Source organism: Microbulbifer magnicolonia, from assembly GCF_035117725.1.
GTDB lineage: Bacteria > Pseudomonadota > Gammaproteobacteria > Pseudomonadales > Cellvibrionaceae > Microbulbifer > Microbulbifer magnicolonia.
In genome coordinates, this window is the sequence record NZ_JAYEFD010000007.1 from 1 (window position 1) to 56,993 (window position 56,993).

Below are 56,993 nucleotides of genomic sequence, written 5' to 3' on the forward strand. Positions count from 1 at the left end.
GCGCGGCCTGCCGCAGGCCCTGCGCGAAGTACTCGACGCGATCGATCTATCGCGGCCATGGGCGGATGGCCGCCCCGCCGCTCCTACAGGGCATTCTGCTTCTGCTGCTGTGCCTGTGCACCGCAAAATCGTTCGCCCAGGAAGAACTGCTGCTGTGGCACGGGTACCGCGGTGCCGAGCGGCAGGCGCTGGAGCGGCTGCTCGAGGATTACAATCGCAGCCAGGATCGGGTGCGCGTCAGAACGCTGGCGGTTCCGTTCGGCGGCTACGCCGACAAGCTCTCCGCGGCGCTGCCGCGGGGGCAGGGGCCGGACCTGTTTATCTTTGCCCACGACCGCATCGGCGGCTGGGCCAGCGCCGGCCACACCATCGCCCCCATCGACGAATTCGTTGCGCCGGATGTGTTGCGCCGCTTCCCGGACAGCCTGCTCGGCGCCATGCGCTACCGGGGCAGTCTCTACGGCCTGCCGTTCAATTTCAAAAGCACCGCGCTGATCTACAACCGCGCACTGATCGACGCGCCCCCGGCGACGACGGCGGAGATGATCGCGCTGGCCCGCGCGCACACCGACAGAAAGCGCGGCCGCTTCGGTCTCGCCTACAGCTATACGGAACCCTTCTTCCACGGCGCCCTGATGAACGCCTTCGGCAGCGGCCCGTTTGACGGGGAGCGGCTGGCGCTCGACAGCGACGCCAATATCCGCTCGCTGCAGCTGCTGGCGGACTGGGTCAGAGTGGATGGGGTGCTGCCGGAGGAGCCCAACAGTACTCTGGTCACCAACCTGTTCAATCAGGGGCGCGCGGCCATGGTGATCAGCGGCTCCTGGATGCTCGGCGAGATAGACCCGCAGATTGATTACGCGGTCGCGCCGCTGCCGCTGCACGGCGCCAGTGGCAAGCCGCTGTCTCCCTGGGTGGCGGTCGAGGGGCTTTTCCTGTCGCCCTGGTCCAAACACAAGGCCGCCGCCTACCGGCTGATGGAATATCTGACTGCGCGCGGGGCGGCCGAACAGATGGCGATCGCCGGCGGGCAGCTGCCGGCGAACCTGGCCGCCTTCGATCACCCGCAGGTCGCCGCCGACGCAGTGGCCATGGCCTACCGACGCCAGCTGGACAGCGCGGTGCCGATTCCGAACCTGCCGGAGATGACCCTGTTGTGGGCGCCGCTGGAGAACCTGCTGAAGAAAGTGGTGAAGGGCGCGGCGCAGCCGGCAGCGGAAATGCGGCGGCTGCAGCGCGCGCTGCAGCGGGATATCGCCGCACTGCAGTCATCGCGAAACAAGGGTACTGAACATACTCGGGCGCCGGCCTGGCTGTGGCCGCTGTGCATGCTGCTGGCGCTGGCCGCGCTGGTGGCGCTCGTGAAGCTGCGCGGGCGCATCGCGGATTCCTGGCGCCGCAACCGCACCGCGTATGTCTATATAGCGCCGGCGCTGCTCGGCATGCTGCTGCTGGTGTTCTTCCCGCTGCTCTACGGCCTGCTGCTGTCCTTCACCGACACGACCCTGCTGAACGAGAACGCCTCCTTCGCATCGCGCTGGCTGGGGCTGGACAACTATGCCGGCATCCTCGGCGACTGGAACCTCTGGTACGGCGAGGGCGCCGAGCGCAGTATCAACTTCGACAATTTCTACTGGACCCTGCTGGTCACCATCTGCTGGACCGCCAGCAACGTGCTCTTCTCCGTCGGGCTGGCACTGGTGCTGGCACTGGCCCTGAACAGGCCGATCTTCGGCAGAGGGGTTTTCCGCGTACTGCTGATTCTGCCCTGGGCCATTCCGAACTACATCACCGCACTGGTGTGGAAGGGCATGTTCCACCCGCAGTTCGGCGTGATCAACCAGGCGCTGCAGATATTCGGCTTTCCGTCTGTGGCCTGGTTCGATTCGGTGGCGGCGAGCTTCTTTACCGGCCTGGTCACCAATGTGTGGCTCTCCATTCCGTTCATGATGGTGGTGATCCTCGGCGGCCTGCAGTCGATACCGCGCGAACTCTATGAGGCGGCGAAGGTGGAGGGTGCCGGGCGCTGGTTCCAGTTCCGCGAGATCACCCTGCCGCTGCTGAAGCCGGTGCTGATTCCGGCCGTCATCCTGTCGGTGGTCTGGACCTTTAATATGTTCAACGTGATCTACCTGGTCAGCGATGGCGCGCCGGCCGGCGCCAACGATATCCTGATCACCAGGGCGTTCCGCATCGGCTTCGAGAAATACCAATACGCCTACGCCGCCGCCTACTCGATGGTGATACTGGCGCTGCTGTTCGGCTACGCCCTGTGGCAGACGCGCATTTCCAGGACCCTGGAGGCGGCGCGATGAAACGAATAATCAGGGATATCTGTTCCTGGCGCTTCGCCCTGCTGGTCTTTGCCGGTGCGGTGGTGATCTACCCGCTGCTGTGGGTCGTCAGCCTCGCCTTTTCCGGCCAGCAGTCGCTGCAGCTGGTGGTGGAGCCTACGGATGCCGGCTTCTGGGGGCAGTTGGCGGCGCTGGTGCCGCTGCCGCAGCAGTGGTCGCTGGACAACTTTCGCGCGGTCTTAACCGAGCAGCCGTTTATGCGCTGGCTGGGTAACAGCCTGGTGGTCGCGCTCAGTACCACCCTGGTGGGACTGTCCCTGTCCTGCACCGCCGCCTACGCCTTCTCCCGCTTTCGCTTCCCCGGTCGCGAGCGCGGCCTGATGCTGTTTCTGATCTCGCAGATGTTCCCGGCGGTGCTGATGCTGATACCGCTGTATGTGATCGTGGTGCAGTGGCTGGGGCTGGGCAATACCTGGCTGGGGCTGGTGCTGGTGTACGCAATCACCGCGCTGCCTTTCTGCGTGTGGATGCTGAAGGGCTATTTCGACTCGTTGCCCTACGAGATAGAGGAGTCGGCCCTGCTGGAGGGCGCGTCGCGCTTTACCATCTTCTACCGCATCATCCTGCCGCTGGCGCGCCCGGCCATCGCCGTGACCGGTCTCTTCTCCTTTATGACCGCCTGGAACGAATTCATCCTCGCCTCCATCTTTATGGACGACGAATCGAAATACACGGTGCCGGTGGGCCTGCGCTTCTTCGTCAGCGATTACGCGTCCGAGTGGGGTTTCTTCGCCGCCGGTTCCATTCTGGTTTCGATTCCGGTTATCCTGCTGTTTCTGTCGCTGCAGCGTTTTCTGGTCTCCGGCCTGTCGGCCGGTGCGGTAAAAGGCTGAAGGCCCGCTAACTCGCAGCCTAGTGTGAGACACCACACCAATAATAATCCTGTGCCATTGCTGTTATGTCTGTGGAATCTTCCATTTCCCGCCGCCGGTTTCTGTCGCGGGCGGCTGCCGGGCTAGCCGCCACGGCGTTGCCGGCCGCGGCCCTGGCCGTGCCAGCCATCTCACCGTCAAATCCCCGCCTGCGCGGTGTACAGCTTTATACCCTGCGCGAACTGATGGCGCAGAGTGTGGAGCGCACGCTGGAGCAGGTCGCGGCGGCCGGCTACCGGCAGGTGGAGTTTGCCGGGCTTTTCGGCCATTCCCCGGCGGTGCTGCGCCGCTGGCTGGCTGATCTGGATCTGTCCGCGCCGGCGAGCCATTTCCCGCAGGAGGTGCTGGAGGCGGATATCGAGCAGGCCCTGGACACTGCAGTCGCGCTGGGCAACCGCTACCTGGTGCTGCCCTGGCTGGATGCGCACCGGCGCACGCTGGCGGACTATCAGCGGCTGGTGGAAAACCTGAATCGATGGGGTGCCCGCTGCCAAGAGGCCGGATTGCGCCTCGCCTATCACAACCACGATTTCGAGTTTGTCGCCACCGAAGGCGTGATCCCCTATCAACTGCTGCTGGAGCACACGGATCCGCAGCTGGTGTTTTTTGAACTGGACACCTACTGGATGCACCGGGCGGGGCAGCAGCCGCTGGCGCTGTTCGAGCGCTATCCGGGTCGGTTCCCGCTGTGGCATCTGAAGGACGCTACGGCCGATGGCGCCATAACCGAGGTCGGGCAGGGCGTGATCGACTTTTCGCGTCTGTTGCATAGCGCCCGGCAGGCGGGGCTGGAGTATGGGTTTGTCGAGCGGGATGATGCCGACAACCCGCTCGACAGCATCCGCCAGAGTTTCGCCGCGCTGCGAAGGTGGCACGTTTAGCATTCTACCGTAGTGCCGCGCGCGGGCTGGGTGCGCCCGTTGCGCCGTTCTGCCATCTATAAGCCGCCTGTGCAGCGGAACTTCGGCCGCAATGCACTATCTTGGGTCGCAATCCGCAGGCTATTCTAACTTTCTGATTCTAAAGAATTTTTTCGGTCCCGCTTTGGTGGGTTCAAGGTGGGATAGTCCATTTTTCCCCTTTCGTTCAATGTGGGACGACTCAAGTTGGCGCCCGGCAGGAGTATAGGCTGGCGCCAGATCGCGCTATCCTGCCGGATCTCCCAGGGGTAGACATCCCGCGCAAATAAAAAATAACGACGTGACGATGGGGAGAAGACTCCATGAGCAATCAATTCGGGTTTAGGAAGAAATCCATAGCCGCCGCCATCGCCTGCGCGCTGAGCGGTGCGGCAGTGGCACAGGAGGCGCAGAATGCCTCGCTGGAAGAGGTGGAGGTTGTCGGTATTCGCGGGAGCCTGGCCAAGTCGATGGATATCAAGCGCGATGCCCAGGGCGTGGTGGACGCCATTTCCGCCGAGGATATCGGCAAGATGCCGGACACCAACCTGGCGGAGTCGCTGCAGCGCATCACCGGTGTGTCCATCGACCGCCAGAACGGCGAGGGCAGCAGGGTAACGGTGCGCGGCTTCGGCCCCGACTACAACGTGGTGACCCTGAACGGCCGGCAGATGCCGGCGGCCAATATCGAAACCACCACCGCCTCCGCGGCCCGCTCTTTCGACTTTGCCAACCTGGCCGCCGAGAGCGTCAGCGCGGTGGAAATCTACAAGACCGGCAAGGCCTCACTGTCCACCGGCGGTATCGGCTCGGTGATCAATATCCGCACCGCGCGCCCGCTGGAGCAGGACGATCTGGTGCTCAACCTGAGCGGCAAGACCACCCACGACACCTCCAACAAGGAGGGATCGGACTGGACGCCGGAGCTGTCGGGCATCTTCAGCACCAAGTTCGCCGACGACACCATCGGCGTGGCGCTGACCGGATCCTATTCCGAACGCGACAGCGGCTACGGCAAGTCGGAGACGCCGTCCGGCTGGTACACCATCCCCGGCGGCCAGGGCGACTGGGGCTCCGTCGCCCCCACTGATGATTGGTACGAGAACTTCGAGAATGCGCCCCGGGAAGGCGATATCTATTCGATGCCGCGCGGTATCGGCTACGCGTTCGGCGAGGTGCAGCGCGAGCGCACCAATGCCCAGCTGACCCTGCAGTGGGCGCCGACCGACAACTTCGAGGCCACCCTCGATTACACCTACGCCGAGCAGGACGTCGAAGAGCAGTACAACGCCATGGGCGCCTGGTTCAACGGCGTACCCGTGTCCGGCTCCTTCACCGAGGGCTCCGGCAACGGCAGCGTAGTCGCGCCGATCGTCTACACCGACGCCACCGGTGCCGACGTGACTTTCAACGCCGGTGAGTGGGGCAGGGTCAACGAGAACAACTCCGTGGGCCTGAACCTGGTCTGGAATCCCAGCGACAATCTGACGCTGGCGTTCGACTACCACAACTCCACCGCGGAGAATGGCGCGAAAGACGGTCGCGGCACCAACAACACCATCGCCGGTGTGCAGTACAACCGCGCCGCCACCACCGTCAACTACGGCAAGGATCTGCCCACTACCACTTTCGAATTCATCGACGGCCAGGGCTTCGATCCGGCACAGATGCTGACTTCCGGCACCAGCTTCCGCAACAGCTACATGAAGCACGACATCGAGCAGGCCAGGTTTGACGGCACCTTCGAGGTCGAGGCCGGCCCTGTCAGGAGCATCGATTTCGGCCTGGCCTATACCGAGTCGGCCAACCGCTCCGCCTATGCGGTCGCCCAGCGCGATACCTGGGGCGGCTACGGCAGCGCAGCCGATTATCCGGACGATATTTTTGTGCGGAAGAGCATGGCCGACGCGCTGGATCAGTTCGACAGCGCCGACAGCGCGGAGATGACGCCCTACTACTATGCGGCGGACTTCCAGGGCATGATCGATGCCATCTCCGCCATCGCGGCGGCGAATGGCGAATCCTTCGGTCCCTGCGGCACCGTGCTCTGCGTCGGCGACGACTTCACCACCGACCGCACCGCGGTTGAGCAGCAGCAGGCGGCCTATGCGCAGGTCAATCTGGCCTGGGAAGACGCCGCCATGCCGATGCATCTCGCGGTCGGTCTGCGTTTCGAGGATACGACCGTGGACGCCAAGGCACTGGTGCCGCAGTACGATTCCCTTGCATGGGTGGGCGACAATGAGTTCCGTGCCCAGGAGAGTGGGCTGGGCTTCAGTGAGCAGTCGGGGGCCTACAGCAACTGGCTGCCGAACATCGACTTCGATATCGCACTGACCGACGACCTGGTCGCCCGCACTTCCCTGAGCAAGACCATCACCCGACCCGGCTACAACGATATACAGGGTGGCCAGACGATCGATTCCCTGCTGCGGGCCCAGGGCGGTAACGCTTCGCGTGGCAATCCGGACCTGGATCCGTTTGAGTCCACCAACTTCGACCTGTCCGCCGAGTGGTACTACGCCGAGGGCAGCTACGTGTCCGCCGGCTACTACCGCAAGGACGTGAAGAACTTTATCGGCCAGAGCTCGTTCACCGAAACCACCTTTGACCTGGCGCACCCGGCACAGGGACCGCGCTACGAGCAGGCTGTCGCCGACCTGGGCACCCGTGACGCGGCTCAGGTGCGCGCCTACATGGAATCCCTGTACGGCGCGCCAGTCGTGGGCTCGGCGGCCGAGGGAGATCCGTCAGCGGTATTCACGGTGATCGCACCCGTCAACGCCGAGAACGCCGAGATCGACGGCTTCGAGTTTGCCGTCCAGCACATGTTCGGCGACTCCGGCTTCGGCGGCATCGTCAACTTCACCACTGTCGATGGCGATATCGCCTACGACAACTTCAATACCAACAAGGGTGACGGGGTTGAGAACCAGTTCGCGCTACTGGGCCTGAGCGACTCGTTCAACGTCGTGGGCTTCTACGACAAGAACGGTATCCAGGCGCGGATTGCCTACAACTGGCGCGACGACTTCCTGAATGCGACCTTCGACGGCAACGGCGAGCGCAACCCGGTGTACACCGAGGCCTACGGCCAGTGGGACGTCAATGCGAGTTACGACATCCAGGACAACCTCTCGGTGTTTGTGGAGGGTATCAACATCACCAGCGAGACCCAGCGTCTGTATGGTCGCCATGAAAATATGATGATCGGCACCATTCAGACCGGGGCCCGCTACAACCTGGGTGTGCGTTACACCTTCTAAGTCTGGTAGGGTTTGGCCGGGTGGGCGCGGAACAAGCTCCCCACCCGGCCAATCAGACACAATTTTCAGAAGTCGCGTGATGTGATGCAAAGCGAACTAACCGTTTTGGTGCTGGGCGGCGGCGCCGCCGGCTGGCTCACCGCCGCCATACTGGCGGCCGAGCACGGTCGCGCCCGCGGCGGCGACTGCGACATCGCGCTGGTGGAGTCGCCCGATGTGCCGACCATCGGTGTCGGCGAGGGCACCTGGCCTTCCATGCGCGAGACCCTGCGGCGCATCGGCCTGAGTGAGCGGCGCCTGTTCAGCGACTGCGACGCGGCTTTCAAGCAGGGGTCGCTCTTTTCCCGCTGGCGCTCGGACAGCCAGGGCGACCGCTACTACCACCCATTTTCCCTGCCGCACGGATACTTCGAGCTGGATCTGGCGACTTGCGGCGGAAGGGAAGACTACGCCTATGCGGTAACACCGCAGGCGGCCATCTGCGATGCCAACCTCGCCCCCAAGCAGCCGGGTACACCGGAATACGCCGGGGTGCTCAATTACGGCTACCACTTCGATGCTGTCAAGTTCGGCCGGTGCCTGCGCGATCACTGCGTGACACAGCTGGGGGTGCGGCACCTGCAGGCGGACGTGGAACGCGTGGAGGGCGCCGCAGACGGCACAGTCACGGCGCTGCACACCCGCGACGGGCAGCGGCTGAGTGCGGACCTGTTCGTCGACTGCTCCGGCAGCGCCGGGCTGATCATCGGCGACCATCTCGGCGTGCCCTGGGTGAGCAAGTCCCCGGTGCTGTTCAACGATCGGGCACTGGCCGTGCAGGTGCCGCACGCGTCACCGGACGCGCCCATCGCCTCTGTCACCCGCTCGACGGCCCGCGCCAACGGCTGGATCTGGGATATCGGCCTCCCCGGGCGCCGCGGCATCGGCTATGTCTACGCCAGCGACTTTGTCGCTGACGGCGCGGCGGAAGCGGACTTCCGCCGTTTTCTCACCGGTGAGTTTCCCGAATCGCAGTGCAATGCGCTGCAGATTCGCCAGCTGCGTTTCGCCCCCGGTTACAGGGAGATATTCTGGGCCGGCAACTGCATCGCCGTGGGCATGGCGGCCGGTTTTATCGAGCCGCTGGAGGCCTCGGCGCTGGCGCTGATCGAACAGTCCGCCGGCCTGATCCGCGACCTGTTGCCGGCGCGGACTGACGACATGGCCATTGCAGCCAAGCGCTACAACCGCCAGATGCTGGCGCACTGGGACAACATCATCGAGTTCCTGAAACTGCACTATGTGCTGTCGACGCGTACCGACTCCGACTACTGGCGCGCCCACCGGCAGCCGGAATCAATTCCGGAGATGCTGCAGGAAAACCTGGTCCTGTGGCGGCACCGGGCGCCGGCCCGGCAGGACTTTCCGCAGGCCCAGCCGCTGTTCCCGCCGGCCAGTTATCGCTACGTGCTGAACGGCATGGGGCACAGGTGTGATTTCGCGCGCGTCCCGCGCGCGGATCGCAATCCCGAGCGCGCGCGCGCCCTGCTCGCGGAAGTGCAGCGCCAACTGGCCAGTTTCCGTCAGGGCCTGCCGGGCAACCGCGAGCTGATTGCGCAATTGATTGCCGGCGCACGGCCCCAGGTGCGGGCGCTATGAATTACCCGAATTTTATTCCCGCCGTCGAAACACGGGAGTATGTGGACCCGCAAGAAATGAGCGCGACGATCGCCGGCCGGGACACGCCGCTGCTGCTGAAAGGCGCCGTGGCTCACTGGCCCATGGTGCAGGCGGCGCAGGCGGGCTGCCTGGGCGATTACCTGGCGCCCTTCGATCAGGGCCGGCCTCTTATGGTATTCCGTGCCGGCGCCGAGACCCGCGGGCGCATCTTCTACAACGATACGATGGACGGCTTCAACTTCGCGCGCACCAGCGGCCAGTTGCTGCCGACACTGCGCCAGCTGGAGCGCGAGTCCGTCGATGACTTTTGCTACGTGGGCTCGACACCGGTGGATCGGCACCTGCCCGGCTTGCGCGCGCACAACGACCTGGACCTGCCCGATTTTCAGCCGCTGGTGTCGCTGTGGTTCGGCAACCGCACGCGTATCGCCGCCCACTTTGACCTGCCCGACAACCTGGCCTGCGTGGTGGCCGGCCGCCGCCGCTTTACCCTGTTCCCGCCGCAACAGGCGGCCAATCTGTACCCGGGGCCACTGGACTTCAACCCGGCGGGCCAGGCCATCAGCATGGTGGACTTCTATGCGCCGGACTACCAGCGCTTCCCGCGCTACCGCGAGGCGCTCGATGCGGCCCTAGTAGCCGAGATGGGCCCCGGCGACCTGCTCTTCCTGCCCAGCATGTGGTGGCACCAGGTGGAAGGGCTCGACGACCTGAACGTGCTGGTGAACTACTGGTGGCGGGCCACGCCCAGCTGGAGCGGACTGCCGCACGACGCGCTGCTGCACGCGCTGCTCAGCATTGGCGGCCTGCCCGAGACACAGCGACAGGCCTGGGGACATCTGTTCGACCATTATGTGGTGAACCGGGAGAAGGCTGCCGCGCATATCCCACCGGCCAGGCGCGGTGTACTGGACCAGCTCGACCGGCATTCGGCCGCGCAGGTGAAAAAATTATTGATAGAAAAATTGCAGCGGATGCCGTGAGCCGACTTGCGGCGAGTCTCTTTAATTGCCGGGTTAATAATAAAAATAGTGAGATAGCGATGAGTCGAGCCATCAAGAAGATCGTGATTGCCGGCGGTGGCACCGCCGGCTGGATGACGGCGGCGGCGCTGTCGAAACTGATGGGTGAGCAACTCGATATCACGCTGGTGGAGTCCGAGGCGATCGGCACCGTCGGCGTGGGCGAGGCCACCATTCCCACACTGGTGTTTTTCCACCGTTTACTCGGCATCGACGAGGCGGAATTCCTGGCCGCGACCCAGGGCACCTACAAGCTCGGCATCCGTTTCGAAAACTGGCGCGACCTCGGCAGGGATTACCTGCACGCCTTCGGCGTCACCGGCAAAGACTGCTGGGCCTGCGGCTTCCAGCATTTCTGGCTGCGCGCGCGCCAGCTGGGCATCGCCGGAGATTTCGGCGAGTACTGCCTGGAGCGACGCGCCGCCGAGGAGAAAAAGTTTTCCCATCTGCCCAACAACGGCCTCAATTACGCCTTCCACTTCGATGCCAGCCTCTACGCCAGGTACCTGCGCCAGTTCAGTGAGCGGCACGGCGTCACGCGGCTGGAGGGCAGGATCGAGCGGGTGGATCTGCAGCCGGACAGCGGTTATATCCGCGCGTTAAAACTCGACTCGGGGCGCGAGGTCGCCGGCGATTTCTTCATCGACTGCACGGGCCTGCGCGCGCTGCTGATTGAGAAGGCCCTGCACACCGGCTTCGAATCCTGGTCCCACTGGCTGCCCTGCGACAGCGCGGTGGCGGTGCAGACCGAGTCGGTGGCGCCGCCCGTTCCCTTTACGCGTTCCATCGCGCGGGAGAGTGCCTGGCAGTGGCGCATTCCGCTGCAGCACCGCGTCGGCAACGGCCTGGTCTACGCCAGCGACTATCAAAGCGACGATGCGGCGCGCGCGCAGCTGCTGGACAATATCGAGGGCAAGCCCTTGATTGAACCGCGGCTGATCCGTTTCCAGACCGGGCGCCGCCGCAAGCAGTGGCACAAGAACTGTCTGGCCGTCGGCCTGTCCAGCGGTTTTCTGGAGCCGCTGGAGTCCACCAGTATCCACCTGATCCAGCAGAACATCGTGCGCTTCCTGCGCTTCTTCCCGCAGACAGAGATTCGTCAGATCGAGGTAGACGAATTCAACCGCCTGGCGGATTTCGAAATGGAGCGTATCCGCGATTTCATCATCCTGCACTACAAGGTGACCGAGCGATCGGACACGGACTTCTGGCGTCACTGCCGGCAGATGAGCGTGCCCGACAGTCTCGCCGCCAAGATCGATATGTTCCGCGAGACGGGCCATGTATACCGCGAGGGCAATGAGCTGTTCGTGGACTCCTGGCAACAGGTCATGCTCGGCCAGGGCCTGGTGCCGGAGCGCTACCACCCGCTGGTGGACACCATGCCCGAACAGGAACTCGCGGACTTCATTCGCCAGATCAAGGCCGGTGTGGATAACACCCTGGCCGGGCTCAAAGAACACAACGCCTATCTGGATGGCTTTCTGTCGGGCGCCATGCGGCGGGCAGGGTAAGTTTCTGCTGGCCGCACCATAAGAGCCCGGGGAAATTCCGCCTATGAAATTAATGACCTGCGCACTGTTTTCATTGGCAGTGTTGGCAGCCGGCTGCGGCCGCCAGGAGTCAGCCGCAACAGCACCGAAAAAGCTGCCGGTCGCTTCGGCAGCTCAGGCGCACAGCCTTGTGCTGGATACCCGGCACATCGACCAGGTGCTGAGTGATTTCACGGCCAGTGGTGAACTGGTGGGTGTTTCCGCGCTGATTTATCAGGACGGTCGCGAGGTCTATTTCGGTGCCCACGGCATGGCCGACCGCGAAAGAAAGATTCCCATGGCCCGCGACACCCTGGTGCGGATCTATTCCATGACCAAACCCGTTACCGGCGCGGTGCTGATGACGCTCTACGAGCAGGGAAAATTCCAGCTGGACGATCCGCTGGAGAAATACGCCGCGGAATTTGCCGGTATGCGGGTATACGCCGGCCGGGAGCACGGAGAGCCGGTGTACGAAGCGGCGGCCCGCCCCATCACCGTCAGTGACATCATGCGGCACACCGCGGGCTTCTATTCCGACAGCAGCGACTCGCCGGTGGGAGAACTCTACCGCGCCGCCGACCCCATGAGTCTGACGCATACGCTGGAGCAAATGGCGGAAAGTCTCGGCGAATTGCCCCTGGTGTTTCAGCCCGGCAGCCGGTGGCTGTACGGGCCTTCCACAGACGTGCAGGCATTTCTGGCGGAACGCCTGGCGGGGCAGCCATTTCTGGCGGAACGCCTGGCGGGGCAGCCATTTGCGCAGTTGCTGCAGGAACGGATTCTGGATCCCCTGCAAATGCACGATACCGGTTACCGCATTGGCGACCGGCGGGATCGGCTGGCGAGAATGTACAACCGCCATGAAGACGGCAGCTTTACCCCCATCACCGACGACCGGGCGCCGGCCAACGCGCCGCTGCTGCGCGACTGGCCGATGACGCCGGGTGGCTGGGGCCTGGTGTCCAGCCTGGACGATTACATGCGATTTGCCCGGATGCTGCTCAACGGTGGAGCGCTGGATGGTGTGCGTGTGCTGAAACCGGAAACCGTCGCCCTGATGGCCGCGGATATGCTGCCGGATACGGTGACCGACAGATCCTGGTTGCCGGGCAAGGGGCAGGTGGGTTTTGGTATCAATTTCGCGGTGCGGCTGGCGCCCCCTGCCGATAGGAAAGAGGCATCGGGAGCGGTGGGGGAATTTTTCTGGGATGGCTTCGCCAACACGCTGTTCTGGGTAGACCCGCAGCACAAGCTGGCCGCCGTTCTGTTTACCCAGTACCAGCCCTGGGGCGGTGTGGACCTGCACAAGGATTTCCGTGACGCGGTCTACCGGAACGCAGCGGCAGCCAGCGCACTCGGCAGGCCGGCGGGCCCCGACAGCGCCGGCAGATGAAGCGTGCCCCGCGCAGCTGTGCGGCGTGCCTGTAACCCAAGGGCTTGCGCCTGGCCGCGGCAGCATCTCCCCGCGCCGCTGAAGCCGACTTCGCAACCAGTCATGGAAAACACTCCCGCGTCCCTCCCACTTTGCAGATTTCCGCAACCGGAAAGGTGGTCTGCACCATTTTGTGGTGGAAATTCAAAGTGGGACGACGCATTCCGGCCCATTCCGTACAACGGACGCTGCGAGAACTGAGATCGATGTACGTATTTTCTTCAGAACAATAATGGGAGTTCTGCGGTGATGAATAAGCGAATTCTGCTGGGGGTCATCTCCGGCCTGATTGCGGGCGGGGGCCTCGCCGGTTGCAATGAGAAAGTTTCACAGGCCGCGCCGGTCGCCAGCGAAAAGTCGGCGCAGTTGGGCGCGGACTGGCCGGCACTGACCAGCAGGGTTGCCAAGGACCCGGCCCTGGAAGCCAGGATCGATCAGCTTCTGGGCAGGATGACCCTGGAGGAAAAAGTCGGCCAGCTGATACAGGCGGAGCTGCGCGCGGTGACGCCGCAGGACGTGCAGGATTTTCACCTGGGCTCCGTCCTCAACGGCGGCGGCTCCTTTCCGAACAATGACAAGCACGCCTCCGTGGACGACTGGGTAGCGCTGGCCGATGCCTTCTACCGCGCCTCCATGGACACCAGCGACGGCGGCGTGGCCATTCCCGTTGTCTGGGGCACCGATGCGGTGCACGGCCACAACAACGTGATCGGCGCGACCCTGTTTCCGCACAATATTGCCCTCGGCGCGACGCGCAATCCGGCGCTGATCCGCGAGATAGCTGCGGCCACGGCGGCGGAAGTGGCGGCCACCGGCATCGACTGGAATTTCTCCCCCACGCTGGCGGTGGTGCAGGACGACCGCTGGGGCCGCACCTATGAATCCTATTCCGAAGACCCTGCGGTAGTGACCAGCTACGCCGGCCCGATGGTGGAAGGATTGCAGGGTGTCGCGCAGTCCGATGAACTCTTTGCCGAATCCCGCGTGATCGCCACTGCCAAACATTTCATTGCCGACGGCGGCACTACCGGCGGTATCGATCGCGGCGACGCCCAGTTCGGGGAGCAGCAGCTGAAGGACATTCACGCTCCCGGCTACTTCACTGCCATCGAGGCGGGCGTGCAGACGGTGATGGTCTCGTTCAGCAGTTGGCAGGGCGAAAAGATGCATGGTCACAAGTACCTGCTCACCGATGTATTGAAAAACCGCCTCGGCTTCGACGGCTTCGTGGTGGGTGACTGGATGGGCCACGCTTTTGTGGACGGCTGCAGCACCGTGAGCTGCCCCCAGGCCATCAACGCCGGCCTGGACATGTTTATGGCGTCCGATCCCGACTGGAAAGAACTGTACAACAATACCCTGGCCCAGGTGCGGGACGGCACCATCCCCATCGCGCGGCTGGAGGATGCGGTGCGCCGCATCCTGCGAGTAAAAATGCGCGCGGGCCTGTTTGACAAGGGTGCGCCGTCTGAACGCGCCCTGGCTGGCGACGCGTCCGCAATCGGTTCGCCGGAGCACCGCGCCGTGGCGCGCCGGGCGGTGCGCGAATCCCTGGTGCTGCTGAAAAACCGCGGCGGGCTGCTGCCGCTCGCGCGCGATCAGCGCGTACTGGTGGCCGGCGACGGCGCCGACAATATCGGCAAGCAGGCCGGCGGCTGGACCATTTCCTGGCAGGGCACCGGCAATGACAACAGCGACTTTCCCGGTGCCACCTCCATTTATGCCGGCATCGCCGCGGCGGTGGAGGCCGCCGGCGGCGAAGCCCTGCTGAGCGAAGACGGCAGCTTCGCACAGAAGCCGGATGTGGCCATAGTGGTGTTCGGCGAAGACCCCTACGCGGAGATGCAGGGCGATATCGCCAATCTGGATTACCGCGGCGACAGCGATCTGGCGCTACTGAAAAAACTGCAGGCACAGGGTATCCCGGTGGTGTCCCTGTTCATCACCGGTCGCCCGCTGTGGGTCAACCCGGAGATCAACGCCTCCGATGCCTTCGCCGTAATCTGGCAGCCGGGCAGCGAGGGCGGTGGCGTAGCCGACGTGATTTTCCGCAAAGCGAATGGCGAGGTGAACTACGATTTCGTGGGCCGCCTGCCGTTTACCTGGCCGCAGGCTGCCGCGCCCGAGAACGCCGCTGTTCAGTACGCTTTTGACTTCGGTCTGGACTACGGCACCGAAGACATGGCCGCATTGCTGCCGGAAGAGAGCGGCCCGAGCGAGGCTTCCGCCGAGCGCGAACTGCGCGTGTTCGCCGGCCGCGCGCTGGCCCCCTGGAGCCTGGAGGCAGTGGACAGCAGCAACCGCAGCCGCGCCATCACCGATAGTGTCACCGAGCTGAACGGTCTGCGGGTGCAGGCGGTGGACCGCAATGTGCAGGGAGACAGCCGCCGGGTGCAGTGGGGCGGCCAGGGCCCGGCCAGTATCGGTTTCTTCGCCAACCAGCGCACGGATCTGAGCGGCTATCTCAAGTCTGGCGGCGCGCTGCTGTTCGATGTGAAGGTGGACCGGGCGCCGAGCAGCGACGTACGCGTGGGCATCTCCTGCGGCACCGACTGTCTCGCGGAACTGCCGGTAACCGAGCTGCTGCGCGGTGCCGAGCGGGGCGAGTGGCAGACCCTGTCCGTGTCCCTGCAGTGCCTCGCGGAGCAAGGCGCGCGCATGGACATGGTGCTGTCGCCCTTCTACATGACCACCGCCGGCGAGATGGATGTGTCCGTCAACAGCGTGCGCGTGGCCAGGGATGTGGATGCGGATATCGAGTGCGGCTGATCTCAGACTCCATGACCACACAATGACATTCTCCCGGGGCGGGCGCCCGCCCCGGTGCAAAATAACAATAAAACCTAACGCTGTTTTTCCCTTTCTGAAGTATCGACGCTCGAGTGCGGCCGGGAATCTGCCGCGTTCGCCTGAAATCCAGCAGAAGAAAATTTAAGAGCATTCCCATGAGAAGGCTGAAGAAAACATGGTCTGTCTGTACCGTGGCCGCCGCGCTGGCAGGTGCGGCCGCCGCTAGCGCGGTCGCGCCGCCAGCAGCGGCAGCAAGCCCGGTGGTGTGGGCGGTAAACAGCGGGGGCGAGGCCTTCGTCTCGATGGACGGCATTGCCTACGGCGCCGACGGGAATTTTTCCGGCGGCGGGGCGAGGCAGCTTTCCGGCGAAATCAGGGCGAGCCACAACCCGGTTCTCTACCAGAGCGAAAGGCGTGGCGAGCGCTTTGCCTATGCGCGGGCGCTGCCCGACGGCCGCTACAACCTGACGCTGCGCTTTGCGGAAAGCACGGCGCACAATGCCGGCGAACGCACCTTTTCCGTGGCTGTCGAGGGGCGGGAGCGGATAGCGGCGCTGGATGTGCGCGCCGCGAGCGGTGCGATCAATACTGCCTATGACGTGACCATTCCCGATGTACAGGTGGCGGATGGCGAGCTGAATATCGATTTCCGCGGTATCAACGGCGCGGCCGCCGTCAGTGCACTGGTGGTGACGCAGCCCCGCCAGAGGAGCGAGGGCTGGCAGCGCTACTGGTCCGACGAATTCGACTACAGCGGCGCACCAGATCCGGCCAAATGGAACTACGAAATACAGCCCCCGGGCTGGGTCAACGACGAGCTGCAGCGCTATACAGACCGCCGGGAAAACCTGCGCGTGGAAGGCGGTGTGCTGATTGTCGAAGGCCGCCGGGACCATTACATGGGCAGCGAATACTCGTCCGGCCGGATTCATTCACAGGGCAAGGGTGACCTGCTCTACGGTCGGGTCGAGGTGCGCGCGAAACTGCCTGCCGGGCGCGGCACCTGGCCGGCCATCTGGATGATGCCCGCGGACCACCTCGGCTATGGTGACGGCTGGCCCGACAGCGGCGAGATCGACATTATGGAACACGTGGGCTACGACGCGGGCCAGGTGCACGCCACCATCCACAACAACGCCTATTACTGGGTCAACGGCAGGCAGCGCAAGGGCTCGGTAATGCTGGACGATGTGACCGAAGCCTTTCATGTGTATGCGATGGAATGGGATCGGGGGCGCATGGACTTCTATATCGACGATATCCACTACTTCACTTACATCAACGACCGCCGCGGCTGGAAGTCGTGGCCCTTCGACAGGCCCTTCTACGTCATCCTCAACCTGGCCATCGGCGGCAACTGGGGCGGCGCGCGAGGCGTGGACGCGGATATCTGGCCGCGGCGCATGGAGGTGGATTATGTGCGCATGTACCGGCGCCGCCCGCCAGCGGTTGCGGGTGCCTCAGGCGGCGACTGAATTCTTGCCCAGCGCCTGCCTGCGGTACTCGGTGGGCGACATGCCCGCCAGACGGCTGAAGAAGCGGTGAAACGCCGACTTGCTGTTGAAGCCGGATTCCAGCAGTACGTCCAGCACCGTCATCTCCGCCTTGCCCGGATCCGCCAGCAGCGCCTTGGCCTCTTCCACCCGGTAGGAATTGATGAACTCGAAGAAGTTGGTGCCGAAGTGTTTGTTGATCACCGCCGAGACTTCCTTGGCCGGCAGCTCGAGACGGTTGGAAAACTGTTCCAGGTTCAGGTTCTTTTTCAGGTAGAGTTTCTCTGTTTCCATCGCCTGACGAACCTTGTTTATCGCGCTCTCCGACGGTTCCTCGCCACTGGGTTCGCGGCTCTGTTGCGGCTGGGTGACCAGCAGCTGGTGGGCATAGCTGAGGCTGTAGGCGAAGAAGGCGTTGATCAGGATAAAGGTCACATAGTTGTCGGCGATGCCGAGCAGGTCGGCGGTCTCCACCGACGAGTACTTGGCCAGCACGTGCACCGCCAGGGTCCAGCCCCAGCTGATCAGTACGCCGTAGGTGAGGATGTTCAGCCAGTGCAGTTCGGTGGTGGAGAAGTGCGAATACTCGTCCTCCAGTTCGCCGCGATAGCGGTGCAGCGACAGCACTGCGGCGATCGCGTAGGCGAGCGGCACCGCGGTGGCGAGGTCCCAGACCAGCTCCACCGCCAGCTCCGGGAAGCCCGGGCTGTCGATGGCGATGCGGCGCAGGTCGTCGCTGCTGAGGTCGAAGGCGAAGATAGACAGCATCAGCAACAGCGCCGGAACCAGGTGAAGCGCGTGGCGCCACTCAAGGCGCAAATTCTGCTGCGTCAGGGATGATACATACAGGTAGATGGCCGGCCCCTTCAGCATCAGTGCGGCAAACAGGAAGTAGGGCAGCAGCCGTTGACCGAACAGGGGCGCCACTTCGAACTGGTCGTTCCACAGGATCAGCGTGCAGGCCGAGGCGGTCGCCACGATCAGCAGGAACGCGGTCAGCAGCAGGCCGTAATTGCGTTCGCGAATGGGCAGTACCTGCTGGAAGATCGACAGCAGCAGGCACTCCGCCGCGGTCATCAGCAGCACCACGTCGTGAATGTTGAAGATGTAGTCTTTCATCGTCGCCCCGGCACACCGCTTTTTATTGGAGTTATGGTGCGGCAGTATAGAGAAAGGCCGGCGGGAAGCCCATCCCGGATCCCGGCCGGCCCCGTCCCTCTTTGCCGCGGGGAAAGTGACACGCCCCCGGGCGCCCCACTTTGTGCGCCCGGGGGGAAGTGGGGCGACGTCTCCCCCCCTTGTGCCGATGATGTCAGCATGGGTAATTGCGGAAATCATTTATGCGCGGACGCTTCCGCGATGGAGGCCTTCGGCGGCCTGATCCGGCAGCGCCGCCAATCGATTTTCCGGATTAACAACAATAAAAACAGGTGAGAGAAATGCAGTTAGCAGCAATCGATATTCTGATCTTTGCCGTCTACGTGGCCGCGCTGGTCACCATCGGCTACCTGGTGTCGCGGGAGAAGGCCGGGCACCAGAAAAACACGCGGGACTATTTCCTGGCCGGCAAGGGGCTGCCCTGGTGGGCGGTGGGAGCATCGCTGATCGCGGCGAACATCTCCGCCGAGCAGATTATCGGCATGTCCGGTTCCGGCTACGCGATAGGCCTCGCCATCGCCTCCTACGAATGGATGGCGGCGATCACGCTCATTCTGGTCGGCAAATATTTCCTGCCGGTGTTCGTGCGCAAGAAAATCTACACCATGCCGCAGTTCCTCGAGCAGCGCTACGACCACCGGGTCAAGGTGGTGCTGGCGGTCTTCTGGCTCGGCGTCTACACGTTCGTCAATCTGACCGCGGTGCTGTGGCTGGGGGCGCTGGCGATCAATGCCATCGCCGGCGTCGAGCTGCTGTTCGGCCTGCTGTTCCTCGGCCTCTTTTCCGCGGCCTATTCCCTCTACGGCGGCCTGAAGGCGGTGGCGCTGACGGATATCATCCAGGTGGTGCTGCTGGTGTTCGGCGGACTGCTGCTGTCCTATCTCGCATTGGATCTGATCTCGGCCGGGCAGGGTCCGGTGGCCGGCTTTGTCGAGCTGACGCGGCAGGCGCCGGAGAAGTTCGACATGATCCTGTCGGCGGACAATCCCCACTATGCCAGCCTGCCCGGCCTGTCGGTGCTGGTGGGCGGTATGTGGGTGATGAACTTTTCCTACTGGGGCTTCAACCAGTACATAGTCCAGCGCGCACTGGCGGCAAAGGATTTACGAGAGGGGCAGAAGGGTATCGCCTTCGCCGCTTACCTCAAGCTGCTGATGCCGATCATCGTCGTGCTGCCGGGTATCGCCGCGGTGGTGCTGGTCCCCGATCTGGCCCGCCCCGACCAGGCCTACCCGACGCTGATGAACCTGATGCCGGTCGGTTTCAAGGGCCTGATCTTCGCGGCGCTGGTGGCGGCCATCGTTTCCTCGCTCGCCTCCATGACCAACAGTATCGCCACCATCTTTACGATGGATATCTATGCCCGCTACCAGCCGCAGGCGAGCGAGCGGCACTATGTGACCGTGGGCCGGGTCGCGAGCCTGGTGTCGCTGGTGCTGGCGATGCTCTGCGCACAGCCGCTGCTGGGCCAGTTCGAACAGGCGTTCCAGTACATCCAGGAGTTCACCGGCTTCTTTACGCCCGGCATAGTGGTGCTGTTCGTGCTGGGTGTCTTCTGGCCCCGCGCCACCGCCAATTCGGCCCTGGCCGCCGCCATCGCCTCGGCGCTGCTGTCGCTGGCGCTGAAACTCTGGTGGCCGGAGCTGCCGTTCATCGACCGGGTGGGCCTGGTATTCCTCTGCTGCGTGGCGCTGGCGGTGGCGGTATCGCTGCTGCAGGCCCGCGGCCGCGCGGTGACGGTCACTGCCGGCGGCGCCGTCGCGCTGCGCGAAATCAGCTTCGCCACCAGCCAGGGCTTCAACCTGGCGGCACTGGGGGTCACCCTGGTGCTGGCGGCTCTCTACGCCACCTGGTGGTAGGTCCCCTGTGGGCGCCCGCGCGGCGGGCGGGCAATCCCGGCGCCTCGGTCGGCGCCACTTCGCCAGCCGGGCTGGCTCCCGCAGCGTGGTAACGCATCCGTTGTCCTCTCCAGGGTGAACGCAGGGTCTGCCCCTGCATATCTTGGCCGGCCCCAGCGCCGGCCTTTTTTATGGGCCCTGCGTCGAAATCACGGCGCCGGCATTTTGTCCTCCCCTGGGAGCGGGGGTGGGGCAATAGTGAAGTCGGCAGAGGGCTGGTTTTATTTTGCCCAACACCGTACCTTATACCGCCGATTTTGGGGGTATGTAACAGGGACAATGATGACAAGTATCGTAGCGGATATTGGCGGCACCAACGCCCGTTTTGCCATCGCCAGGCCGGTGGCGGGCGGTTACCAGCTGGAGTCGCTGAAGGTAGTGGACTGCAAGCGCTTCGACGGGTTCGAGGCGGCGCTGCGCCACTGGCTGGAGGGGCTGGACCAGCCGCGGCCGGAAAAGGTCTGTATCGCCGCGGCGGGACCGCTGGAGAAGAACGCTGCTGGCGGCAGCGTCTATATGACCAATCTCGGCTGGACCATCACCACCGAGTCCTTGTGCAAGGAGTTTAGTTTCCCGCGCCTGGAGCTGATCAACGATTTCGCCGCGCTGGCGCTCTCCCTGCCGCGGCTGTCGGAGAGCGACTACCGCGTGCTGCGCGACGTGCCGCGGGTGCCGGGTGCGGCCATGGCGGTGCTCGGCCCGGGTACCGGCCTGGGGGTGGCGGGCCTCGGCGTGGACAACGGCCACTACCATGTACTGGCCGGCGAGGGTGGTCACGCCAACCTGCCTGCGGCCACCGAGCGCGAGCTGCAGCTGCTGCAGATACTGCTGAAGACCCGCCAGCCGGTCTTCAACGAGTGGGTGCTGTCGGGCAGCGGGCTGGTAAACCTGTACCGCGCCGTGTGCGAGCTGAATGGCCGCCAAGCCGAGGACCTGACCCCGCCGGATGTCAGCGCCCGCGGCCTGGACGGTTCCGACCCCCTGTGCCGGGAGACGCTGCTGGATTTCCTCAATTTCCTCGGCAGTGCCGCCGGCGACGCTGCCCTGTACCTGGGGGCGCGCGGCGGAGTTTTCCTCGGCGGTGGTATACTGCCGCGCATCGCGGAGCTGCTGCCGCAGAGCGAATTCGAGCAGCGCTTCCTGAACAAGGGCAGGGCGGAGCAGTGGATGGAGACGGTCCCCCTCTACGCCCTGAATGCCGGCTACCAGGCATTGATCGGCGCCGCCGCGCACCTCGAAGGCTGAGTCGGCGTAGCGAAAAAAATTTAATTAAATCAAAGAGTTACGGTGTTGCAGGGCGCCCCTCCGGCGGGCGCCACGGATTCTCCCGCCTCCTCCCCCCTCGGGGGAGGATGTTATGGATGAGGGGCAGGCCTAGGATGCAAGGTCTCACCATAACGATAAAACCTGGGAGAAGATGATGAGTCTATCCAACAAGAGTAAAGGGGCTTTCCGGCCGACTTTGCTGTCAGCTGCCATCGCGGCCTCTGTGACTGCCTCTTTTGGGGTGTATGCGCAGGAGGGCCAAGAGGCAGCACTCGAAGAGGTAACAGTTACCGGTTTCCGCAAGAGTGTGATGGACTCCATCAGCACCAAGCGCGACGCCAAGGCCGTGGTTGAGTCCATCTCCGCTGAAGATATCGGCAAGCTGCCCGACTCCTCCATCGCTGAATCTCTCGCCCGCTTGCCGGGTCTGGCTGCCCAGCGTCTGGACGGCCGTTCCAGCCGCGTTTCTATCCGCGGTTTCGGTGAAAACGAGAGCGCCACCACCTTCAACGGCCGCGAGCAGGTGTCCATCAGCGACAACCGCGGCGTGGAATTCGATCTCTACCCGTCCGAGATCATGAGCGGCGTGACCGTCTACAAGACCCCGACCGCCAGCATCGAAGCCGAGGGCATCGCGGGTGTGATCGACATGCAGACCGTGAAGCCGCTGGAACGTGGTGAGCGCGTTATCCAGGTCAACAGCCAGTACGAAATGACTAGCTTTGACAAGTTGAACCCGGACGGTGAGGACCAGGGTCACCGCGCGACTGTGTCCTACATCGACCAGTTCGCTGACGACACCATTGGTGTGGCCCTTGCCTTCAACACCATGAGCTCGCCGAACCAGGAAGAGCGCTGGAATGCCTGGGGCTACCCCGAATTCACCTACCAGGGTGAAAACTACTCCATCCTCGGCGGTGCCAAGCCGTTCGTGCGCTCCTCCGTATTGGACCGCGACTCCGTAATGGCAGTCGTTGAGTTCAAACCGAATGACAAGCTGCACACCACCTTCGACGCTCTGTACGTGGACTTCGCCGACGAGAAGATCCTGCGCGGTATCGAAATTCCGTTTGCCTGGGGGCAGGGTTCTATCAGCCCCGATACTGCGATCGTCGATCCGGCGACCGGTTTCATCACCAGCGCCACCACCGAGGGGCAGCGCGTTGTTGTCCGCAACGACATGGAAACCCGCTCTGCGAAGCTGAAGTCCTTCGGTTTTAACACCAAGTACGACTTCAGCGACGCCCTGCAGCTGGAGTTTGACGCCAGCCACTCCGCAGTGAAGCGCGATATCTGGAGCTTCGAGAGTTACTCGGGCACCGGCCGTGGCAACGACGAAGGTGTGGCTGACAACCTGACCTATACCTTCGACGGCGGCAACACCGGCGCCAAGTTCGGCCACGAACTGGACTACAGCGACTGGAACCTGATCCAGATGGGCGGTCCGCTGAGCTGGGGTGCCAGTGCCGCGCTGAACGGCAAGTACGGTCTCGTCTGTGATCGTGATCCCGAAGGCGGTGTGCCGAATGATTATTACTGCAATACCGCGCAGGACGGCTTCCTGAACGCGCCGGAAGTCGACGACGAGCTGACCTCTCTGAAACTGGCTGCGACCCAGATGGTGGAAGTTGGTATCGTCAACGAGATCAGCTACGGCGTGTCCTACCGCGACCGCGAGAAGACCAAGAAGTCCCAGGGTTACTACATGACCCTGGACATCTTCGACCCGGAGACAGGAGGCATGCTGGTGGTGCCGGAGCAGTACCGCTTGGGTAGCGCCTCCCTGGACTTCATCGGCATGGGCGACATGATCGCCTATGACGCGGAAGCGATGATGAAGGACGGCTACTACAGTCTGACCGACGAAGCGCTGACCGGCATCCAGCACCTGACCAAGTCCTGGTCCGTGAACGAGAGCGTTACCTCGGCCTTTGCCCAGGCCAACTTCGAGACCGAAGTGGCGGGCCTGGCGCTGACCGGTAATGCTGGCCTACGCTATGTCTACACCGAACAGCAGTCCAAGGGCTACGCAGGCAATATCGTCAATGGTCTGGTGGTGGCAGATCCAACCGACATCAGTCACGACTACAACCACTTCCTGCCGAGCCTGAACCTGGCCCTGGCGATCGACGACCAGCAGACATTGCGCTTCGGTGCGGCCAAGACCCTGTCCCGCGCGCGTCTGGACGAGATGAATGCCTCCGTTGAGGTCACTCTCAACCCGACTCAGGACGACAATGGCAACTTCTGGAGCATCAAGGGCGGCAACCCGAACCTGGAGCCGAAAGAAGCTGTGGGCCTGGATCTGTCCTATGAGAATTACTTCAGCGATGAAGGTTACTTCTCCGTGGCCCTGTTCTGGAAGGACCTGGATGCCTGGCACTTCGACGGCAACTACGAAGTGGATCTGACCGGCGTTGCCGATCCGAATACCGGCATTGTCCCCAATACCTCTACCGCTACCGGTAGTGGCAAAGTGAACGGCGGCGGCGGCACACTGCAGGGTTACGAGTTGTCCGTATCCTTGCCGTTCAATGTATTCAGCGAAAACCTGGACGGTTTCGGCCTGCTGGCCAGCCACACCGGCGTGAGCTCCGATATCAAAGACCCGAACGGCAACGACTACCAGCTGCCGGGCCTGTCCGAGAATATCGAGACGATGACCCTGTACTACGACAACCACGGCTTCTCTGCGCGCACCAGCGTGCGCAAGCGTGACGACTTTAAAGGCGAAGTCTACGGCCTCGGCTTTAACACCGACCAGGTTGACGTGCTGGGTGAGACCATCGTCGATGCTCAAATCGGCTACGACTTCAGCGAAGCCGGTATTGGCGGTCTGGAAGGCCTGTCGGTATTCCTGCAGGGCCAGAACCTGACCGACGAGCCGTTCACCACCCTGAGTGGCGACAACTCGCTGCAGGTTCGCGACTACCAGAGCTATGGCAAGACCTACCTGCTGGGTTTCAGCTACAAGCTGTAATTTCCATTAGGTAGTCTCACAGGTAAAAGGCCCTTGTAATCCCGTATTGCAAGGGCCTTTTTTATTGGTTTTCGCATTGTTGCCAGGTGTTTCAAGTGAGTGACGGCAATATCAAAAAACTCGTTATCCTTGGCGGAGGCACCGCCGGCTGGATGACAGCATCCCTGATGGCCAAGGTACTCGGTAAGGTGATCGATATCACCCTGGTCGAGTCGGACCGGATCGGCACCGTCGGTGTGGGCGAAGCTACTATTCCACCCATTATCAATTTCAATCAGGCACTGGGCCTGAATGAGCGGGAATTTCTGCAAGCCACCAATGGCAGCATCAAGCTGGGAATCCAGTTTGAGAACTGGTTTAAAAAAGGCGAAAGCTATATGCACGCCTTTGGCAACATTGGTAAAAATTTTCCCTTTTGCGATTTTCACCATTTCTGGCGCAAAAGTCGCTTGAATGGGGATACCTCGAGTCTGTGGGATTACTCCCTCAATTATCAGGCAGCCATTCACAACAAATTTGCCCCGCTGGCACAGATAAAGGGCACTAATTTGCCTGGCCTTTCCTACGCCTATCATTTCGACGCGGGTCTCTACGCAAAATTCCTGCGTCGATACAGCGAAAGCAAGGGCGTCAGGCGCATCGAAGGTGTGGTGAAAGAGGTGAAAATCCGGCCGGAAAACGGCTTTGTCGATGGCTTGCTGCTGGAGGACGGCCAAGAGATAAGCGGTGACTTATTTGCCGACTGCACCGGCATGGCGGCACTGTTGATTGAAAAGGCTTTGGGGGTCGGGTATGAGGAATGGTCGCAGTGGCTGCCCTGCGACAGGGCAATGGCCGTGCCCTGCGCTGCGACCAAGCCTATAGTGCCCTATACCCGCTCCATCGCTCACGAGGCCGGTTGGCGGTGGCGTATTCCCCTGCAGCATCGCACTGGCAACGGCATGGTCTACTCGAGCCACCACTGGAGCGACGATCAGGCCCATGAGGCGCTGCTGGGTAACCTGGACGGCGAGCATCTGGCAGAGCCCAAGGTCATTCCCTTCCGCACCGGGCGGCGGCGCGAGTCGTGGTGCAAAAACGTGGTCAGCATCGGGCTGTCGAGTGGTTTTTTAGAGCCTCTGGAGTCAACCAGTATCCACCTGATTCAGTCCGCCGCTACAAGACTGATCAAGTCCTTTCCGCACTGCGGTATCAAGCCGCATGAAGTGAAGGAGTTCAACCGCCAGTCGCAGGTAGAAATCGAGCGTATTCGCGACTTCATCATCCTGCACTACAAGGCCAACCAGCGCCGCGACAGTGAATTCTGGCGCGAGTGCGAGAATATGACTGTTCCCGACTCCTTGAGGGACAAGATGGAACTCTTCCGCAGTAGCGGCAAGGTGTTCCGCGATTACGACGATCTGTTTGCAGAAGCGGCCTGGCAGCAAGTGATGATCGGGCAGGGTATTGTCCCCGAAGACCATCATCCCCTGGTGGACTCGCTGTCGGAGGAGCAAATGAGTGACCTGATGGCAAGTCTGAAAACCTTGATCGGTGGCACTGTGGCCGGCCTGCCGGATCACGAGCAGTTTCTGTCGCGGGGGGAGTGACAGAGAGCGGGCGCTGCCAACAATACCGTCGGTTTTGCGCTGCGCCCGTCCCGTCCGCGCGCAGAACTGTATCTGCCGGTGCAGGACGGGTAGGGCACAAAAAGGCGCCATTGCGATGGGCAGCCGCTACAGGTAAGTCGGTCGCCCGTCGCATTCCATGGATAGCTGGAATGGCTATGATCGAAGGGCTATTGCTTTACCAGGATCACACCATTCAGTGCACCGATCGCAATGTCACCGGACTTCCGCTTCCCGGTGTACTTGCCGCCGTTCAGTAGATCCTGCCAGCTTGCGTCACCGAGTATGTCCGCCGAGATGCGTTTTACTTCGGATGAATTGTTGAATATGACTACTACCGAATTGTCACCATGCTCTCGGCGATATCCATAGAGCTGGCGCTCATCATCGATTAACACCGGTTTGAAATCACCCAGTTGCAGCGCCGGGTTTCGATTGCGGATTCCAATCAATTCCCGGTAGTGCGATTGCAGGTCGGTGTTGACGACCACCTTGTCGGGGGAACGCTTGCTGCCGTCGGGCAGATAAACTTCATCCTCGTATTCAATATCCGGCCAGATCATCGGTTTGCGTGAGTCGGGGTCATTCGCGCCCCACATGCCCACTTCATCGCCGTAATAGATCATGGGTGCGCCCACATAGGTCATCTGAAATATCGCGAAGAGCTTTTGCAGCTGAATTTCGTGATCATCGGGTTTTCTGACCGAGTAGGCTGGATTATTGGCGGCTTGCGAAGTGGTAAAGTAATTTCCCCAGTCCCTGAAGTTCCCTACCCCCCGATTCACGATGTGCGATCCGATACGGTTGGAGTCGTGGCTGCCGAACAGGTTCTGCACGACATAGGCAACGCCCTGAGGGTAGAGGTTTCTGAGTTCGGCCAGTTTCCGGTCAAACTCGCTGACACTGATACCCATTGTGGGCGGATTGAAGAAGAATTCCGCAGCGGTAAATGCGAAGTTGTAATTCATTTCGCCGTCGAATTCATCGCCCTGGAAGTAGGGTTTAACCTTTTCTGGCTCGTCAACAATTTCGGCGGTCAGGTAAGCTTCAGGATTGATCGACTTGACATGGTCGCGCCAGGCTTTCCAGAAATTGTGATGGACTTCAAATGCTACATCCAGCCGCCAGCCATCAATGCCATTTTCTATTCCTTTCCCTTTCGGGTTCATCCAGCGTTGGGTTGCGGCGAACACATAGTCTCGCGGCCCCTTTACCAGGCCGCGCTCATCTTCCTTGAACTCAGGCAGTGACTCTACGCCAAACCAGCCTGAATATTTGAATCCATTCCCTGCTTTGTCATCGCGAAAAGACTCCACCATAAACCAGTCTTTATAGGGGGATTCCTGCTGGTACTTGTCCAGATGCCGGAAAGCGAAACTGTTGATCCCCATATGATTGAAGACGCCGTCGAAGATGACCTTTATGTCGCGCTTGTGTGCTTCGGAAATCAGCTCTAATGCCAGCTCGTCGGCCTTGGTCCAGACCCAGGTCGACGGGTCCAGCGGGTTTTCCTTGGCCATTAATTTCCGGTCGCCTTCCGGATCAGGGCCGAAGGTGGGATCGATATGATGGTAGCTGGCGCCATCATATTTGTGCAGGGATGGCGAATCAAAGACGGGATTGAGGTAAATGGCGGTAATACCGAGATCGGTTAAGTAATCGAGCTTGTCGATGATCCCCTGCAGGTCACCACCATAGCGGCGCCGCAACAGGTGTTTCCACAATTCCGGTTCGCCATTGGCTAGTTCATAGGGCTGCAGCTGATACCAGTCACTGCCCCAGGGGTGAATCTGCCATTGCTTCGGCGGCTCCTGCGGGTCGGCGCCGAGGATATCCTCCATTTTGGGATCGTTTGAGGTATCGCCATTGCGAAAGCGCTCGGGAAAAATCTGGTACCAGACAGCCCGCTTGGCCCATTGCGGCACGAACTCATCGTCATTTTGCGAGGTGATCGCCATCGGGCCGGAGGACGCCGCCGAAATTAGGGTAAGGGCAGCGAGCTGGTGAATTATTTTCATATTATATGTCTCTGGAATGAGCCCGAATCCATGCAACAAATACAGGGGCGAAGAATGCGATGTTTCGCTTGGGGTGATTCCGGGGTCAATACAGCGGACTTGGAAACACTGCCTGTATAGCCTATTCAGGCTTGTCTAAAATTTTTTTCTTAAGAGTTGTCAATGTAATTATTGGCAATAAGACCCGCTCGTTTTTGACTTTATCGTGGGGGAGGAATCTGAATCGATACAACCCAATCGGGATGGAAAGCTGATTTCCCGATCGTTGAACTTTTGACTCCCCAGATGTTATGTGCTGGCAGAGGTGTGCTCGCAAGGTTGCGGATTACCTGGCGCTTTCGAATGTTATCGATTTTATCAGGGCGATCATTGCGGTCCCTCATCCCTGTAGAGGGTGTAGGCCGGGACTGCAATGCCAGCGTGCATTTGTTCTCGCTGACGGGAAAGTTCCGTGCCCTCGCAGTTGCGCATACCCCTCGGCCGGCAGCGGCCGGCGCGAGGGAGATTAACATAAACCTATTCGGATTGTTGCACCGGTATCTGCTCCAGTGCCGCCTTCAGCTCCGTGAGTTTCTCCTTCACCCGCGCCGCATTGTCCGGCCCCATGCGGATCATCAGCTTGTGCAGCCCGGGCAGTTTCTCCAGCTTGGGATCCGCAAACTTGTAGTAGACGGAAGGGCGCACCAGTTGAATTGGCTGGTCCACGTCCGGCGCGGCGAGCACCTGGTCTATGGCCTCCAGCACCTCCTGGTGGAAGTTCTTGTTCCTGATACCCAGTTCGCCGTAGGCCTCCGCCAGGCGCGGATACCAGTAGCGGTAGATCTCCACGGCGGTATTCGTATCCATCATCGCGAAGAGCCGCACCGGCTGGTCGTAGCGGTGGAAGTTGTCCGGGGAAAGCTGCATACCGGTGGCGCCCTCCTCGCTGACCAGAATCGGGCCCTTGATGTTTTTCAGCGGGCGGTGCTTGTGGATCAGCTCGCCGCGGGAGCCGGCATTGACCGCGGCGACCCATTTGCGCACCACCTCGTCGGGTACCAGCCACCTGGCCAGGGCACCGTCCGGGGCCAGGCTCATCAGGTCCTTGTAGGCGGCATCGTCGCTTTCATTCAAGGGCGGGGGAGGGCCCTTCTCGGGCTCGGGGGCGGGAGCCGGCTCCGGGGGCGGCGGCGCCTCGATTTCCGGCATGGGTTCGGGGGTGGCTTCGGGCTCCACTACCACCGGTGGCGCCGGTGGCTCGGCCTTGTCACCGGATAAGAAGAAGTAGGCCACGGCCGCCAGTGTGGCGACCACGACCAGGCCGATGATCCAACCCTGACTCGACTGGTGATCCGACATTCCCTGCCTCCTATAGCTGCGGTTTGACTATTGGACCGCGACAGCCGTCCGCGGATTACGCGGGCCAGGGGCGGTCCACTGCAGCTACATTACTCCTCGCCGGAGCGGGTCGCAAAGTTTTCGTCCGGCTCGAACAGCCATAGGATCGCCTCGCCCAGTTCGCCGCGCCAGAAGGCCTCGTTGTGGTCGCCCTCAGCCACCAGCTTTGCGCGCCAGCCCTGCTGCGGATGGCTGCGGGTCAGTATCTCGCCCATATTTTCGAAGCCGTCCACCATGGTTGGGCCCTCCTTGCCGCCCATCAGCAGGTAGAGCCGGGCATCGCCGGGCAGCTGCCGCTCGGCCGTATCGAATATCTGCGGGCCGGCCCAGTAGGCGGGCGAGAAGATGCCGGCCTTGCTGAATACCTGCGGGTGGCGGCTGATGGCGTAGTGGGAGATAAGGCCGCCCATGGAGCTGCCCATGATGGCGGTGTTGGCCCTGTCGGGAAGGGTACGGTACTGGCTGTCGACCAGCGGTTTCAGCTGGTCGACCACAAAGTCCAGGTAGGCGTCGCCCTGGCCGTCGCCGAATTTCTCGTGGTCGAAGGGATTCAGCTCGGTCATGCGCCAGTCGCCACCGTGGTCAATGCCGACGACGATCAGTTCCAGCCCGCGGGACTCGGCCAGCCCATTCAATATCTCGTCCACGCCCCACTCGCCCACATAGGAGGTGGCGTCGTCGAACAGGTTCTGGCCGTCGTGCATATAGAGCACCGGGTAGCGTTTGTCGGCCGAACCGTAGGACGGCGGCAGGTAGACGCGGATATTGCGCTCGCGCTGCAGCGATTCCATGGTCAGCGACGGCAGCGTGCTGACGTTGGCCAGTGCGGTGGAGGCCGGTGTTTCGGCATCGCGGGACTCACAGGCGACGAGCAGCGCGGCCAGCAGGCCAGCCAGGGGCAGGCGCCACAGGCCCGGGCCGGATTTCTGTTTTTCTCCGCTGCGGGTGGCTGGAATTATTTTTCTGTACATACCGGTTTCCTTGGTCAATCTGGTAGGAAGTCCAATAGTATGTGCCGCCCGATAGCCGCGGCCTACGCCCCCGAACGGGGGGATGCGGCGCAGACGCCGGCCATTACAGTAAGCTGACTAAATTGCGATCGATGAGCAGAGAAAATAATGAAGAGAATTGCCAGTCTATGCGCGGCGTTGCTGCTGTGCACTAGCGCCTGCGCCGAGAAGGAAAAGGCGGGTGCCGCGGACGCCAAAGTGGATCCCTTCTGGCGCAATGCCACCGTCTACTTCATGCTGCCGGACCGCTTTGTGAACGGCAATCCGGACAACGACCTGGCCTACGGGCGCGGGGGCGATGCCGACCAGCTGCGCGGCTTTCACGGCGGCGACCTGCAGGGTGTCATCGACAAGCTGAACGAGGGCTACTTCGACCAGCTGGGTGTAGATGCCCTGTGGATGTCCCCGGTCTACGAGCAGATTCACGGCGCCACCGACGAGGGCACCGGGCGCACCTACGCCTATCACGGCTACTGGCCCAAGGACTGGACCGGCGTGGACCAGAATTTTGGCAGCGAGGCACTGCTGGCGGAACTGATCGAGACGGCGCACAGCCGCGGCATCCGCGTGCTGCTGGATGTGATCGTGAACCATACCGGCCCGGTGACCGGGCAGGACTCACTCTGGCCGGCCGAGTGGAGCCGCGCCGATTCCGTGTGCGACTGGTCCGGTTTTGCCGGAACCGTCAGCTGCATGCTGGTGGACAATCTGCCGGATATCCGCACCGAGAGCGACGCGCCGGTGGCACTGCCGCCGCAGCTGGTGAACAAATGGAAGGCTGAGGGGCGCCTGGATCAGGAGCAGGCCGAGCTGGATGCGTTTTTCGAGCGCACCGGCTACCCGCGCGCCCCCAAGTACTACCTGGTGAAGTGGGCCACCGACTGGGTGCGCGAATACGGTGTGGACGGCTTCCGCGTGGACACGGTCAAGCATGTCGAGCCGGAAGTCTGGCGGGCGCTCAAGCAGGAGGCGAGCCTCGCGCTGGCCGACTGGAAGAAGCGCAACCCGGATAAAAAACTCGACGACCGCGATTTCTTTATGGTCGGTGAGGTCTACGGCTACGGCATCACCGGCGGCCGCGACTACGACTTCGGCGATCGCCAGGTGGATTTCTTCGACTACGGCTTCGACAGCCTGATCAACTTCGATATCGCCGCGCGCGCCAAAGAAGAGGGTATGGAGTCGATCTTTTCCCGCTACTCGCAGATGCTGCACGGCGGGGCGCTGGATGGTGTGGGTGTGCTCAACTATCTGACGTCCCACGACGATATGAACTCCTTCGACCGCGAGCGCCAGCGCGCCCGTGAGGCCGCGCTCAAGCTGATGCTGGCACCGGGTGCGGCGCAGATCTACTACGGCGATGAACTGGCTCGCCCGCTGACCGCGCCCGGTGCCCAGGGCGATGCCCAGCTGCGCAGCCCGATGAACTGGGCCGATCTGGAAAAGGCGGAAACCCGTGAGTTGTTGGCTCTCTGGCAGAAGCTGGGACAGTTCCGCCAGGCGCACCCCGCAGTGGGCGCCGGCGTACATAAGAAGCTTGCCGACAAGCCCTACACTTTTGCGCGCACATTGGACGGCGAGCAGTCGGTGCTGGTAGCTGTCGATGTCGAGCCGGGCAAAAAATCGGTACCTGTGCGGGGTGTCTTTGCCGATGGCACCGAGCTGCAGGATTATTACTCCGGTCAGCGGATAACCGTTCGCAACGGCGAGGTGCGCATCGACAGCCAGCACGATCTGGTACTGCTCGCGCCTGCAAAAGAGAAGGGCTGAGTGCGTCCGTAATCAGAGCAAGGAAATCCGGCGGCGCTTCGGCTGAGCGCCGCCGGTCCAGCCGGCATTAGCCGGCTTTCACCTCGGTCGAGGTGAACTGGTTACAGACCATCACATCGACATCCAGCTGGCCGATCACCCGCTCGGCGGTGTTGCCACGCAGCAGCGAGCCGGTGGCACCGTACTGGTTCAGGGTGCCCATCACCACCAGGTCCGCATCGATCTCCCGGGCCACATCCTCCACCACATCGCTGGTATAACCCTGCTTTACATGAATGCGGTGGGTCGGCACGCCGGTCTTGTCGGCGAGCTTGGCCAGGGCGCCGCGGTCCGGGTAGAGCATGGAGTCCAGGTAGGCATTCACCAGGTGCAGCTCTGCATCGTAGTGCCCGGCGATATATTTGGCGCGCTCGGTGATCTGACGGTTGAGCTGGCGCTGTTCCTGAGTCTGGGCCTGATAGTTGACCGTGGCCAGCACCACCTTGCGGCGGGCCTTGGCGCCGGGGCGGATCAGCACCACCGGGCAGCGCGCCGTCTTCAGCACGTGCCATTTGGATTCGGCAAAGGTAAAGCGGCGGCTGGTCTTGGCGTGCACCGGCAGGTAGATCATTTCCGCGTTGCAGCGCTTCGATTCCTGCAGGATCGCCGCCTGCCAGTCGCTGGACCAGCAGACGGTAATCTGACACTCGAGGCCCGCCGCCGCGATCGGCTCGCGAATCTGTTCACGAAACCAAGACTCGTCGCGAAACAGGTGATCGTTCACCGCGCGGGTATCGACTGCTTCACCGTCCACGGCCACGAATACCGCCAGCCGCGGCTGCGGCAGGCGCATACGCGCCGTGGTCAGCGCGCGCTCCAGCGCCACATGGCGATCATCATTGGGGTCTACGACTACGAATAGGGTTGTCTGTTGCTCCATTATTCCTCCTGGTTGCCGGAGTGCATCCGGCCTGCTCATCGCTGATTGACTGGGCGGTCTAATCTATCACGGCGCGCCGATAGTCCGGTGCTTTTGCCGGCAATGGATGTGCATTTGTGCGCCAGATTCGGAGGGCATGATGGAGGATGGGCGCGAGACGTGTATTGAGCTGGATCAAGGCAGCCGGCCGCTAGTTGTCAGAGTCGGGTTCCCGAGCGCTGACTGTGGCGAGGACCTCGTGTGCACCTAACCCGGTTTTCCACGCCACCTTAAGTTTGCCTTAATCTGGCCCCCGTAGACTCACTGCATCGACTTTCCCGCAGAGGATTTGTAATGGCAGTGGAAGGCTATCAATGTTGCGAGGTTTCCGGCGCGCCCCATATGCCGCTGCCGGTACGCGAAAGCTGGCCGAGCTTCGCAATGAGCGCCGCCGGCGACGCCGGGCGCAGTGAGGTGGAGGCGTATATCGCGGCCAGGTTCGCCGACGCCTATGGGGCCAGGGTCCGCAATTTCCTGCCGCTGCTGCTGTCGCAGCGCCAAGGCTGTTCCATCCATGCCGCCCTCGGCATGCGCCGTGCCGACAGCGGCCCGCTGTTCCTCGAACAGTATCTCGATCAGCCGGTAGAGCAATTACTCGCTACTGCCGGCGGCCGGCCGGTCGCGCGCACCGATATTGTCGAGATAGGTAACCTCGTTTCCACCTCCCGCGGCAGCAGCCGCCTGCTGTTTCTGATGCTCGCCGAACTGTTCGCCGCGGCGGGAATCACTTGGGCGATCTTCACGGCCACTCCGGAAGTGCGCAGCCTGCTGCAGAAACTGACCGGCAATCAGCTGGTGCTGTGCATGGCCGATGGGGAGCGCCTCGGTGCCGATCTGGCGGACTGGGGCAGCTACTACGAGACCCGCCCGGCGGTGACGGCGATCAATGTGGCCGAAGAGCGCGCTGCGCTGCTCGAGAGACCGCTGATTCGACCGCTGCTGCTCGGGTGCACTTCGCAGGCGCGGGCCATGGCGCCGGCGTTCGCGGCAATGTGCAGCGGAGGTGAATCGTGCAACTGATCAAGCAGCTTCAGTCCTTCGCCGAGTCTTGTCCCGCGCGTCCGGCACTTTTAGGGGAGGACAGTGAATTCAGCTACGCCGCACTGCTAACAGCCGTTGAGCATATCGCGGCGGAACTGCGTGCACAGAACATCTCGGTACTGGGACTCTACGCCGACAACGGCCCCGGCTGGCTGCTGGTGGATCTAGCCTGCCAGGCGGCCGGTATCACGCTGGTGCCGCTGCCGGCGTTCTTCTCCCAGCAACAGCTGGTGCACACCATCAACACCAGCGGTATGCAGGCGCTGCTGACCGACAACTGCGAGCGCTTCACCGCTCTCGACGAAGTGGGACAGGCGCTGGCGGAGATCGCCGGGCTGGCGCTGATCGAAACGCCTGCAACCGACCCAGCCGCGCTGCCGCCGCTGACCGCCAAGATCACTTTTACCTCTGGTTCCACCGGCACGCCGCGGGGTGTCTGCCTGTCAAACGAGACCCAGTTCGAAACGGCTGCCGCGCTGGCACGGCAACTCGAATCTTTGCACAGTCAGTTGCATTTATGTCTGCTGCCGCTGGCCACACTGCTGGAAAACGTCGCCGGTGCCTACACCAGCTGGCTGCTCGGCGGCACCGTGGTTGCGCCGGGCCTGGCGCGGCTGGGACTGTCCGGCAGCTCAGGGCTGGACCCTGCGCAGCTGTGTCGCTGTATCGACGACTTCCAGCCGCACAGCCTGATATTGCTGCCGCAGATACTGAAGGTGCTGGTAGAACAGATTCAGCACAGAGGCTGGCAACCGCCGCGCTCGCTGCGTTTCGTCGCCGTGGGCGGCGCCAAGGTGGCGGCGGATCTGCTGCTGCAGGCGCGCAGTCTCGGCCTGCCGGTGTACGAAGGTTACGGCCTGTCCGAGTGCGGTTCGGTTGTCGCGCTGAATCTGCCACTGGCCGATCGCCCCGGCGCCGCCGGACGCCCGCTGCCGCACTGCGAAATTACCCTGCGCAATCGTGAAGTCATGGTGCGCGGCCCGCGCTACCTGGGGTACCTGGACGGTACCGGTGAGGACGAGGAGTGGCTGGCCACCGGCGATCTCGGTGAGATAGACGGCGACGGTTACCTGCATATCACCGGGCGCAAGAAAAACATCCTGATCAGTGCCTTCGGTCGCAATATCTCGCCGGAGTGGATAGAGAGCGAAGTGCTGCTGGAACCGGTGGTGATGCAGTGTGTCGTGATCGGCGATGCGCGCCCCCACTGCGCCGCGCTGATATTTCCCCGCCCCGGCGCGGACAGTGAACAAGTCGACCGATGGCTGGTCGCGGTCAACCGCAAATTGCCGGACTACGCGCAGATTCGCAACTGGGCCGCGCTGCCGGCACCGCTCACGTTCAGCGACGGCCTGCTCACCGCCAATGGCCGTCCGCGCCGCGACCTGATCGCTGAGCGCTACCACGAATCCATTGAAAATCTGTACGGAGGAGTCCCCTCATGAATTTTTACGACGAGTTGCAGGCGCGGACCCAGGATGCCCGCCAGTCGCTGATCAGCGTGCCGCTGATCCAGCGCGGCGCACGCGGCGAAATCAGCCTGGAAGAGTATGTCGCCTTCCTGACCCAGGCCTACTATCACGTCAAGCACACGGTGCCGCTGCTGATGGCCTGTGGCAGCCGCCTGAGCGACAGGCAGGAGTGGCTGCGCGAGGCGATCGCCGAATATATCGAAGAAGAGACCGGCCACCAGGAATGGATCCTCAACGACATCGCCGCCTGCGGTGCCGATGCCGAGGCGGTGCGCAACGGCCAGCCGAATTTGAGTACCGAACTGATGGTCGCCTACGCCTACGACACCATTGCACGCGGCAATCCACTCGGATTCTTTGGCATGGTCAATGTGCTCGAGGGCACCAGTATCGCGTTGGCTACCAGCGCTGCGCGCGCAATCCAGGAATCACTGGCGCTGCCAAACAGGGCATTCAGCTACCTGCTGTCCCACGGGGACCTGGATATCGGCCATATCGAATTCTTCAAAGGCCTGATGAACCGCATAGAGGATGAGGAGGACAAGGCAACGATAGTCCACAGTGCGCGGGTCATGTTCCGCCTGTACGGGGATATTTTCCGCGAGGTGGAGAGTCGCTGCGCCGTTGCGGAGGTCGCCTGAAATGTCTGACAAGCAATCCCTGACTGTACTGGTCACCGGCGCCAGCGGCGGCATCGGCAGCGCTATTGCAACACTGCTGGCTGAGCGCGGGCACCGGGTATTTTTGCAGGGGCGCAACGCCGCGCGCCTGCAACATCTCAAAGCCTCACTGCCATTCAGCGCGCGCCACCGCGTCATGCCGGCTGATCTGCTCGACGTCGAACAGCGCACGGCGCTGGTCCGCGAGTGTGCTGAAGTCGATGGCGGTGTGGATGTGCTGATCAACAATGCGGGTATTTCCAGCTTTGCGCTGCTCAGTGATATGAGCGACAGCGCCCTCAGCGGTCTTCTCAACACCAACCTGCTGGTTCCCATGGCACTGACTCGCGACTTGCTGCCGCTGCTGCAGCGGAGCCACAGTGGCGCCATCATCAATATCGGTTCTGCCTTCGGGCATATCGGTCACCCGGGCTTCAGCGTCTACAGCGCCAGCAAATCCGGCCTGCATGGTTTTACTGAATCTCTGCGTCGCGAACTGAGCGACTGCGGTATCCGCGTGCATTACCTGGCACCGCGCGCGGTGGATACCGATCTCAATACCGAGGCGGTCATTGGTCTTAACCGGGCGCTGGGTAACAAGTCCGACTCGCCCCGTGAAGTCGCGATGCAATGCGTGCAACTGCTAGACAGCCGCACTGGCCGCCGTCGTTTTATCGGCTGGCCGGAGCGACTGTTTATCAAGGTGAATGCCCTGTTCCCGGCACTGGTGGATTCCGTGCTGGCCAAAAAAATGCCACTCATCCGCCAGTACGCCACCCAGGAGCTCCAGTCCGCCAACCATCCAATTTCTTCCAGTGGAGAAGCGCTATGAAACTGTCGCAAGGTTACAAAAAATTATCACTGGTGGCGTTGCTGTTGTTTTCGCCGCTGCTGTGGGCCGATGCCGCCGACGACACTGTCACCGCATTGCAGAAATCCTGGGCGCAAATCAAATACCGCATGCCGGAAAATCAACAGGCGGCCGCCTTTGACAAACTTGTGTACGAGGCTCAATCCGCCACTGCGCAACACCCGGATAGCGCCGCCGTGTGGGTGTGGAGCGGTATTATCCGCGCCTCCTATGCCGGCGCCAAAGGTGGGCTCGGGGCGCTGTCCGCGGTCAAGGCCGCAAAAGCGGACCTGGAGCACGCGATTGCCATCGATGGCCGCGTGCAGGATGGCGCCGCCTATACCAGTCTCGGGTCCCTCTATTACCAGGTGCCCGGCTGGCCAATCGGGTTCGGCGATGATAAAAAGGCCGCTGAATACCTGCGCAAGGGTCTGCAGCTCGGTGCGGAAGATATCGATGCCAATTATTTTTACGCCGACTATCTCTATCACCAGAAAAACTACGCTCAGGCGATGGAATATCTGAAGCGCGCCGAGGCGGCACCGGCCGACCCGCAGCGCCCCTTGGCCAGCGAAGGTCGCCTAGGTGAAATCAAAAGCCTGCAGGAAAAAATTCGGAAGCAATTGCAATAGATGCGAATACTGCTGATCGAGGATGACCAGTCACTGGCCGACGGCATAGCCACGGCTCTGCGCCACACGGGCTATGCCGTCGACCGCGCCGAAACGGGTGCGGCGGGAATTTCCCTGGCGCAGGCGGCGCGGCCGGATGTCATTATTCTCGATCTCGGATTGCCGGATATGGATGGCGTCGATGTATTGAAGCAGTTGCGCCGCAAATCGATCAGTTCCTCGGTGCTGATCCTCACTGCCCGCGACGACCTGCCCTCCAAAATCGGGGGGCTCGACGCCGGCGCCGACGACTACCTGACCAAGCCCTTCGCCGTTGATGAACTGCTGGCCAGGCTGCGCGCCCTGGAGCGGCGCGCCGGTCTCGGCCTCAGCGCGGAAATTCAGGTGGGTGATGTCAGTATCAATCTGGCCAGCCACGAAGTAACGCGCGCGGGCGAGTCGATCAAGCTGTCGCGCCGCGAGTTCACCCTGTTGCGCGCACTGGCCGAGCGCCCCGGCCACATCCTCAGCCGCGAGCAGCTGGAAGACAAGCTGTACAGCTGGGGCGAGGAAGTCGCCAGCAATACCGTCGATGTGCATATTCACAACCTGCGCAAGAAGATCTACCCGGAATTTATCCAGACCATACGCGGCGTCGGCTACAAGCTGGGGCCGGCGAAGTGAAATCGATAAGAATATTCTTGCTGATTGCCCTGCTTTCCACCATCACCCTGGTAAATTTCCTGTCAGCGCTGCACGGTTACCGGGCCAGTATGGCGGAGGCGCAGCGGCTGTTCGATCGGCAGTTGGCGGCAACTGCACGGCTGCTGGTGGATATGCCGGTTCCGGACGAACCCCCGCTGGTAGTGGCACAGGCGGAACCGCTGGTATTGCAGGTCTGGAGTGCGGAGGGAGAAATGCTGCTGCGCTCCGCCGATGCGCCGCTGCAGCCGATCTCGGAATTTGAATCCGGCTACCGGGAGGTGAATTTTTCCGGTTATCGCTGGCGCAGCGTCACCGAATTTTTTCCCGCAAGTTCGCGCTGGGTGATCGTCGCCGAGCGCGCCGACCTACGCTACCAACTGGCGGAGAAGGTCATACTCGAATCGGTGATGCCGATACTGCTGGGACTGCCTGTGGCGGGCCTGCTGATCTGGCTCCTGATCGGGTGGGGACTATCCAGTCTGCGGCAACTCGCCGAGGCGCTGCAGGACAAGCGCGCCGAAGATCTCAGTCCCCTGCCGCTGCAGGATCCTCCGGAGGAGCTGGAGCCGGTGGTGAAGTCCACCAATGCGCTGCTGGCGCGCCTGCGGGCCTCGTTTGAGCGCGAGCGGCGCTTTTCCGCCGACGCCGCCCACGAGTTGCGCACACCCATCGCCGCGATTCAGGTGCATGCGCACAATCTCGACAGCGAGCTGCGCCAGTACAAGCTGGCCCAGACGCCGGAATCGCTGGGTAAACTGCAAGGCAGTATCGAGCGCATGGCACATCTGGTGGAGCAGATGCTGGATCTGTTTCGCACGACACCGGAACACTACCCGGCGCGCTTCGAGACGCTGGACCTGCAGCTATTGGCACGCGAGGCACTCGCCGAACAGTACGGTGCCTTTGCCGCAAAGAATCAGACCGTCGAATTGACCGGCACTCGGTCATCGGTGCGCGGCGATCGTTTTGCGCTGATGATTCTGCTGAAAAACCTGTTGAACAACGCCTGCAAATACACCCCCGATGCCGGTCGCATCGAGGTCAGCACAACCAGCGCAGATGGCGGCACGACCCTGCGGGTGGAGGACTCCGGGCCGGGGATCCCCGCGGCGGAATACGACCGTATTTTTGAGCGCTTCTATCGCGTCGGCGGCGATCGTCACGCGACGACTGCGGAAGGCTGCGGCCTGGGGCTCTCAATCGTGCGACACATAGCGCAGCTGCACCGGGCGCAGGTCCGGCTGGGACAGTCGAGATTCGGTCACGGCCTCGCAGTCGAGGTCGAATTTCCACAGGAAACCGCGGCTGAAGGCGGGGCAGGAGGGCACCATGGCTAGAATAGCGCGGCCCTTATTGCGCGGTGTCCTGTGCGCGGCGCTGCTGGTCCAAGTCGCGCTGATCGCCCGCGCCGATAGGCCGGTAGTGGAACTGGAAATCCGCAATCACCTGTTTCATCCGTCTGAGCTGGTCGTGCCGGCGAACGTCAAGGTGAAACTGATCGTGTACAACCGCGATCCGACGCCGGAGGAATTTGAGAGCTACGAACTGAATCGGGAAAAAGTGATCATGGGCGGGCAGAAGGCGGTGATCTTTATCGGACCTCTGGCCCCGGGAGAATACCCTTTCTTTGGCGAGTTCAATCCGAAAACTGCGCAGGGCAAGGTGATCGCGCAGTGAGTAGGGTAGGCAATCGAATATGCTGCTGACCAGTGTCATTATCATTCTGCGCGAAGTGCTGGAAGCGGCCCTGTTGCTCAGTATTCTGCTGGCGATGAGTCGCTTTCTGAATTTGCGCGTACGCTGGTTCTGGGCTTCCCTGGCTATGGGAGTGGCCGGTTCCATTCTGTACGGTGCCAACCTGGTGGCAATTTCCAATGCGTTCGACGGTGTGGGGCAGGAGCTGCTCAACGCCGGACTGCAGATCGCCATTTACCTGCTGCTACTGCTGATCGCCGCTTTGCTGATTGCCAACCGCCGGCGCGGCGCCTATAAGGTGCCCTTGTTGCAGGGCGCTATGCTGCTGGCCGTGGCGCTGGCGGTGCTGCGCGAGGGTTCCGAGATTTATATTTACCTGATGGCGTTTCGCCACCAGCCTGACCTGCTGCCCGGGGTAATGGCGGGTGCGCTGCTCGGCGCGGGCATTGGCTTCAGCGTCGGCGCGCTGTTTTATTACCTGTTGCGCGGGCTGCCGCAGCAATACACGTTGTTGACAGCCTGTGTGCTGCTCACGTTAGTAGCCGGCGGTATGACCCTCCAAGCGGCGCAGTTGCTGATTCAGGCGGACTGGCTGCCGGCGCAGCCGCCGCTGTGGGACAGCTCCGTGCTGGTTGCGGAGCATTCGGTGGTGGGTCAGCTGCTGTATGCGCTGGTGGGCTATGAGGCTACACCGACATTGGTGGAGTTTCTTGTCTATATCGCCAGTGTTTCGGTGATGGTGCTGTTGCTCGGTTGGATGCGTTATGCCTCGTCCAAGAAAAATTCCCCTGTCGCTTGAGCTGATGTTGTTGGCCGCCGCTTGTGCACCACTGGTTCGCGCAGATGGCGTCGTGGTCGACAAGGTCTACTCGCCCTATGTACAGCCGCTGGAAAAGGAGATCGAATGGCGCGCGGTTGGCCTGCGCGGCGGCGCTGACGAACTGGACTCGCTGCAGATTCACCGCCTGGGTATCGGCCGCAGTTTTAGCGATCGCTGGTTCGGCGAGATCTATCTGATCGGCGAGCGCGATGAGGACAGCAGTATGAAGCTGCAGGCCGTGGAGCTGGAGTCGAAGTGGCAGCTGACGGAGCAGGGCGAGTACGCAGCGGACTGGGGATTGCTGTTCGAACTGGAAAGAGAGCGCAGCGAGGATCAGAGCGAGGCATCGCTCGCCCTGCTGGCGGCACGGGACTGGGGCAAGTGGAGCGGTACCGCCAATCTCTTTGCCATCTACGAGTGGGGTGGCCAGATCGACAACGAACTGGAATCTCAGTTGCGGCTGCAGGGCCGCTACCGCCTGTCTCCAGCATTCGAGCCCGCAGTGGAGCTCTACGCGGGGCAGGACTACATGGGCGTCGGCCCGGTGATACGGGGAGTGGTGAAGTTCGAGGGTGCACGGCAGTTGCTGTGGGAGCTCGGCCTGGTTCAGGGGCTTACCGACGAAAGCCAGGATCAGACACTGCGACTGCTGTTCGAGTACGAGTTCTACTGATCGGGAATTGCAGGATGGGGGCGGCTGGAGGCCGCCCCTAGAGGAGGATTCTGGGGGCTCGTCGAGCCGGCGCAGGCCGGCATCCGGTTCCGGATTGCGGCTTGCGCCGCAATGACGCTATCAGTTTATGCGGAAGATATGGCTGGCCAGCGGCTCGAGCTGCAGCGACATTTCTCCCTTGCCTTCGCTGACCACAAGGTGACTCTTCGCCGAGCTGAGCTGGTCAGCAACTGCGAATTTGCCGTCCTGCAGCTGCCACTGCTGCAGCAGTTCCGCCGGCAGCTGCAGCTTCACTTCCTTGCTCTCCTTGCCGAAGTTGGCAATCACCAGCAGCTTCTCGTCGCCGGCCCAGCGCGCAAAGGCGAACAGCTGTTCGTCGTAGCCTTCGCCGTGCTCGCGGTTGTAGCCGTGAATGTCCCGATAGTCGCCGCGCAGCGCCTCGCTGGCTGCGGAGAAGTTCATCAGGCGCTGGTAGAAGCCGCGCAGCTGCTGTTCCTCGTCCGTGGACTCGCCCTGCAGCCAGCGGCGCACGCTGGGCACTGACCAATAGTCGAAGATGGTGGTGCGGCTGGCCTTGCCGAAGCCGGCGTCCTCGCTGGCTTCCTCGCCCAGCTCCTGGCCGAAGTAGACCAGGGTCGGTGCCGCGGAGAGGGCGGCGGAGACCAGCATCGCCGGCTTGCCCGCGTCGGCGTCACCGGCAAACTCCGGGCTGGCGATGCGCTGCTCGTCGTGGTTTTCCATAAAGTGCAGCATCTGCGGGGCAATATCGGCGAGGCTCTGCTGCAGCGGCACCAGCGCGTCGGTGCTCTCGTCGCCGGCCATGATGGCGCGCAGGGTGTCGTAGGTGCCCACCTTGTCGTAGAGGTAATCCATCTTGCCCAGGTGGATATAGTCGCGGTAGCGCTCCGGGGTGTAGATCTCGGCGAGCAGCAGCGCGTCCGGCTTTTTCATCTTGATAGACGAATTCAGGTAGCTCCAGAACTCCACCGGCACCATGCCGGCCATATCGTAACGGAAGCCGTCCACGCCGAAGTCCAGCCAGTAGTGGGCAATATCGCGGAACTTCTGCCAGGAATCCGGCACTTGCTTGTCGGCCCAGAACTGCGCGTGGGCTGTGTAGTCCTTCTGCGCAAATTCCGCGGACAGCTCCGGGAAGTCTTTGCTGTCGTCCGGACGCACGCCGAAATTGATCTTGACCGTCTCATACCAGTCGTCGATGGCCGGCTGCGGGCTGCGGGCGCCGTTGCCGGTCCACTTGGCCGGGCTCTCATTAAACTGATCGTCCACCAGCGGATGGGTCTCGCCGTTCAGCGGGCGGTAGCCGGCGTCGGAAACCGGCACGCTGAAATCCTCGCCGGCGACATAGTAGAAGTTGTTGTCGCGCGCATAGGCGACCGAGGTGTCGTCATCGGCGCCGAAGTCGCGCACACCCTCGGGCTTGTGCTGCGATTCATAGGCCCGCGCCACATGATTGGGCACTATGTCGATGATGACCTTCAGCCCCTGCGCGTGGCTGCGGTCGATCAGCGCGCGGAACTCCTGCAGCCGTTCCGCCGGCTTTTCCGCCAGGTCCGGGTTTACGCTGTAGTAGTCCTTGATCGCGTAGGGGGAGCCGGCGCGGCCCTTGACCACATCCGGGTCGTCGTTGCTGATGCCGTACTCGGTATAGTCGCCGACAAGCGCGTGGTGCAGGGCACCGGTATACCAGATATGGGTGGCGCCCAGCTCGCGAATTTCCGCCAGCACCTCGGGCGTGAAGTCGTTGAACTTGCCCACGCCGTTTTCTTCGATGGTGCCCCAGGGTTTGTTGGTGGGGTTGGTGTTGCCGAACAGGCGGGTCATCACCTGGTAGATCACCGGCTTTTCTGCGGCCTGGAGTTCGATTTCATTTTCGGCGTTGTTTCCAGAGTCGTCGGCGCAGCCCGTCGCGGTGGCGAGCAGGGCGGCGGCAAACAGGGATTGGATCTTATTCATAGATTCGTATGCTCTTGAATATTTCTATTAGTTTTTGACGGCCAGTTTCAGCGGCTGCTGGCCCCAGGGGAATTTCACCAGCAGCTTGTTGTTGCGCTTGTTATACCAGGCGCCCTCCGTTGCGCTGGCAAAGTCTTTTTCGCGCTGGTGCAGTTGAACCGCCTTGCCATCGGCCTCGATTGCGGTCGGTGCCTGCTGCCAGTTGTGGATCTTCAGCGTGATTTCCCGCTGCTCCGGCATACCCTGGTAGCCGTCGCCACTGCGCTGGAAACCGAATGCAATACCGTCGCCGCTGCGGCTGGCGGAGAAGGCCAGTTTCTCGTACTGGCCGCGTGCATAGGCGTCCACCGTCGCGCCGTCGTCCTCGTAGACATAGCCGCTGGACTGCGCCGATGACTCATGGGCGTAGTAGTCCAGGGTCAGCCGCTTGCTCGTATAGTCGCGGGTGGTGGCAATGTCATCGATGGTCGGAATAAAGGCGCCGGCGCGCACCAGCACCGGGATGGTTTCCAGGTCCACTTCCACGCGCGCTGTCTCACCCGAATAGGGCTCGCCGTTCCAGTAATCGAACCAGACGCCACCGGGCAGCTTAACCTCCACCTCGTCGACGCCGGCCTCGGTGACCGGCGCCACCAGGAAATCGTTGCCCCACAGGTAGGCGTCCTTGTAGTCCATCAATGCCGGATCACTTTCGCTTTCGAAAAACAGCGGGCGCATCAGCGGCATGCCGCTCTGGCTGTTCTCGAACGCCAGGGTGTAATTGTAGGGCAGCAGGCGGTAGCGCAGCTTGACGTAGTCGCGCAGGATATTTCTGGTCCTGCGGTCGTGGAATACCGGTTCCGGGGCGATATGCTCCTGCGCGTGGGGCCGGTAGACCGGCTGGAAGACGCCGTACTGCAGCCAGCGGATATAGAGTTCGCGGTCGAATTGTTCGCCGCCGGCGAAGCCGCCCAGGTCAGAGTGGGTATAGCCGAAGCCGAGCAGGCTCATGGTCAGGGACAGTTCCACCTGCGGCTGCAGGCCGCCCCATTCGCGGGCCACGTCGCCGGTCCAGGGAATCATGCCGTAGCGCTGGGAGCCGGCAAAGCCGGCGCGCATCATGATAAACGGGCGCTCGCTCGGGTTCTCGGCCTTTTCACTTTCGTACAGCATCTGCGCCCAGCGGTGTCCGTAGGCGTTGTGGACTTCGTCGGCCATGCCGATCTCGTGCACCGTGTCCGACGGGTGCACTTCCGGCTCGCCCAGGTCGCCCCACCAGCCGGCCACGCCCTGCTCCTTGAGACCGCGGTAAATACTCCAGAACCAGTCGCGGCCATCTGCGGAGAAGACGTCGATCAGGCCGGTGTTGCCGAAGTAGAAGTCGAAGCGCTTGGGCTGGCCGGCGAGGTTTTTCGCCAGGGCGTTATTGGCCACCGCCTCGTCCCAGCGCTCGGAAGTGGAGAGGATAAACGGCTCGGTGACGAGGATGGTGTTGATGCCGCGCTGTTTCAGGTCGGCCATCATCTTCTCCGGCTCCGGGAAGGCGTTTTTGTCCCAGGACAGGTTGCCCATATGGCCCTGGATATCGGGGCCGAACCAGTAGAGGTCAAGCACCACCGCATCCAGCGGGAAGTCCTCCTCGGCGAACTTGTCCACGGTCGCGCGCACTTCCTGTTCCGTCCGGTAGCCGAAGCGGGAGGCGAAGTTGCCGAGCGCCCAGCGCGGCGGCAGCGGCTGTTTGCCGGTGACCGATACATAGTTCTCGATCAGCTGCGGATAGCTGTCGCCGGCGACGATGATGTAGGAAGTGCGGCCGCCGACGGCCTCGAACTGCAGTACATCCTCTTCGCTCGCGCCCAGGTCCAGGGTGCCGGTGGCGGAGTTGTCGAACAGCAGCAGGTATTTGTTGCTGGACATTACCGCCGGCAGGGAGAAATACATCTGGTCGGATTCGGTGGTGTAGCCGTAGTGGGCCTTGTTGTAGAGCGGAAAACGCTGGCCGCGGCGGTCCATGCCCAGCACCCGCTCGCCGCCGCCGAGCAGCTTTTCCTTCGGGGAGAGGGCGAAGCGGAAACCGCGCATGGTTTCGTTGGCAAAGAAACCGATCTCCTCGCCGACCAGCGGCTGGCCATTGCGCAGGTATTCTATGCGCAGTGGCGACTTGTGGATCACCGCGCTGAGTCCGGCGGTGCTGTAGATCAGCGCGCCCGGGTTTTCAGTCAGCTTCGCCGCGGCGCTATGTTTCTGTGAGCCATCGATGGCAAAGGAGGGCAGCTGCTTCAGGCCCTCGCGCTGGTAGTGCACCTCCATGGCGGAGTTGTTGAGCGGGGTCAGAGTGACACTGCCGTCGCTGGTGTAGACGGTGAGTGCATCGTCGCTCAACAAGTGCTTCTGGTACTGCCGCACCTCGGCCGCATTGGCCAGGGTGCTGTACAGCAGGAAAAGCAGTGCGCAGCTGCGCAATAAAAATTTCTGCATCGTCATCGCCATCTCTTATTGCATTTATTTAATCTGTGACCGCAGGGTGCGCCATACGCACCCTGCGGCTTCTAGTTCAGTTCCAGAACCAGCACATCCCGCGCGGGGACGGTCAGTTCGTCGAGGGCATAGCGGCGGCCGCTCACGATATCGGTACCCCGGGTCTCGCCGTCGATCACCTCTGCAAATCGGCTTGTGTCCAGTGCCTGCGGCTGGTCGGACTTGTTGAAGGCCACCATGACCTTGTCCCTGTCGTCGTAGCGGAAATACACATAGGTGCCGTTTGCCGGCGAAAAGTGTTTCAGCTCGCCGCTGTGCACAGCCGGGGTCTGTTTGCGCCAGCTGAACAGCTTGCGCACAGTCTCCTGCGCCTGTTGCTGCTGCTTGCTCAGGCCCTTGCCGGTAAAGGCATTGCTGCGGTCGCCGGCCCAGCCGCCGGGGAAGTCGCTGCGCACTATACCGTCATCGCGCTCCTTCGGGCTCTGCATCAGCACCTCGTCGCCGTAGAAGAACTGCGGTATGCCGCGCATGGTAGCGATATAGGCCACCGCCATCTTGAACAGGGCGGGGTCTTCGTCCAGCTGGCTGTACAGGCGGCTGGTGTCGTGGTTGCCGCCGAAGATCACCAGCCGCTCTGGCTGCGGGTAGAGGAAGTCGTTGGCCAGGCCCTCGTAGAGCTGGATCAGGCCGCTGTCCCAGCTGTCCGGCTGGGCCAGGCCCTCGCGTAGTGCGTAGTGCAGCGGGAAGTCCATCATGCTCTTCAGGCGTCCGCCGGTAACCTGGTCGCCGTCGGCCTGCTGCCAGTGGGCCACCAGCGCCGCGTTGCGGGTCCACTCCTCGCCGACGATATTGAAGCCCGGGTATTCGCGGTGGATACGCGCGGCCCACTGCTGCAGGAATTCGGCATCGGAGTAGGCGTAAGTGTCGGCGCGGATACCGGAGAGGCCCGCGTACTCTATCCACCAGAGACTGTTCTGGATCAGGTAGTTGGCCAGCAGCGGGTTGCGCTGGTTCATGTCCGGCATCGAGTCCACGAACCAGCCGTCGACAAAGCCGCGCTTGTCGATTTCGCTCGCATAGGGGTCGACGTGAGTGAAGCGGCTGTGGTTGGTGATCGCATACTCACCTTTCTGTATGCCGCTGCCGTTCAGCCAGTCGGCGGAGGGCAGGTCGCCCATCCACCAGTGGCCGCTGCCGATATGGTTCAGCACCACGTCCTGGATCACGCCCAGGCCCTTTTCGCGCGCCGCGCTGACGAACTCGCGAAACTGTTCGTTGCTGCCGAAGCGGGAGTCGATCTTGTAGTGATCGGTGGCGGAGTAGCCGTGGTAGGAGTACTCGGGCTGGTCGTTTTCGACCAGCGGGTTGGGCCAGATCTGCGTGAAGCCCATGCCGGCGATATAGTCCAGGCGCGCGCGCATGCCGGCGATATCGCCGCCGTGGCGGCCGCCGGGGTGGCCGCGATCCGGGCCCTCGAGGGTGTCCGCGGTGCTGTCGTTGCCCGGATCGCCGTTGGCGAAGCGGTCCGGGGTGATCAGGTAGATGGCGTCGCTGGAATCAAAGCCGCGGCGCGCGGCTGAATCGGGCGCGCGCTGTTTCAATTCATAGTGAATGACCGCGCGTGTCTCGCCGTCGCCGCGCAGGGCGATTTCCACCGTGCCCGGTTCGGCCTCCGGTGACACCTGCAGATCCAGAAACAGGTAGTTGGCATTCTCCGTGCGCTCAGTGCCCAGCAGGGTCACGCCGGGGTAGTCGAGCTGCGCCTGCAGCCCGGCGATATCCTCCCCGTGCAGCATCAGCTGCAGGTCCGGCACCGCCATGCCGGTCCACCAGTTGGGCGGCTCGACTCTGTCAACCGCGCGCTCGACGGCGGGCGCGGCCAGTGCGGGTGATGCGCAGACAAGGGCGGCCGTGGTTAATGTGAAAAAGCACAGCGCTGACAACCGTTTCATTTCCGGCTCCTGCTTCTCTAGTTAAAAGTCCCCAGATAGGATTGTGCAGTTTCAGGGGGCGGCTGATATCCCCCTGGGTAGAGGGGGAGGTCGGCAGGCTGTTGTGTGCGAAAATTGTGCAGGTCGGCGGTTGAGCGGATTTGCCGCAGGTCGGTCACAAGGGCGGGCGCAACCGGTGTCCCCACGGGGTGATCGACCTGGGTTGCCCCGGGGGCAGGTGCGCGGGCGGCAGCGCAGACTAGCGTTTGCACTCTCATCCCCCCATTGGGGAGGAGGGACTCAATCGACAGAATTGAGAGAATCGCCGCATAACCATAATCAGTGATCAGCGGTGACCTCTATGTCTCAAGCATCCGGCGCATCCGTGCAGCCAGTGAAACAGCCCCAGTTGCCCTTCTGGCAGGTCTGGAACGTCAGCCTCGGCTTCCTCGGCGTGCAGTTCGGCTTTGCGCTGCAGAATGCCAACGCCAGCCGCATTCTGTCCGACCTGGGCGCCGACCTGCACTCGCTGTCGCTGTTCTGGATAGTGGCGCCGCTGATGGGTCTGATCGTGCAGCCGATCGTCGGCTCCGCGTCCGACCGCACCTGGAGCCGCTTCGGCCGCCGCAACCCCTATATCCTGTTCGGCGCCATCGCCGCGGCGCTGGGGATGGCGTTTATGCCCAATGCGGGCATCGTGGTCGCCTTCGTCGCGCCGATACTGTTCGGCGGCGTGATGCTGGCGCTGATGGATGCGGCCTTCAACGTGACCATGCAGCCCTTCCGCGCGCTGGTCTCCGATATGGTGCCCTCCGAGCAGCGCACCCTGGGCTACTCGATCCAGTCGCTGCTGATCAATATCGGTGCGGTATTCGGCTCCATGCTGCCGTTTATCCTGACCAACGTGATCGGTCTCGAGAACACTTCGCAGGCCGGGGAAGTGGCGCCGTCGGTGATCTGGGCCTTCTATATCGGCGCCTCGGTGCTGCTCGGCAGCGTGCTGTGGACCGTTTTCCGTACCAAGGAGTATGCGCCGGAGCAGTACAACGCCTACAAGGGCATCGATGCCGAGCAGCTGGCGCGCGAGCAGGCCGAGCGCAAGTCCCTGCCGCAGCGGATCAAAGGCTTCTTCGGGTTGCTGGTCACCATGCCGAAGACCATGCGCCAGCTGGCGCTGGTGCAGTTCTTCTCCTGGTTTGCGCTGTTCATCATGTGGGTCTACACCACACCGGCCATCACCCAGCACGTCTGGGGCGTGGAGGCCAAGTGGTTTGACCCGCACTACCTGGAGAGCGTCGGCCAGATCCCTGCGCATATCGCCGCGGCCAAGGGCGCTGCCGGTGACTGGGTGGGCATCATCTTCGCGGCCTATTCGCTGTTCGCGGCCATCTTCTCCGTGGCGCTGGCGAAGATCGCCAATACCCTGGGACGCAAGCCGACCTACGCGCTGTCGCTGCTGCTGGGCGGCCTGGGCTATATCAGCTTCCTGCTGTTCCAGGGCGGCGCGCCGACCCAGGTGAACCTGCTGATTACCGAGGTCACGGTACCCAGCGGCGCGCTCGGCCTGCTGCTGCCGATGGTGGGTATCGGCATCGCCTGGGCGGCGATCCTCGCCATGCCCTACGCGATCCTGTCCGACTCCCTGCCGGCCAGCAAGACCGGCGTCTATATGGGCATCTTCAACTTCACCATCGCCGCGCCGCAGATCGTCTCGGCACTGGTGGCGGGGCTGGTGCTGAAAGAGGTGTTCGACAACCAGGCCATCTACATCATCGTGCTGGCCGGGGTGTTTATGATCCTCGGTGCCCTGTCGGTATTCTTCGTTCGCGAGGAGTCGGCGGAGCCGGACAGCGTGGAAGCGGAGGCGGTCGCCGCCTGATGACGAAAGCCCCTCGACGAGGGGCTTTTTTGTATCCCGGCTACCAGTCGTGCATGGAGCCGTCTTCGAGCCGGTTGATCGGCAGATAGGCGCGCCTGTAGGGATATTGCGCGGCCAGCGCTTCATCGATATCGACCCCCAGCCCCGGCGCCTCGCCCGGGTGCAGGTAGCCGTCCCCATAGTGGTAACCGTGCGGGAATACCGCCAGGGTCTCCGCCGTGTGCTGCATATACTCCTGGATACCGAAGTTCGGTATCGAGATGCCGAAGTGCAGGGCCGCGGCCATGGTCACCGGCGACAGGTCCGTGGCGCCGTGGCAGCCGGTGCGCACCTTATACAAATCGGCGAGATTCGCGATGCGGCGCAGGTGGGTGATGCCACCGGCGTGCAGCACGCTCGCGCGGATATAGTCGATCAGCTGCTCCTCGATCAGCTGCTTGCAGTCCCAGATGCTGTTGAACACTTCCCCCACCGCCAGTGGAGTGGTGCTGTGGGCGCGAATCTGGCGGAAGTTGGCCTGGTGTTCCGCCGGCACCGCGTCCTCGAGCCAGAACAGCCGGTAGGGCTCCAGGTCCTTCGCCAGTCGCGCCGCCTCTATCGGCGTCAGCCGGTGATGCACGTCGTGCAGCAGGTGGATGTCTCCACCCAGCTTTTCCCGCGCGGCCGCAAAGAGCTGCGGCGTGCTGCGCAGGTATTTCTCGGTGGACCAGACATTCTCGCTGGGCAGTGCCGCGTCTGCGGGCTCGTAGAAATCCTTGTCGCTGGAGACGCCGTAGGTGGATTTCAGGCCGGGTACGCCGGACTGCAGGCGCACGGCGCGGTAGCCGAGCTCTATGTAGCGCTGGGCCTCCCGCAGCGTCTCCTCGGTCGTCTCGCCATTGGCGTGGCCATAGACCAGCAGGCCCTCGCGGCAGGCGCCGCCCAATAGCTGATACAGAGGCAGCCCGGCGGCTTTGGCTTTGATGTCCCACAGCGCCATATCCACCGCGGCGATCGCCGCCATGGTCACCGGTCCGCGGCGCCAGTAGGCGCCCCGGTAGAGAAACTGCCAGGTATCCTCTATGCGGTGCGCGTCGCGGCCGAGCAGGCAGGGGATCAGGTGGTCGCTCAGGTAGCTGGCCACCGCCAGCTCGCGCCCGTTCAGGGTGGCGTCGCCGACGCCGCTGACCCCGGCGTCAGTCTCTATTTTCAGGGTGACGAAATTGCGCCCGGGGCAGGTGACTATGACGCGCGCGTCGGTGATTTTCAGCATGGTGAGCGTCCCTGTTCAATGCGCTGGGAAATTCAATCCTATTTGAGATTTGGCCGCCGTTGCGAGAGCATGGCAGACGAATTGCACCAATTTCATGTCAATAATCCGATAATCAGTCCAATTACATGTCATTTCTCGCCTCTATCGACGCCGCCCTCGCCGCCTTCGCCAATTTTGTCTGGGGCACGCCGCTGCTCGTCCTGCTGGTGGGTGGCGGTCTGGCGCTGCTGATCTACTCCCGCGGCCGCCCCTATCGCCATCTCGGCCACAGCATCGACCTGCTGCGCGGTGTGTACGACGACCCGAAAGACCCGGGCCAGGTGCCGCACCGGCAGGCGCTGTCGACGGCGCTGTCCGGCACCCTGGGGCTCGGCAATATCGCCGGGGTGGCCATCGCCATCAGTACCGGCGGGCCGGGCGCGATCTTCTGGATGTGGGTGACGGCGCTGGTGGGCGTGGCCACCAAGTTCTACACCGCCTCCCTGGCCGTAATGTTCCGCGGCCGCGACGCCGCCGGCGAGCTGCAGGGCGGCCCCATGTATGTGATCCGCGAGGGACTGGGCAAAAAGTGGATGCCGCTCGCGCTGCTGTTCGCCGTGGCCGGCCTGTGCGGCATGCTGCCGGTATTCCAGTCCAACCAGACGGTGCAGCTGCTGCGGGAATCCTTTGCCGTGCCCCTGGGCTGGGTGCCGGCGGACGGCTCGCTGCTGTTCGACTTTGCCACCGGCCTGGTGATCGCGGCGGCGGCCGCGGTGGTGATCGCCGGGCGCATCCAGCGCATCGGAAAATTCGCCGTGCGCATTGTGCCGGGCATGGTGCTCTTCTACCTGGCGCTGACCCTGATGGTGATCGGCTATTTCTGGCAGCAGGTGCCGGCCGCCCTGGCGCTGATATTCAGCGATGCTTTCAATGGCGAAGCGGTGGCCGGCGGTGCGCTGGGCGCGGTGATCGCCACCGGCATCAGCCGCGGGGCCTTTTCCAACGAGGCCGGCATCGGCACCGAATCCCTGGCCCACGGCGCGGCCAAGACCCGCGAGCCGATCCGCGAGGGCGTGGTGGCTATGCTCGGGCCGATCATCGATACGCTGATCATCTGCACCTGTACCGCCCTGGTCATTCTGCTGACCGGCGTCTGGCAGCAGGCCGACGGCATCGCCGGTGTCACCCTGACCGCAAACGCCTTCTCAGAAGTGTTCGGCCACTGGGGGCCGGTACTGCTACTGCTGATGGTACTGCCGCTGGCGTTCAGCACCATCGTCACCTTCTGGTACTACGGCGTTAAGTGTTTTGTGTTCCTGTTCGGCAGCCGCTGGCAGGGCCTGTATACGGCCATTTACATCCTGCTGATAGTGATTGGTGCCGTCGCATCCCTGAACGCGGTGAACAGCATCATCATCGGCATGTACGCGATCATGGCCATTCCCACCATGACCTCGACGTTGCTGCTGGCCCGGCACGTCAACCGCGCCGCGCACGACTATTTCGTGAAAATGGCAGCGGACGAGAAGGCGGGGCTGAAGGACCCCGCATAAAATAAAGAAGGGCGAACCGAGATTCGCCCTTTTTTGTGATCGCCGGCAATTGTCACTGCTGCACGGAAACCTGGGTGCCGACGGTGGCATGGGAGAAGAATATCTTCGCCATATGCCAGGGCAGGCGGATGCAGCCGTGGGAATCCGGCCAGCCGGGCACACGCCCCGCGTGCATGGTGACCGGGCCATTGATGCGCATCATGAAGTCCATCGACGCACCGCGGAAAATGGCACCGGGCGGTCTGCGGTGGCGGCGCACATCCACATTGCTGCGCAACACGTGTCCGCTCCTCGCCACATAGTGGCCATAGAGATTGGAGCGGTGATTGTATTTCTTCTCCGAAATGCGGAAGTTGCCGGTCGGCGTGCGGTAGCCGGGTTTGCCGGTGGAGACCGGAGATATGCCGGCCAGGCGGCCGCCCTTGTAGAAATAGGCCATCTGGTCGCTGAGGTCGATCACAATCCGCGGTGCGCCGCCGACCACATCCTGCCGCCACCAGGCATCGCGGGTATTACTGTTATAGCCCCCGCGGGAATAATAGGGGGACTGATAATAGGAATTGTTATAAGTGTTGCGTTGCTGGGTGTAAGGGTTGTTATAAGGGTTGCGATAGTCGGCGGCCTGCGCCAGTGGGCTTAGCAGTGCCGCGCCGCCGAGGACCAGGGCGGCGGTCAGTGTGGATCTTTTCAGCAGCGAAGAACGGCTTTGCATTGCGCACCTCTCTATTGCAAATGGACTTTGCAAACTTCAGCGATTTGCCAGCAGTACCCGCTGCGCGCACTTCCGCGGGGTAAAAGGCTTCCTCGCATCCTGGCGGCGCGACAGCAGGCAGTGTTTTTTCCCCAGTGCAGCCTGCCGATATGCTCCGGCATTCACCGCAGAATGGGCCAGCCGTGGCAGTTGCTACGGCAAGTGGAAACGATGGTAGGGTGCAGAAAAGGGCGCCATTACATCTTTTGGGCATGAAGATAAATTCTGATAGAGCAGAAGCGCTGGGACACCGGGCCGAGAACCGCCGGGCGAACCTCGACCAGTCGGGCTGCTAGGCGTTTGCCCAGAGGTTCCGTGAGGGCAAGACTCCCACGAGGAAGGAAGGGAGGAAGTGGCCGCTCGGCTATCCCGGAGGTGTCATCGACGCAGGCGAGGTCGGCGAGCGGGGGCGGGGGGCTACCGGAACCAGCTGGGTAGACACAGCTGCTGAACAATGCGTGTCGACTCGGAGGGCGTCTTTTGCGACACGCACGAGTAACGCCCTGGAAAAACGGTCGCAGCGACTGCTATTTCTGGCGAAGCGCAACGAACCAGTAAAAATCCTCGCAAAAACAATAAGTTATATTGGGGTTCGAAAATTGGGATAGGAGTCGCGACGACCGTTTTGTTGGTTGCAATTGAACTGGCCGAGGGCGCTACAAGCTTGACGCTGCCTTGCTTCCGCAGCATTCTTGCCCAAAATGTCTCAATTGAAATATGAGGCGAAAAGAATCGGCCTTCAGGGCCATGATTCAAATGTTATGCAATACGGAGAGTTGCATGAGCACATCAAGGAAAATGTTAGTGGTATCGATTCTGGCTTTTCTGATTCTTACTGCACTGGTTTTCAAGCCTCAGATAAAGAGTTTTTATGATCAGCAGTTCATTCTTTGGAGCATTGATCGAGTAAACTCAGAAAGAGTGGTAAATTCATGTCGAGTACGGTTTTGTATAGTAACCGCGTACTCGAATCGTGGTAACTTTACTTTCTATTACCTCGGTAGCAGCGATATCTCCGAGAAAGTAAATTTAATAAATAGCGTAATGGAAGAGTGGCCAGAATCAAGAAGCCAGTGTGAAGCAATGTTTTCCACGGATGGAGCAAAGCATTGTCTGGTCTCGGGGCAAGCTATTTTCCAGGCTCCTAGCGAGTAGTGCATAACAAACAGCGGCAGAGCGACAGCCAGCGCTACGCACCTTTTGTGTTACTCGCTGGCGCTCAAACATTAACACAAAATGCGCTACGCGCTGGCTGCGCCTGCGCTGGGCGTTATACCTCAAGAAGCCAATGACAGAATCTGAACAAGTACTAGAGAGAATTTTCAAAACGAAAAAAATTTCTTTTAATAAAATACCAGAGTCAGCAACTAGAACTCCGGATTATGAAGTCGTTGCCGGTTTCTCCAAGTCATTTTGGGAGGTAAAGGAGATTTGTGAGAACGGTGACGAAAAGGAGATTATTAGAAAGTTCGAGGCTGATCAGGGTGAAATATATAGTGTCCATTCAAAAAGAGTTGAATCCAGCATAAAATCTGCTTCTGGTCAGTTCAAGTCATTTGGTGTTACCAATTCTCCATGCATTGTAGTTTTAACTGATGTAAGAGATTTTTCGGTAAGAGATATATGTTTTGAACTTTACATAAAAAGTGCAATGCTTGGTTCTGCCGAGTACATGGAGTTTCGTGATGGCAGTGTTCGTGAGATCAACAGGAAAAATGGTCTCATGACCAATAGAATGAGCTACATTAGCGCTGTCGCATTAATGTACTGCTCAACTGATCAGCTTGTATTCTTTCACAACCCTAACACTTGCAACGAGCTTCCGGAGTATTTTTTCAATAAATTCTCGGAGCATTATAAAGTGGTCAATACAAGTATTGGACTTGAGTGGACAAAGGTATAACAAGGCCGGGCAATTTGCTCCGGGCCTACGGCCCTCCGCGGGACAGCTTACCTTGTGCACGTTTTGCGCGGGTCGCTGCGCTCCCATTTTCGCGCAAAAAGCGCACAAGGTAAGCTGCCCCTGCCGGCGGCGTTAGGCGTTATTGAAGCTAAGTATGATTATAAAAATTTGGAAAGACCCCGTTTGGAGTAAAGTGATCGCTACTGCAATCATTTCGTTTCTAGCTGCACTTGTTTATAAGATGGGTGTTTCTTCTGAATCAACCGTAAAACTTGTTTCTGATCTAGCCAATTTTTTAACGAAGAACTTCGAAGTGAAAATGTGGCAGGTCGTTCTTTTATTGGGTTCCGCCGTTACACTTTTAGTGGTCATTTATAGGTGGTTTTCAAAGAAATTCTTCTATTCATCCTATCGAACTGAGTATCTTTTTGATAATGATATTATGGGGCTCAAATGGGAGTGGAAATATAGCGCTGATGGAGAGTTGGTGGATTTTAAATGTCTTTGTCCAGCATGTTCTATGCAGATGTACTTCAAGGATAAAACGGTGGATTCCACTCCTAGATGTGAATATGTTTGCCCAAAGTGTAGTTACTCGCATGGCTTTACTGGCTTTAAAAATGTAGAAGTGCTGGTAAAGCTTCTTATAGAAAGAATAATCCGTTTGGGACGGTGGAAAAAGCGAGTCGCCTAACAAGCGGTTGTAGCCGCCGGGAAATACGCGGCTGGGACGGCTTACGCTGCGCTCCAGCCGCCCCTAAATCGAGCGTTAGGCTTTTGCGACGGCCCGGATAATTTCACTGGAAAAGCAAGATGGCGCGATGGCAAACTCTAAGTCTCGAGGATTTCCAGAGAGTAACTGACGAGGCGTTTTCATTCTTGATGACCCATTATTCGTATACTACATGTCCTGCTGAAAGAGGCGGCCTCTTTGGGTCCGGATTTGTACGTAGATTTACTCGAGCCTCGTATGAGATCGGAATACTCTTTGGTGATGCTGATTCGCGGCATCTTTGCTCGGTCTGGTTCCGGGACGACGTTGGACAAAAGATCGTGGAGAGGGGCTACATGGAACGCGGATTAGAAACGCTTCTCGCTCGACGCTACCCGACATTCGCGCATCCAACTCGGAACGATCTATCAGACGAGATGACCCCGGAAATTGTAATACGGCAGTACGCTGATCTGCTCCGGAAGTATGCGATTGATATCGTAAAGGGCGACTTTTCTGCCTTTCCGAGCTTGATGTATGTACTGCATCACGTGGATCGCAAGTTTCCGACGAGAGCCGTTCGGCGCTTCCTAGGAATCTACTCAACTTATGAAGGAGCGACCGCCGCGATAGAGGATCGCTCAACCAAGCAAGGGTTTTCGGAAAGGCTCGACGGGTTCGAGATTTGGAGAGTTCAACCGGACGGCTACGG

At 61.7% G+C, this 56,993-nt stretch carries 41 protein-coding genes; 31 read left to right on the forward strand and 10 right to left on the reverse strand.

Going from position 1 to position 56,993, the window contains the following annotated elements; genetic code table 11:
- The 10 genes from RRF64_RS18480 to RRF64_RS18525 all read left to right on the forward strand — a co-directional run.
- A partial coding sequence (locus RRF64_RS18480) for an extracellular solute-binding protein (RefSeq protein WP_323847402.1) occupies nucleotides 1–2,315 on the forward strand: 2,315 nt, incomplete at its 5' end.
- The gene (locus RRF64_RS18485; RefSeq protein ID WP_323847403.1) at nucleotides 2,312–3,187 is read left to right on the forward strand and encodes a sugar ABC transporter permease; all 876 of its coding nucleotides are present in this window, start codon (nucleotides 2,312–2,314) and stop codon (nucleotides 3,185–3,187) included. The genes RRF64_RS18480 and RRF64_RS18485, both read left to right, overlap by 4 nt.
- Before the next feature lie 65 nt (nucleotides 3,188–3,252).
- Entirely contained in the window at nucleotides 3,253–4,107 is an 855-nt protein-coding gene (locus tag RRF64_RS18490) for a sugar phosphate isomerase/epimerase family protein (RefSeq protein ID WP_323847404.1), read from the forward strand.
- Nucleotides 4,108–4,448: 341 nt separating this feature from the next.
- Nucleotides 4,449–7,391: a TonB-dependent receptor gene (locus tag RRF64_RS18495; protein ID WP_323847405.1), complete on the forward strand. Its 2,943-nt coding sequence runs from the start codon at nucleotides 4,449–4,451 to the stop codon at nucleotides 7,389–7,391.
- An 84-nt stretch (nucleotides 7,392–7,475) separates the two neighbouring features.
- Nucleotides 7,476–9,029, forward strand: a complete 1,554-nt coding sequence (locus RRF64_RS18500; protein ID WP_323847406.1) for a tryptophan halogenase family protein — start codon at nucleotides 7,476–7,478, stop codon at nucleotides 9,027–9,029.
- Nucleotides 9,026–10,033 carry a cupin-like domain-containing protein gene (locus RRF64_RS18505; RefSeq protein WP_323847407.1) on the forward strand — a complete coding sequence of 336 codons (1,008 nt, stop codon included), beginning with the start codon at nucleotides 9,026–9,028 and terminating at the stop codon, nucleotides 10,031–10,033. Before RRF64_RS18500 ends, RRF64_RS18505 begins: the two co-directional genes overlap by 4 nt.
- Before the next feature lie 59 nt (nucleotides 10,034–10,092).
- A complete protein-coding gene (locus RRF64_RS18510; RefSeq protein ID WP_323847408.1) occupies nucleotides 10,093–11,586 on the forward strand; it encodes a tryptophan halogenase family protein in 1,494 nt (497 codons plus the stop codon).
- Nucleotides 11,587–11,629: 43 nt separating this feature from the next.
- Entirely contained in the window at nucleotides 11,630–13,000 is a 1,371-nt protein-coding gene (locus RRF64_RS18515; protein WP_323847409.1) for a serine hydrolase domain-containing protein, read from the forward strand.
- Nucleotides 13,001–13,288: 288 nt separating this feature from the next.
- Complete coding sequence (locus RRF64_RS18520; protein WP_323847410.1) at nucleotides 13,289–15,808, forward strand: glycoside hydrolase family 3 protein; 2,520 nt, start codon at nucleotides 13,289–13,291, stop codon at nucleotides 15,806–15,808.
- 176 nt (nucleotides 15,809–15,984) lie between these two features.
- Nucleotides 15,985–17,304: a family 16 glycosylhydrolase gene (locus RRF64_RS18525; protein ID WP_323847411.1), complete on the forward strand. Its 1,320-nt coding sequence runs from the start codon at nucleotides 15,985–15,987 to the stop codon at nucleotides 17,302–17,304.
- Here RRF64_RS18525 and RRF64_RS18530 read toward each other — a convergent pair.
- Entirely contained in the window at nucleotides 17,290–18,441 is a 1,152-nt protein-coding gene (locus tag RRF64_RS18530; protein WP_323847412.1) for a helix-turn-helix domain-containing protein, read from the reverse strand. The two genes, RRF64_RS18525 and RRF64_RS18530, sit on opposite strands and share 15 nt — an antisense overlap.
- Before the next feature lie 320 nt (nucleotides 18,442–18,761).
- On the opposite strand from RRF64_RS18530, the gene RRF64_RS18535 reads away from it, so the two are divergent.
- The 4 genes from RRF64_RS18535 to RRF64_RS18550 all read left to right on the forward strand — a co-directional run bounded on the left by RRF64_RS18535 (nucleotide 18,762) and on the right by RRF64_RS18550 (nucleotide 26,213).
- Nucleotides 18,762–20,339, forward strand: a complete 1,578-nt coding sequence (locus tag RRF64_RS18535; protein WP_323847413.1) for a sodium:solute symporter family transporter — start codon at nucleotides 18,762–18,764, stop codon at nucleotides 20,337–20,339.
- 321 nt (nucleotides 20,340–20,660) lie between these two features.
- Entirely contained in the window at nucleotides 20,661–21,623 is a 963-nt protein-coding gene (gene glk, locus RRF64_RS18540) for a glucokinase (protein WP_323847414.1), read from the forward strand.
- Nucleotides 21,624–21,867: 244 nt separating this feature from the next.
- A complete protein-coding gene (locus RRF64_RS18545) occupies nucleotides 21,868–24,624 on the forward strand; it encodes a TonB-dependent receptor (RefSeq protein WP_323847415.1) in 2,757 nt (918 codons plus the stop codon).
- A gap of 95 nt (nucleotides 24,625–24,719) precedes the next feature.
- Complete coding sequence (locus RRF64_RS18550) at nucleotides 24,720–26,213, forward strand: tryptophan halogenase family protein (protein WP_323847416.1); 1,494 nt, start codon at nucleotides 24,720–24,722, stop codon at nucleotides 26,211–26,213.
- A 188-nt stretch (nucleotides 26,214–26,401) separates the two neighbouring features.
- Here RRF64_RS18550 and RRF64_RS18555 read toward each other — a convergent pair whose 3' ends face one another.
- From RRF64_RS18555 to RRF64_RS18565, 3 genes are all read right to left on the reverse strand, one after another.
- On the reverse strand, nucleotides 26,402–28,249 hold the full coding sequence (locus RRF64_RS18555) for a glycoside hydrolase family 13 protein (protein WP_323847417.1): 1,848 nt from the start codon (nucleotides 28,247–28,249) through the stop codon (nucleotides 26,402–26,404).
- 516 nt (nucleotides 28,250–28,765) lie between these two features.
- Nucleotides 28,766–29,587 carry a DUF3014 domain-containing protein gene (locus tag RRF64_RS18560; protein ID WP_323847418.1) on the reverse strand — a complete coding sequence of 274 codons (822 nt, stop codon included), beginning with the start codon at nucleotides 29,585–29,587 and terminating at the stop codon, nucleotides 28,766–28,768.
- 89 nt (nucleotides 29,588–29,676) lie between these two features.
- Nucleotides 29,677–30,597: an alpha/beta hydrolase gene (locus tag RRF64_RS18565; RefSeq protein ID WP_323847419.1), complete on the reverse strand. Its 921-nt coding sequence runs from the start codon at nucleotides 30,595–30,597 to the stop codon at nucleotides 29,677–29,679.
- 147 nt (nucleotides 30,598–30,744) lie between these two features.
- On the opposite strand from RRF64_RS18565, the gene RRF64_RS18570 reads away from it, so the two are divergent.
- A complete protein-coding gene (locus tag RRF64_RS18570) occupies nucleotides 30,745–32,406 on the forward strand; it encodes an alpha-amylase family glycosyl hydrolase (RefSeq protein ID WP_323847420.1) in 1,662 nt (553 codons plus the stop codon).
- 67 nt (nucleotides 32,407–32,473) lie between these two features.
- Here RRF64_RS18570 and RRF64_RS18575 read toward each other — a convergent pair whose 3' ends face one another.
- Nucleotides 32,474–33,325, reverse strand: a complete 852-nt coding sequence (locus RRF64_RS18575; RefSeq protein WP_323847421.1) for a universal stress protein — start codon at nucleotides 33,323–33,325, stop codon at nucleotides 32,474–32,476.
- A gap of 333 nt (nucleotides 33,326–33,658) precedes the next feature.
- On the opposite strand from RRF64_RS18575, the gene RRF64_RS18580 reads away from it, so the two are divergent.
- From RRF64_RS18580 to RRF64_RS18625, 10 genes are read left to right on the forward strand one after another with little or no spacing between them, the layout of a single operon-like run.
- Nucleotides 33,659–34,384: a thermostable hemolysin gene (locus RRF64_RS18580; RefSeq protein WP_323847422.1), complete on the forward strand. Its 726-nt coding sequence runs from the start codon at nucleotides 33,659–33,661 to the stop codon at nucleotides 34,382–34,384.
- Nucleotides 34,375–35,850 (forward strand): AMP-binding protein, encoded by a 1,476-nt coding sequence (locus RRF64_RS18585; RefSeq protein WP_323847423.1) that lies wholly within the window; start codon nucleotides 34,375–34,377, stop codon nucleotides 35,848–35,850. The genes RRF64_RS18580 and RRF64_RS18585 overlap by 10 nt, the downstream gene beginning before the upstream one ends.
- The gene (locus tag RRF64_RS18590) at nucleotides 35,847–36,518 is read left to right on the forward strand and encodes an iron-containing redox enzyme family protein (RefSeq protein WP_323847424.1); all 672 of its coding nucleotides are present in this window, start codon (nucleotides 35,847–35,849) and stop codon (nucleotides 36,516–36,518) included. The genes RRF64_RS18585 and RRF64_RS18590 overlap by 4 nt, the downstream gene beginning before the upstream one ends.
- A 1-nt stretch (nucleotide 36,519) precedes the next feature.
- A complete protein-coding gene (locus RRF64_RS18595; RefSeq protein ID WP_323847425.1) occupies nucleotides 36,520–37,368 on the forward strand; it encodes an SDR family oxidoreductase in 849 nt (282 codons plus the stop codon).
- Entirely contained in the window at nucleotides 37,365–38,018 is a 654-nt protein-coding gene (locus RRF64_RS18600) for a tetratricopeptide repeat protein (RefSeq protein ID WP_323847426.1), read from the forward strand. The genes RRF64_RS18595 and RRF64_RS18600 overlap by 4 nt, the downstream gene beginning before the upstream one ends.
- Entirely contained in the window at nucleotides 38,019–38,681 is a 663-nt protein-coding gene (locus tag RRF64_RS18605; RefSeq protein ID WP_323847427.1) for a response regulator transcription factor, read from the forward strand.
- A 17-nt stretch (nucleotides 38,682–38,698) separates the two neighbouring features.
- The gene (locus RRF64_RS18610; RefSeq protein WP_323847428.1) at nucleotides 38,699–40,039 is read left to right on the forward strand and encodes an ATP-binding protein; all 1,341 of its coding nucleotides are present in this window, start codon (nucleotides 38,699–38,701) and stop codon (nucleotides 40,037–40,039) included.
- The gene (locus RRF64_RS18615; RefSeq protein ID WP_323847429.1) at nucleotides 40,032–40,379 is read left to right on the forward strand and encodes a cupredoxin domain-containing protein; all 348 of its coding nucleotides are present in this window, start codon (nucleotides 40,032–40,034) and stop codon (nucleotides 40,377–40,379) included. Before RRF64_RS18610 ends, RRF64_RS18615 begins: the two co-directional genes overlap by 8 nt.
- A 19-nt stretch (nucleotides 40,380–40,398) precedes the next feature.
- Entirely contained in the window at nucleotides 40,399–41,196 is a 798-nt protein-coding gene (locus tag RRF64_RS18620) for an FTR1 family protein (protein ID WP_323847430.1), read from the forward strand.
- Nucleotides 41,162–41,890, forward strand: coding sequence for a hypothetical protein (locus RRF64_RS18625; protein WP_323847431.1), 729 nt, complete (start codon nucleotides 41,162–41,164; stop codon nucleotides 41,888–41,890). Before RRF64_RS18620 ends, RRF64_RS18625 begins: the two co-directional genes overlap by 35 nt.
- A gap of 120 nt (nucleotides 41,891–42,010) precedes the next feature.
- Here RRF64_RS18625 and RRF64_RS18630 read toward each other — a convergent pair whose 3' ends face one another.
- The 3 genes from RRF64_RS18630 to RRF64_RS18640 all read right to left on the reverse strand — a co-directional run bounded on the left by RRF64_RS18630 (nucleotide 42,011) and on the right by RRF64_RS18640 (nucleotide 48,273).
- Nucleotides 42,011–43,864 (reverse strand): alpha-amylase family protein, encoded by a 1,854-nt coding sequence (locus RRF64_RS18630; protein ID WP_323847432.1) that lies wholly within the window; start codon nucleotides 43,862–43,864, stop codon nucleotides 42,011–42,013.
- A 27-nt stretch (nucleotides 43,865–43,891) separates the two neighbouring features.
- Complete coding sequence (locus RRF64_RS18635; RefSeq protein WP_323847433.1) at nucleotides 43,892–46,327, reverse strand: glycoside hydrolase family 31 protein; 2,436 nt, start codon at nucleotides 46,325–46,327, stop codon at nucleotides 43,892–43,894.
- Between the two features lie 65 nt (nucleotides 46,328–46,392).
- The gene (locus tag RRF64_RS18640; RefSeq protein WP_323847434.1) at nucleotides 46,393–48,273 is read right to left on the reverse strand and encodes a glycoside hydrolase family 13 protein; all 1,881 of its coding nucleotides are present in this window, start codon (nucleotides 48,271–48,273) and stop codon (nucleotides 46,393–46,395) included.
- A gap of 340 nt (nucleotides 48,274–48,613) precedes the next feature.
- Between RRF64_RS18640 and RRF64_RS18645 the strand changes: the two genes are divergently transcribed.
- Entirely contained in the window at nucleotides 48,614–50,131 is a 1,518-nt protein-coding gene (locus tag RRF64_RS18645) for an MFS transporter (protein WP_323847435.1), read from the forward strand.
- A gap of 40 nt (nucleotides 50,132–50,171) precedes the next feature.
- On the opposite strand, the gene manD is transcribed toward RRF64_RS18645, so the two are convergent.
- Nucleotides 50,172–51,383, reverse strand: a complete 1,212-nt coding sequence (manD, locus tag RRF64_RS18650) for a D-mannonate dehydratase ManD (RefSeq protein ID WP_323847436.1) — start codon at nucleotides 51,381–51,383, stop codon at nucleotides 50,172–50,174.
- A gap of 125 nt (nucleotides 51,384–51,508) precedes the next feature.
- Between manD and RRF64_RS18655 the strand changes: the two genes are divergently transcribed.
- Nucleotides 51,509–52,915, forward strand: coding sequence for an alanine/glycine:cation symporter family protein (locus RRF64_RS18655; protein WP_323847437.1), 1,407 nt, complete (start codon nucleotides 51,509–51,511; stop codon nucleotides 52,913–52,915).
- Nucleotides 52,916–52,967: 52 nt separating this feature from the next.
- Here the strand turns inward: RRF64_RS18655 and RRF64_RS18660 are convergent, their stop codons facing one another.
- Nucleotides 52,968–53,627 (reverse strand): L,D-transpeptidase family protein, encoded by a 660-nt coding sequence (locus RRF64_RS18660; RefSeq protein WP_323847438.1) that lies wholly within the window; start codon nucleotides 53,625–53,627, stop codon nucleotides 52,968–52,970.
- Nucleotides 53,628–54,367: 740 nt separating this feature from the next.
- On the opposite strand from RRF64_RS18660, the gene RRF64_RS18665 reads away from it, so the two are divergent.
- From RRF64_RS18665 to RRF64_RS18680, 4 genes are all read left to right on the forward strand, one after another.
- Complete coding sequence (locus RRF64_RS18665) at nucleotides 54,368–54,541, forward strand: hypothetical protein (protein ID WP_323847439.1); 174 nt, start codon at nucleotides 54,368–54,370, stop codon at nucleotides 54,539–54,541.
- Nucleotides 54,542–54,954: 413 nt separating this feature from the next.
- Nucleotides 54,955–55,569: a hypothetical protein gene (locus RRF64_RS18670; RefSeq protein WP_323847440.1), complete on the forward strand. Its 615-nt coding sequence runs from the start codon at nucleotides 54,955–54,957 to the stop codon at nucleotides 55,567–55,569.
- Nucleotides 55,570–55,723: 154 nt separating this feature from the next.
- A complete protein-coding gene (locus tag RRF64_RS18675) occupies nucleotides 55,724–56,263 on the forward strand; it encodes a hypothetical protein (protein WP_323847441.1) in 540 nt (179 codons plus the stop codon).
- Between the two features lie 374 nt (nucleotides 56,264–56,637).
- A partial coding sequence (locus tag RRF64_RS18680) for a hypothetical protein (RefSeq protein ID WP_323847442.1) occupies nucleotides 56,638–56,993 on the forward strand: 356 nt, incomplete at its 3' end.

Coding starts and splice junctions, on each gene's coding strand:
- RRF64_RS18485 (WP_323847403.1), top strand. CDS start 2,312: ATGAAACGAATAATCAGGGATATCTGTTCCTGGCGCTTCGCCCTGCTG.
- RRF64_RS18490 (WP_323847404.1), top strand. CDS start 3,253: ATGTCTGTGGAATCTTCCATTTCCCGCCGCCGGTTTCTGTCGCGGGCG.
- RRF64_RS18495 (WP_323847405.1), top strand. CDS start 4,449: ATGAGCAATCAATTCGGGTTTAGGAAGAAATCCATAGCCGCCGCCATC.
- RRF64_RS18500 (WP_323847406.1), top strand. CDS start 7,476: ATGCAAAGCGAACTAACCGTTTTGGTGCTGGGCGGCGGCGCCGCCGGC.
- RRF64_RS18505 (WP_323847407.1), top strand. CDS start 9,026: ATGAATTACCCGAATTTTATTCCCGCCGTCGAAACACGGGAGTATGTG.
- RRF64_RS18510 (WP_323847408.1), top strand. CDS start 10,093: ATGAGTCGAGCCATCAAGAAGATCGTGATTGCCGGCGGTGGCACCGCC.
- RRF64_RS18515 (WP_323847409.1), top strand. CDS start 11,630: ATGAAATTAATGACCTGCGCACTGTTTTCATTGGCAGTGTTGGCAGCC.
- RRF64_RS18520 (WP_323847410.1), top strand. CDS start 13,289: ATGAATAAGCGAATTCTGCTGGGGGTCATCTCCGGCCTGATTGCGGGC.
- RRF64_RS18525 (WP_323847411.1), top strand. CDS start 15,985: ATGAGAAGGCTGAAGAAAACATGGTCTGTCTGTACCGTGGCCGCCGCG.
- RRF64_RS18530 (WP_323847412.1), bottom strand. CDS start 18,441: ATGAAAGACTACATCTTCAACATTCACGACGTGGTGCTGCTGATGACC.
- RRF64_RS18535 (WP_323847413.1), top strand. CDS start 18,762: ATGCAGTTAGCAGCAATCGATATTCTGATCTTTGCCGTCTACGTGGCC.
- glk (WP_323847414.1), top strand. CDS start 20,661: ATGACAAGTATCGTAGCGGATATTGGCGGCACCAACGCCCGTTTTGCC.
- RRF64_RS18555 (WP_323847417.1), bottom strand. CDS start 28,249: ATGAAAATAATTCACCAGCTCGCTGCCCTTACCCTAATTTCGGCGGCG.
- RRF64_RS18560 (WP_323847418.1), bottom strand. CDS start 29,587: ATGTCGGATCACCAGTCGAGTCAGGGTTGGATCATCGGCCTGGTCGTG.
- RRF64_RS18565 (WP_323847419.1), bottom strand. CDS start 30,597: ATGTACAGAAAAATAATTCCAGCCACCCGCAGCGGAGAAAAACAGAAA.
- RRF64_RS18570 (WP_323847420.1), top strand. CDS start 30,745: ATGAAGAGAATTGCCAGTCTATGCGCGGCGTTGCTGCTGTGCACTAGC.
- RRF64_RS18575 (WP_323847421.1), bottom strand. CDS start 33,325: ATGGAGCAACAGACAACCCTATTCGTAGTCGTAGACCCCAATGATGAT.
- RRF64_RS18580 (WP_323847422.1), top strand. CDS start 33,659: ATGGCAGTGGAAGGCTATCAATGTTGCGAGGTTTCCGGCGCGCCCCAT.
- RRF64_RS18590 (WP_323847424.1), top strand. CDS start 35,847: ATGAATTTTTACGACGAGTTGCAGGCGCGGACCCAGGATGCCCGCCAG.
- RRF64_RS18595 (WP_323847425.1), top strand. CDS start 36,520: ATGTCTGACAAGCAATCCCTGACTGTACTGGTCACCGGCGCCAGCGGC.
- RRF64_RS18600 (WP_323847426.1), top strand. CDS start 37,365: ATGAAACTGTCGCAAGGTTACAAAAAATTATCACTGGTGGCGTTGCTG.
- RRF64_RS18605 (WP_323847427.1), top strand. CDS start 38,019: ATGCGAATACTGCTGATCGAGGATGACCAGTCACTGGCCGACGGCATA.
- RRF64_RS18615 (WP_323847429.1), top strand. CDS start 40,032: ATGGCTAGAATAGCGCGGCCCTTATTGCGCGGTGTCCTGTGCGCGGCG.
- RRF64_RS18620 (WP_323847430.1), top strand. CDS start 40,399: ATGCTGCTGACCAGTGTCATTATCATTCTGCGCGAAGTGCTGGAAGCG.
- RRF64_RS18625 (WP_323847431.1), top strand. CDS start 41,162: ATGCCTCGTCCAAGAAAAATTCCCCTGTCGCTTGAGCTGATGTTGTTG.
- RRF64_RS18630 (WP_323847432.1), bottom strand. CDS start 43,864: ATGAATAAGATCCAATCCCTGTTTGCCGCCGCCCTGCTCGCCACCGCG.
- RRF64_RS18635 (WP_323847433.1), bottom strand. CDS start 46,327: ATGACGATGCAGAAATTTTTATTGCGCAGCTGCGCACTGCTTTTCCTG.
- RRF64_RS18640 (WP_323847434.1), bottom strand. CDS start 48,273: ATGAAACGGTTGTCAGCGCTGTGCTTTTTCACATTAACCACGGCCGCC.
- RRF64_RS18645 (WP_323847435.1), top strand. CDS start 48,614: ATGTCTCAAGCATCCGGCGCATCCGTGCAGCCAGTGAAACAGCCCCAG.
- manD (WP_323847436.1), bottom strand. CDS start 51,383: ATGCTGAAAATCACCGACGCGCGCGTCATAGTCACCTGCCCCGGGCGC.
- RRF64_RS18655 (WP_323847437.1), top strand. CDS start 51,509: ATGTCATTTCTCGCCTCTATCGACGCCGCCCTCGCCGCCTTCGCCAAT.
- RRF64_RS18660 (WP_323847438.1), bottom strand. CDS start 53,627: ATGCAAAGCCGTTCTTCGCTGCTGAAAAGATCCACACTGACCGCCGCC.
- RRF64_RS18665 (WP_323847439.1), top strand. CDS start 54,368: ATGTCTCAATTGAAATATGAGGCGAAAAGAATCGGCCTTCAGGGCCAT.
- RRF64_RS18670 (WP_323847440.1), top strand. CDS start 54,955: ATGACAGAATCTGAACAAGTACTAGAGAGAATTTTCAAAACGAAAAAA.
- RRF64_RS18675 (WP_323847441.1), top strand. CDS start 55,724: ATGATTATAAAAATTTGGAAAGACCCCGTTTGGAGTAAAGTGATCGCT.